The organism is Methylobacterium sp. HMF5984 (genome assembly GCF_045033435.1).
Lineage (GTDB): Bacteria > Pseudomonadota > Alphaproteobacteria > Rhizobiales > Beijerinckiaceae > Methylobacterium.
In genome coordinates, this window is the sequence record NZ_JBJFLN010000001.1 from 1,312,634 (window position 1) to 1,365,905 (window position 53,272).

At 68.9% G+C, this 53,272-nt stretch carries 62 protein-coding genes and 1 tRNA gene (2 of these 63 cut by a window edge); 36 read left to right on the top strand and 27 right to left on the bottom strand.

Features of this window, described 5'->3' with window-relative positions:
• A protein-coding gene (locus tag ACFZ8E_RS06195; protein ID WP_147725575.1) for an MTH1187 family thiamine-binding protein crosses the window boundary here: on the top strand, positions 1-89 show its final stretch. Its footprint begins 199 nt before the window's first position; only the last 89 of its 288 coding nucleotides appear in the window; its start codon lies off the left edge, out of view; it ends in the stop codon at positions 87-89.
• 39 nt (positions 90-128) lie between these two features.
• On the opposite strand, the gene ACFZ8E_RS06200 is transcribed toward ACFZ8E_RS06195, so the two are convergent.
• On the bottom strand, positions 129-332 hold the full coding sequence (locus ACFZ8E_RS06200) for a hypothetical protein (RefSeq protein WP_147725574.1): 204 nt from the start codon (positions 330-332) through the stop codon (positions 129-131).
• Positions 333-861: 529 nt separating this feature from the next.
• Between ACFZ8E_RS06200 and ACFZ8E_RS06205 the strand changes: the two genes are divergently transcribed.
• The 24 genes from ACFZ8E_RS06205 to ACFZ8E_RS06320 all read left to right on the top strand — a co-directional run bounded on the left by ACFZ8E_RS06205 (position 862) and on the right by ACFZ8E_RS06320 (position 16,817).
• Positions 862-2,064 carry a tyrosine-type recombinase/integrase gene (locus ACFZ8E_RS06205; protein WP_405042329.1) on the top strand — a complete coding sequence of 401 codons (1,203 nt, stop codon included), beginning with the start codon at positions 862-864 and terminating at the stop codon, positions 2,062-2,064.
• A gap of 209 nt (positions 2,065-2,273) precedes the next feature.
• Entirely contained in the window at positions 2,274-2,474 is a 201-nt protein-coding gene (locus ACFZ8E_RS06210; protein ID WP_405042330.1) for a helix-turn-helix transcriptional regulator, read from the top strand.
• On the top strand, positions 2,471-2,902 hold the full coding sequence (locus ACFZ8E_RS06215) for a hypothetical protein (protein WP_405042331.1): 432 nt from the start codon (positions 2,471-2,473) through the stop codon (positions 2,900-2,902). The genes ACFZ8E_RS06210 and ACFZ8E_RS06215 overlap by 4 nt, the downstream gene beginning before the upstream one ends.
• A gap of 264 nt (positions 2,903-3,166) precedes the next feature.
• Positions 3,167-3,457, top strand: coding sequence for a hypothetical protein (locus tag ACFZ8E_RS06220; protein WP_405042332.1), 291 nt, complete (start codon positions 3,167-3,169; stop codon positions 3,455-3,457).
• Positions 3,458-3,607: 150 nt separating this feature from the next.
• On the top strand, positions 3,608-3,775 hold the full coding sequence (locus ACFZ8E_RS06225) for a hypothetical protein (RefSeq protein ID WP_405042333.1): 168 nt from the start codon (positions 3,608-3,610) through the stop codon (positions 3,773-3,775).
• Positions 3,772-4,083 (top strand): hypothetical protein, encoded by a 312-nt coding sequence (locus ACFZ8E_RS06230; RefSeq protein ID WP_405042334.1) that lies wholly within the window; start codon positions 3,772-3,774, stop codon positions 4,081-4,083. Before ACFZ8E_RS06225 ends, ACFZ8E_RS06230 begins: the two co-directional genes overlap by 4 nt.
• 175 nt (positions 4,084-4,258) lie before the next feature.
• Entirely contained in the window at positions 4,259-4,816 is a 558-nt protein-coding gene (locus ACFZ8E_RS06235; protein WP_405042335.1) for a hypothetical protein, read from the top strand.
• Between the two features lie 54 nt (positions 4,817-4,870).
• A complete protein-coding gene (locus ACFZ8E_RS06240) occupies positions 4,871-5,320 on the top strand; it encodes a MerR family transcriptional regulator (RefSeq protein ID WP_405042336.1) in 450 nt (149 codons plus the stop codon).
• A 4-nt stretch (positions 5,321-5,324) separates the two neighbouring features.
• On the top strand, positions 5,325-5,531 hold the full coding sequence (locus ACFZ8E_RS06245) for a hypothetical protein (protein ID WP_405042337.1): 207 nt from the start codon (positions 5,325-5,327) through the stop codon (positions 5,529-5,531).
• Positions 5,524-5,787, top strand: coding sequence for a hypothetical protein (locus ACFZ8E_RS06250; protein ID WP_405042338.1), 264 nt, complete (start codon positions 5,524-5,526; stop codon positions 5,785-5,787). Before ACFZ8E_RS06245 ends, ACFZ8E_RS06250 begins: the two co-directional genes overlap by 8 nt.
• The gene (locus ACFZ8E_RS06255) at positions 5,787-6,110 is read left to right on the top strand and encodes an HNH endonuclease signature motif containing protein (RefSeq protein ID WP_405042339.1); all 324 of its coding nucleotides are present in this window, start codon (positions 5,787-5,789) and stop codon (positions 6,108-6,110) included. Before ACFZ8E_RS06250 ends, ACFZ8E_RS06255 begins: the two co-directional genes overlap by 1 nt.
• Positions 6,111-6,231: 121 nt before the next feature.
• The gene (locus ACFZ8E_RS06260) at positions 6,232-6,633 is read left to right on the top strand and encodes a hypothetical protein (protein ID WP_405042340.1); all 402 of its coding nucleotides are present in this window, start codon (positions 6,232-6,234) and stop codon (positions 6,631-6,633) included.
• Between the two features lie 6 nt (positions 6,634-6,639).
• On the top strand, positions 6,640-8,352 hold the full coding sequence (locus tag ACFZ8E_RS06265) for a terminase large subunit (RefSeq protein WP_405042341.1): 1,713 nt from the start codon (positions 6,640-6,642) through the stop codon (positions 8,350-8,352).
• A complete protein-coding gene (locus ACFZ8E_RS06270) occupies positions 8,352-9,596 on the top strand; it encodes a phage portal protein (RefSeq protein ID WP_405042342.1) in 1,245 nt (414 codons plus the stop codon). The genes ACFZ8E_RS06265 and ACFZ8E_RS06270 overlap by 1 nt, the downstream gene beginning before the upstream one ends.
• Positions 9,593-10,273 (top strand): HK97 family phage prohead protease, encoded by a 681-nt coding sequence (locus ACFZ8E_RS06275; protein ID WP_405042343.1) that lies wholly within the window; start codon positions 9,593-9,595, stop codon positions 10,271-10,273. Before ACFZ8E_RS06270 ends, ACFZ8E_RS06275 begins: the two co-directional genes overlap by 4 nt.
• 11 nt (positions 10,274-10,284) lie before the next feature.
• A complete protein-coding gene (locus ACFZ8E_RS06280) occupies positions 10,285-11,538 on the top strand; it encodes a phage major capsid protein (protein ID WP_405042344.1) in 1,254 nt (417 codons plus the stop codon).
• A 137-nt stretch (positions 11,539-11,675) separates the two neighbouring features.
• Positions 11,676-11,927 (top strand): hypothetical protein, encoded by a 252-nt coding sequence (locus tag ACFZ8E_RS06285; protein ID WP_405042345.1) that lies wholly within the window; start codon positions 11,676-11,678, stop codon positions 11,925-11,927.
• Between the two features lie 3 nt (positions 11,928-11,930).
• Positions 11,931-12,563, top strand: coding sequence for a hypothetical protein (locus ACFZ8E_RS06290; RefSeq protein ID WP_405042346.1), 633 nt, complete (start codon positions 11,931-11,933; stop codon positions 12,561-12,563).
• Entirely contained in the window at positions 12,560-12,898 is a 339-nt protein-coding gene (locus tag ACFZ8E_RS06295) for a phage head closure protein (protein ID WP_405042347.1), read from the top strand. The genes ACFZ8E_RS06290 and ACFZ8E_RS06295 overlap by 4 nt, the downstream gene beginning before the upstream one ends.
• Positions 12,895-13,290, top strand: coding sequence for an HK97 gp10 family phage protein (locus tag ACFZ8E_RS06300; RefSeq protein WP_405042348.1), 396 nt, complete (start codon positions 12,895-12,897; stop codon positions 13,288-13,290). The genes ACFZ8E_RS06295 and ACFZ8E_RS06300 overlap by 4 nt, the downstream gene beginning before the upstream one ends.
• A 4-nt stretch (positions 13,291-13,294) precedes the next feature.
• The gene (locus tag ACFZ8E_RS06305) at positions 13,295-15,541 is read left to right on the top strand and encodes a hypothetical protein (RefSeq protein WP_405042349.1); all 2,247 of its coding nucleotides are present in this window, start codon (positions 13,295-13,297) and stop codon (positions 15,539-15,541) included.
• Positions 15,542-15,550: 9 nt separating this feature from the next.
• Complete coding sequence (locus ACFZ8E_RS06310; RefSeq protein ID WP_405042350.1) at positions 15,551-15,769, top strand: hypothetical protein; 219 nt, start codon at positions 15,551-15,553, stop codon at positions 15,767-15,769.
• The gene (locus ACFZ8E_RS06315) at positions 15,766-16,416 is read left to right on the top strand and encodes a hypothetical protein (RefSeq protein WP_405042351.1); all 651 of its coding nucleotides are present in this window, start codon (positions 15,766-15,768) and stop codon (positions 16,414-16,416) included. Before ACFZ8E_RS06310 ends, ACFZ8E_RS06315 begins: the two co-directional genes overlap by 4 nt.
• The gene (locus ACFZ8E_RS06320; protein WP_405042352.1) at positions 16,413-16,817 is read left to right on the top strand and encodes a DUF6950 family protein; all 405 of its coding nucleotides are present in this window, start codon (positions 16,413-16,415) and stop codon (positions 16,815-16,817) included. The genes ACFZ8E_RS06315 and ACFZ8E_RS06320 overlap by 4 nt, the downstream gene beginning before the upstream one ends.
• A 19-nt stretch (positions 16,818-16,836) precedes the next feature.
• Here ACFZ8E_RS06320 and ACFZ8E_RS06325 read toward each other — a convergent pair whose 3' ends face one another.
• The 11 genes from ACFZ8E_RS06325 to ACFZ8E_RS06375 form a co-directional block, all read right to left on the bottom strand.
• A complete protein-coding gene (locus ACFZ8E_RS06325; RefSeq protein WP_405042353.1) occupies positions 16,837-17,940 on the bottom strand; it encodes a hypothetical protein in 1,104 nt (367 codons plus the stop codon).
• A 149-nt stretch (positions 17,941-18,089) separates the two neighbouring features.
• Positions 18,090-18,179 (bottom strand) — tRNA-Ser (locus ACFZ8E_RS06330).
• Between the two features lie 110 nt (positions 18,180-18,289).
• The gene (locus tag ACFZ8E_RS06335) at positions 18,290-18,634 is read right to left on the bottom strand and encodes a hypothetical protein (protein ID WP_147841394.1); all 345 of its coding nucleotides are present in this window, start codon (positions 18,632-18,634) and stop codon (positions 18,290-18,292) included.
• A gap of 239 nt (positions 18,635-18,873) precedes the next feature.
• On the bottom strand, positions 18,874-19,743 hold the full coding sequence (locus ACFZ8E_RS06340) for a MipA/OmpV family protein (protein ID WP_243935265.1): 870 nt from the start codon (positions 19,741-19,743) through the stop codon (positions 18,874-18,876).
• A gap of 168 nt (positions 19,744-19,911) precedes the next feature.
• Positions 19,912-21,363, bottom strand: coding sequence for an amidase (locus ACFZ8E_RS06345; protein WP_405042354.1), 1,452 nt, complete (start codon positions 21,361-21,363; stop codon positions 19,912-19,914).
• Between the two features lie 22 nt (positions 21,364-21,385).
• The gene (locus ACFZ8E_RS06350; RefSeq protein ID WP_147841391.1) at positions 21,386-22,378 is read right to left on the bottom strand and encodes an ABC transporter ATP-binding protein; all 993 of its coding nucleotides are present in this window, start codon (positions 22,376-22,378) and stop codon (positions 21,386-21,388) included.
• Positions 22,375-23,355: an ABC transporter ATP-binding protein gene (locus tag ACFZ8E_RS06355; RefSeq protein WP_147858105.1), complete on the bottom strand. Its 981-nt coding sequence runs from the start codon at positions 23,353-23,355 to the stop codon at positions 22,375-22,377. Before ACFZ8E_RS06355 ends, ACFZ8E_RS06350 begins: the two co-directional genes overlap by 4 nt.
• Positions 23,352-24,284, bottom strand: coding sequence for an ABC transporter permease (locus ACFZ8E_RS06360; RefSeq protein ID WP_405042355.1), 933 nt, complete (start codon positions 24,282-24,284; stop codon positions 23,352-23,354). Before ACFZ8E_RS06360 ends, ACFZ8E_RS06355 begins: the two co-directional genes overlap by 4 nt.
• On the bottom strand, positions 24,281-25,258 hold the full coding sequence (locus tag ACFZ8E_RS06365) for an ABC transporter permease (protein WP_243945806.1): 978 nt from the start codon (positions 25,256-25,258) through the stop codon (positions 24,281-24,283). Before ACFZ8E_RS06365 ends, ACFZ8E_RS06360 begins: the two co-directional genes overlap by 4 nt.
• A 24-nt stretch (positions 25,259-25,282) precedes the next feature.
• Positions 25,283-26,875, bottom strand: a complete 1,593-nt coding sequence (locus ACFZ8E_RS06370; protein ID WP_405042356.1) for an ABC transporter substrate-binding protein — start codon at positions 26,873-26,875, stop codon at positions 25,283-25,285.
• Positions 26,876-26,968: 93 nt separating this feature from the next.
• A complete protein-coding gene (locus ACFZ8E_RS06375; RefSeq protein ID WP_405042357.1) occupies positions 26,969-27,277 on the bottom strand; it encodes a hypothetical protein in 309 nt (102 codons plus the stop codon).
• A 10-nt stretch (positions 27,278-27,287) separates the two neighbouring features.
• Here ACFZ8E_RS06375 and ACFZ8E_RS06380 point away from each other — a divergent pair, with 10 nt between their 5' ends.
• On the top strand, positions 27,288-27,689 hold the full coding sequence (locus ACFZ8E_RS06380) for a hypothetical protein (RefSeq protein WP_405042358.1): 402 nt from the start codon (positions 27,288-27,290) through the stop codon (positions 27,687-27,689).
• A gap of 64 nt (positions 27,690-27,753) precedes the next feature.
• Here the strand turns inward: ACFZ8E_RS06380 and ACFZ8E_RS06385 are convergent, their stop codons facing one another.
• From ACFZ8E_RS06385 to ACFZ8E_RS06400, 4 genes are all read right to left on the bottom strand, one after another.
• On the bottom strand, positions 27,754-28,026 hold the full coding sequence (locus tag ACFZ8E_RS06385; protein ID WP_405042359.1) for a hypothetical protein: 273 nt from the start codon (positions 28,024-28,026) through the stop codon (positions 27,754-27,756).
• 169 nt (positions 28,027-28,195) lie between these two features.
• Positions 28,196-28,924: a MarR family winged helix-turn-helix transcriptional regulator gene (locus ACFZ8E_RS06390; protein ID WP_243935401.1), complete on the bottom strand. Its 729-nt coding sequence runs from the start codon at positions 28,922-28,924 to the stop codon at positions 28,196-28,198.
• Between the two features lie 147 nt (positions 28,925-29,071).
• On the bottom strand, positions 29,072-29,470 hold the full coding sequence (locus ACFZ8E_RS06395; RefSeq protein WP_147725563.1) for a response regulator: 399 nt from the start codon (positions 29,468-29,470) through the stop codon (positions 29,072-29,074).
• Between the two features lie 123 nt (positions 29,471-29,593).
• Entirely contained in the window at positions 29,594-30,859 is a 1,266-nt protein-coding gene (locus ACFZ8E_RS06400) for an adenosylmethionine--8-amino-7-oxononanoate transaminase (protein WP_405042360.1), read from the bottom strand.
• Positions 30,860-30,949: 90 nt separating this feature from the next.
• Between ACFZ8E_RS06400 and ACFZ8E_RS06405 the strand changes: the two genes are divergently transcribed.
• Positions 30,950-32,071, top strand: a complete 1,122-nt coding sequence (locus ACFZ8E_RS06405) for an aminotransferase class I/II-fold pyridoxal phosphate-dependent enzyme (protein ID WP_405042361.1) — start codon at positions 30,950-30,952, stop codon at positions 32,069-32,071.
• Between the two features lie 6 nt (positions 32,072-32,077).
• On the opposite strand, the gene ACFZ8E_RS06410 is transcribed toward ACFZ8E_RS06405, so the two are convergent.
• The 5 genes from ACFZ8E_RS06410 to ACFZ8E_RS06430 form a co-directional block, all read right to left on the bottom strand.
• Positions 32,078-32,524, bottom strand: a complete 447-nt coding sequence (locus tag ACFZ8E_RS06410) for a DUF6894 family protein (RefSeq protein WP_405042362.1) — start codon at positions 32,522-32,524, stop codon at positions 32,078-32,080.
• A 200-nt stretch (positions 32,525-32,724) separates the two neighbouring features.
• Positions 32,725-33,597, bottom strand: a complete 873-nt coding sequence (locus ACFZ8E_RS06415) for a tetratricopeptide repeat protein (RefSeq protein ID WP_147725558.1) — start codon at positions 33,595-33,597, stop codon at positions 32,725-32,727.
• 274 nt (positions 33,598-33,871) lie between these two features.
• Positions 33,872-34,972: a 5-(carboxyamino)imidazole ribonucleotide synthase gene (locus tag ACFZ8E_RS06420; protein WP_244028685.1), complete on the bottom strand. Its 1,101-nt coding sequence runs from the start codon at positions 34,970-34,972 to the stop codon at positions 33,872-33,874.
• Entirely contained in the window at positions 34,969-35,466 is a 498-nt protein-coding gene (gene purE / locus ACFZ8E_RS06425) for a 5-(carboxyamino)imidazole ribonucleotide mutase (RefSeq protein ID WP_405042363.1), read from the bottom strand. Before purE ends, ACFZ8E_RS06420 begins: the two co-directional genes overlap by 4 nt.
• A gap of 122 nt (positions 35,467-35,588) precedes the next feature.
• Positions 35,589-35,807 (bottom strand): YdcH family protein, encoded by a 219-nt coding sequence (locus ACFZ8E_RS06430; RefSeq protein ID WP_147725555.1) that lies wholly within the window; start codon positions 35,805-35,807, stop codon positions 35,589-35,591.
• Positions 35,808-35,964: 157 nt separating this feature from the next.
• Here ACFZ8E_RS06430 and ACFZ8E_RS06435 point away from each other — a divergent pair, with 157 nt between their 5' ends.
• From ACFZ8E_RS06435 to ACFZ8E_RS06470, 8 genes are all read left to right on the top strand, one after another.
• The gene (locus ACFZ8E_RS06435) at positions 35,965-36,147 is read left to right on the top strand and encodes a YdcH family protein (RefSeq protein ID WP_147725554.1); all 183 of its coding nucleotides are present in this window, start codon (positions 35,965-35,967) and stop codon (positions 36,145-36,147) included.
• Positions 36,148-36,298: 151 nt separating this feature from the next.
• Entirely contained in the window at positions 36,299-38,227 is a 1,929-nt protein-coding gene (locus ACFZ8E_RS06440; protein ID WP_405042364.1) for an AMP-binding protein, read from the top strand.
• Between the two features lie 103 nt (positions 38,228-38,330).
• Complete coding sequence (locus tag ACFZ8E_RS06445) at positions 38,331-39,449, top strand: NADH:flavin oxidoreductase/NADH oxidase (RefSeq protein ID WP_405042365.1); 1,119 nt, start codon at positions 38,331-38,333, stop codon at positions 39,447-39,449.
• Between the two features lie 114 nt (positions 39,450-39,563).
• Positions 39,564-40,439: a rhamnosyltransferase gene (locus tag ACFZ8E_RS06450; RefSeq protein WP_405042366.1), complete on the top strand. Its 876-nt coding sequence runs from the start codon at positions 39,564-39,566 to the stop codon at positions 40,437-40,439.
• The gene (locus ACFZ8E_RS06455) at positions 40,436-41,395 is read left to right on the top strand and encodes a glycosyltransferase family 2 protein (protein ID WP_405042367.1); all 960 of its coding nucleotides are present in this window, start codon (positions 40,436-40,438) and stop codon (positions 41,393-41,395) included. Before ACFZ8E_RS06450 ends, ACFZ8E_RS06455 begins: the two co-directional genes overlap by 4 nt.
• 54 nt (positions 41,396-41,449) lie before the next feature.
• A complete protein-coding gene (locus tag ACFZ8E_RS06460; protein ID WP_147858102.1) occupies positions 41,450-42,208 on the top strand; it encodes a glycosyltransferase family 2 protein in 759 nt (252 codons plus the stop codon).
• Positions 42,205-42,903, top strand: a complete 699-nt coding sequence (locus ACFZ8E_RS06465) for a TVP38/TMEM64 family protein (protein ID WP_405042368.1) — start codon at positions 42,205-42,207, stop codon at positions 42,901-42,903. Before ACFZ8E_RS06460 ends, ACFZ8E_RS06465 begins: the two co-directional genes overlap by 4 nt.
• Positions 42,900-44,345, top strand: coding sequence for a DUF2142 domain-containing protein (locus tag ACFZ8E_RS06470; RefSeq protein ID WP_405042369.1), 1,446 nt, complete (start codon positions 42,900-42,902; stop codon positions 44,343-44,345). Before ACFZ8E_RS06465 ends, ACFZ8E_RS06470 begins: the two co-directional genes overlap by 4 nt.
• A 13-nt stretch (positions 44,346-44,358) precedes the next feature.
• On the opposite strand, the gene glgA is transcribed toward ACFZ8E_RS06470, so the two are convergent.
• Entirely contained in the window at positions 44,359-45,894 is a 1,536-nt protein-coding gene (gene glgA / locus ACFZ8E_RS06475; protein ID WP_147725216.1) for a glycogen synthase GlgA, read from the bottom strand.
• A gap of 177 nt (positions 45,895-46,071) precedes the next feature.
• The gene (locus tag ACFZ8E_RS06480; RefSeq protein ID WP_405042370.1) at positions 46,072-47,658 is read right to left on the bottom strand and encodes an alpha-amylase family glycosyl hydrolase; all 1,587 of its coding nucleotides are present in this window, start codon (positions 47,656-47,658) and stop codon (positions 46,072-46,074) included.
• A 392-nt stretch (positions 47,659-48,050) separates the two neighbouring features.
• Here ACFZ8E_RS06480 and ACFZ8E_RS06485 point away from each other — a divergent pair, with 392 nt between their 5' ends.
• Positions 48,051-50,513, top strand: a complete 2,463-nt coding sequence (locus ACFZ8E_RS06485; RefSeq protein ID WP_405044331.1) for a glycogen/starch/alpha-glucan phosphorylase — start codon at positions 48,051-48,053, stop codon at positions 50,511-50,513.
• 146 nt (positions 50,514-50,659) lie between these two features.
• On the opposite strand, the gene ACFZ8E_RS06490 is transcribed toward ACFZ8E_RS06485, so the two are convergent.
• From ACFZ8E_RS06490 to ACFZ8E_RS06505, 4 genes are all read right to left on the bottom strand, one after another.
• Positions 50,660-51,589, bottom strand: coding sequence for a ferredoxin--NAD(+) reductase (locus ACFZ8E_RS06490; protein WP_405042371.1), 930 nt, complete (start codon positions 51,587-51,589; stop codon positions 50,660-50,662).
• Between the two features lie 34 nt (positions 51,590-51,623).
• Positions 51,624-52,055, bottom strand: coding sequence for a hypothetical protein (locus ACFZ8E_RS06495; RefSeq protein WP_243945790.1), 432 nt, complete (start codon positions 52,053-52,055; stop codon positions 51,624-51,626).
• A gap of 260 nt (positions 52,056-52,315) precedes the next feature.
• The gene (locus tag ACFZ8E_RS06500) at positions 52,316-52,747 is read right to left on the bottom strand and encodes a DUF805 domain-containing protein (RefSeq protein ID WP_187274633.1); all 432 of its coding nucleotides are present in this window, start codon (positions 52,745-52,747) and stop codon (positions 52,316-52,318) included.
• 167 nt (positions 52,748-52,914) lie between these two features.
• Positions 52,915-53,272 carry the 3' end of an EAL domain-containing protein gene (locus tag ACFZ8E_RS06505; protein ID WP_405042372.1) on the bottom strand. Its footprint extends 2,513 nt past the window's final position, so only the last 358 of its 2,871 coding nucleotides appear in the window; its start codon lies off the right edge, out of view — the gene reads right to left on this strand; it ends in the stop codon at positions 52,915-52,917.

Below are 53,272 nucleotides of genomic sequence, written 5' to 3' on the forward strand. Positions count from 1 at the left end.
GCGTGCAGCGCGTGTTCTACACGATGGCGTTCTCGTCGCGCCGGGACAAGGCGCAATCGATGGCCGACAAGCTGACCGCGGTCTCGTAGCGCTCGGAGATCCCCACCGCGCGCGGCAACCGGGCCGGCTCAGAGATAGTGGCGGAACACCGTCTGGCCGACCGTCGACTCGTGCTCCGCCGACAGCAGGTCGGCGAGGCAGCGATAGGCCAGCAGCAGGCCGGTCGCGAGGGCGGCCAATGCCAGGAGGAGCGGGTTGGCGAGCGGCGTGACGGCGAAGGCCAGGGCCACGAGGACGACGGGAAGACGCAGGAGCCGGGTCGCGATGGTCATCTGTGCTGCCTCGCCGTCGTCGGGTCATCGAACGCACCCACGGTAGGCGCCGCGGGTTGCACGAATGTTTCCTGCGCCCGACGCAGCCGCTTCGGGGTGCTCCAGCGCACCTCGGCCCTCCGAAGCCGGAAATTTCGTGCCGATGCGCCGGCCCGACGAGCCCTCGTCGGGCCGGCGCATCGGCAGGATGCCATCGCGACGGCTCGGCCAGTCGTCGGCGTCGCTGTTGCTGCCCGCCCCGCCGAGACGTTGTGGATTGCCGGTATGATGCGAGACAAACGCCACGGTCGAGCGACGCTCGAGACCGAGGGCGCCGTGCCCCGGGAGACGGCGAAAAACCGAAAGTCAGCGGTCCGTGGCGGAGGGAGCGGGATTAAACTGATTGATGCGTGACGGTGCGGATCGTTGCGCAACGGTTCATTTCCCCAACGACCGCAGATATTTGGCTTGCCATGGCGGTGCGGTTCGTTTCGTATCGGTGCCGTAGAACGCGCCCCTCTGCTAGGGCACGTAGTAGGGCAGGACCGGTATGGCTCGCGCGATCAATCGGCTTTCGGCTCGCTTCGTCGCGACGGTCGCAGAGGCCGGCCGGTATGCTGACGGCGGCAACCTCTACCTGTCCATCTCGCCCAACGGCGGTCGGCGCTGGGTCTTCCTGTTCCGGTGGCTCGGCAAGGCGACGGAGATGGGTCTCGGCTCCACGCGTGACGTTTCGCTGGCCAGAGCTCGGGAGAAGGCCGCCGAGGCTCGCGGGCAGCTCGCCGAGAGCATCAACCCGATGCAGGCGCGCGAACAGCGCCGGGCGATCCCCACGTTCGGCGAGGCGGCCGATTCGTATATCGTCTCGATGGAGCCGTCATGGCGCAACCCGAAGCACGTCGCGCAGTGGAAGATGACGCTCACCCGCTACGCCGCGCCGATTCGGGGGAGGGGCGTCGACACCATCAGCACCGACGATGTCCTCGGCGTGCTCCGGCCGCTCTGGCAGGCGAAGCCCGAGACCGCATCACGGGTGCGCGGGCGCATCGAGGCTGTCCTGGACGCAGCGCGAGCGCAGGGGCATCGCACGGGCGAGAACCCGGCACGCTGGCGCGGACACCTCGACAAGCTGATGCCGGCCCGCAAGGTACTCTCACGCGGCCACCATGCCGCGATGCCCTACGTCGAGGTGCCAGCCTTCCTTGCGACTCTGCGCGAGAACCCGACCGTCTCGAACCTGGCCCTAGAGTTCACGATCCTGACGGCCGGCCGCTCGGGCGAGATCATGGGAGCGCGGTGGTCGGAGGTGGATCTAGCGAAGCGACTGTGGACCGTGCCGGCGGATCGCATGAAGGGCCACCGAGAGCACCAGGTGCCGTTGGCGGCGCGCGCTCTTGAGATCCTCGAGGCTCGACAGGCGGACCGCGGCGATGGGACAGGGTTCGTATTTCCCGGCGGGAAGCCCGGCGCTCAGCTTTCGGTCATGGCTTTGACGATGGCGTTGCGCAGGACAGGGCAGGGGGCATTCACCCCGCACGGATTCCGCTCGGCCTTCCGCGATTGGTGCGGCGACGAGACGACGTTCCCGCGAGAGGTGGCAGAGGCAGCGCTGGCCCACGCCATCCGCGACGCCACCGAAGCTGCCTACCGCCGGGCGACCGCCCTGGAAAAGCGGCGGGCGCTCATGACCGCGTGGAATGCGTTCTTAACGAACGAGCCCGCCTCGAACGTCGTTGCGCTGCGAACCGCATAAATCGCCCCGCAATGCTATTGACGGCCACGCACCGCTGTGCGCTTTATTGGATGTGTTGGATGCAATTCCGGCCATAGCTGCGATTGTGTGGCGCTCTCAGAAGACCTTGAACCCGACCCGCCAAACCGGCGGAGCTCTCGCGGCAGCGGGAGAACGGTAGGTCTTGGGCGCGTGCTGCCGCGTGCGCCCCTCGCCAATGCGAGGGAGATATGGCCGCGACACAAGAATTCGAAACAATCCGTGAAGTAGCTGAACGGCTCCGTCTGTCCCCATCAGGGGTCTACGGCCTCATTCGCCGCGGGCTATTCCCCAAGCCGGTGAAGCTTGGCACTCGCCGTTCTGGCTGGCCTAAGTCCGACAGCGAGAAATACTTGAGCGCCCGGATCGCCGATCGGGAGCGCTCCGCATGACTGCCGATCTGCGCGAAGCGTTTCATACTGCTGCCGTCCGCTTTGTCGGATGGCATCGGATCAATGATCAACAACGCTGGTTCGGTTGGCGAAATTCTGAGACTGGAATGCGCGAGTATGTCGAGGAGCCGACCGTCGAGTTCTTCGGCCGCGACTTCCCGATAACCGAAATTTGTTGGTATGCAAAAAGCCTAGACGGCCCTCTACCTCTTCACATCGAAGAGCTATTCATCGTCATCGACGGCGGTACGGGCGAGCCGATAGCCAAGACTTACCCGGAAGCTGTCGAACTCCTTGAGGTCGCTATCGAATGCGAAAGGTCCGAACAGGAGGCGCGGCCACTGTCTAAGCCCTCTGTTCTCGACTTCGTTCGCGATCAGGCTTTTCGCGAAGGTGCCGAGCGCGCGTCCAAGGGGCTGCAGAGCTGACCTAAACAAAGCGGCCGGGACAACGCCTGCAAGCGTCCCCGGCCTCATCATCCCGAACCCGCTGAGGAACGTCATGACTGTCCACACAGATAGCACGCCCGCGCCCGCTCAAGGAGGCCCGGTGACCGACGCCATTCGCACTATGCGAGCGGCAAGCCCGGAGCGAGCGGAGATCGACAGCCTTCGCCTCGCGATTTGCGACCGAGTCCGCGCCGACCTGGCATTGCTCGATCGCCTCGCGGATCTCAGCACGGGAGGCCGCGCATGACCTCGCCCGGGCAGATCGAGATTGAGCGCCTGCGCGAGCGGGCCGCTCAGCTCGAACGATTCTACGAGATCCATTCTGAGGTTGAAGGTCCGGTTGATCAGGCCTGCCTGATGGCCGACCTCGCCATGCAATGGTGGGATGGGCTGTCGGAGCAAAGAGCAGATTTCCGCGCGAAGACCGGCACCAGCCTGGAGCTGAGCGAACGCGAGCGTCGCATCGCTGCCTTCGCCTTCGGGGAGATCTGGACGCGCCTGCGCATGATCGACGAGCGGATGTCGGCGGAATGATCTGGTTCAAAATTATCACCGCAGCGACCGTCGGCCTGCCGCTGTACCTGCTCCGCCGCGCGCTCCGGCGCCGCTGATCACCATGCCGCGCGGTGCCTATCTATCGCGCGGCATGTTATCGATAGGTCTGATCTAAATTCGGAGGGGGCGATGATCCTCGACGTGACCCGTGACGGTGTGCATCTTGGCCGGCTCATTCGCTCGGCCGGCGCCGTCTATGCCTACGATCCAACGGGCGTCCCGATCGGCAACTTCGGCGACCTCGACGCGGGGGCCTCAGCTCTTGCTGCGCATGCCATTCGGAGGCTCGCCGCATGACCGCCCGGGCGTCTTGCGGCTTCAAGACGGGTGTGGACGGCACTGGCCGCCGCCGCATGACGGTGGCCGCCGTCATCGCCGGCAGTCAGCCCGTTGTGCACCTGCGCTTGCGTGAGGGGGCCGGCGAGCGGTCCCGATCCGCCGACACTATCGACCTGAGCTTACGCCAGGCCAACGCCCTCGTGCGCGCGCTGAATGCCGCCATCGAGGCCGCCGAGACCGATCCCCGCCGCGACGGGCCTTCCCTGATGCCAGCCGCTCGCGCGGTCGCTGGCGCGGATTGCGATGATGACGGGGCCGAAGCCTAAGCCGACGCCGCCTGAGGACTCTTTCACGTCTCTCAAGCTCGACATCCAACGGGCCGCCGTCTCCGATCCGCGCCTTGCTCCCGGACAGCTACGGTTCCTCTTGTACGTGCTTCACGAATCGTGGCCGAACGACACGAACGGCCTACCTCGCACCCGCGTGACGGACGAGGCGATCATGCAGGACGTGCCCGGCCACGCCACGCAATCCACCTGCTACCGAACCAGGGCCCACATCGCGGCTCTTGGGTATTGGACCTATGCGCCCGGTTCCGGGATCACCGCGACGGTCTACTATTTCAAACGCGACCCGGCTCCTCACGTTCTAGCCTTGCTCAAGGCGAATGAGGAACGACGCAAAAGCGATGTCCAAGCGCGCATGCAAGCGTTGCTGGGCGACACGCAGACCCTGCAATCTCAACACAAGGAAAAACGTCGGCGGCGGACCCGTAAAAGTGCCGAGCCCCTGCAAAGGGAACACAATGAGCCCCTGCAAACCTCTACACAACCGTGTGTCGAGAATGCAGGTATGTCTTCTCTTTCTTCACCTCCCCAAGAGACGCTACCGTCTAAGGAAGTGGCTCAGGTGGCCTCTGCCTCTCAGCCCTCTCAGTGCTTCATCTGCGGCAGGTCCTTCATGGGTTTCAACAATGCCGCGAAGCCGGTGTGCGTTCGGCACCTCGCTCGGCCGTTGAGGGAAGAGATCGCATACCGGGGCGCGACCAACGGCGAATAGCAGTGGGAAATCTGCCCACTTGACCGGAATGCAAATCCTGATATCTATCAGGATATGAGCACGGCCCGACTATTCACGCCCGGCGAGGCGCATCGGATCACGGGCGTCAGCCCCGAGACCGCGCTCGCCTGGCGTCGTCGGGGGCTTTGGACCTCCGGGGAAGACGGCAAGCACGTCCGGTATGACCTGCGCGGCCTGTGTGCCCTGAAGCTCGTGCGGGCACTGATCGAGGCCGGCATCCCGATCGGGAGCACCGTCGAGACGATCGGAAACGATTTCCTCGACCCGATGCAGAATGCCTTGCTGGCCACTCGCCGCAAGCACCTGAGTACGGCCTATGCGGTGATCCTGAAAAAGGGCGATGCCCTCTACCGGGTGACGGTGTTCGACCTCGCCAACCTCGCGGAGCTCGCCAGCCCCGAATGCGTGGAGTGGGATACCACCATCATCATCAATCTCGGGTCGCTCGCTCGCGAGATGGCCGCCTTTGGCGCGCTGGATTGATGCCATGGCTCGGAAGCGCAGGCTGAAGGCCATCGATCGCCGTAAGCGGGCCGCCGCGGGCACCAGCAAGGTCTTCGAGGCGATCGGCACGTCCAAGCACTCCTGGGCGGCCGAGCGGCGCCAGCGGTGGAACAGCGGCTCGCACGGCCCGGCCTCGCCCTGCCGAGTGCTGGTACGCGACGGACAGCCCACGGGGGCCGCCCATGGCTGATACCCGCGCCGAATGGGCTTTCGTGGCGGACATCGCGTCCGTTCACCGGGACCGCAACACCGAGATCCGCATCAGCCTGTACGAGGCCCGCAAGGGCTATGCAGCGTGCATCCGCAAGTACGAGCGCAGCCGTCACCACGACGGCATGGTCGCCGCCGGTTTCACCCTCATGGTTCCGATTGAGAAGATTGGCGACCTGATGGTGGGCCTGGATCGCACCAGGACCGCCGCCAGCGCCTTGCGAGGTGCCGCCTGATGGGCCGCCCCTCCGCACGCGCCAGGGGCTACGACACGAAGTGGGACCGGGAGCGCAAGGCGTATCTCGCCGTGCATCGCACCTGCACGCGATGCGGGAAGCCCGCCACCGTCGTCCACCACCGCACCCCGCACAAGGGCGACCGGCACCTGTTCTGGTCCCGATCCAATTGGGAGCCGGTCTGCGCTCCCTGCCACGATGGCCCGTGCCAGCAGGTGGAGCGCCACGGCTACCACACGACCACAGGCAGCGACGGACTGCCGACCGACCCGAACCACCCGTTCAACGCCGACGCCAGCCACGCGCCATCCTCGCGGACGTGAGCGGCCATCGAGAGCGAGACACCTACCCCACCCCCTAGGGCGGGTCCGAAGTCACCGAATGTGCAGCCTCAGGACCGGGGGTTTCCCGCTCCTCAGATTTAATTCGAGACGGAGACCAAAAATGACCGCCGACAGCCGCCTTTCGCGGGCCGTTCCATTCCCAGAGTTCGGGCCGGATCACGTCCTGCGGTTCACGACCGGCGACCTGATCGCGCTGGAGTCGTCCTATTCGGTGAAGGATGACGCCCTCGGCGCCGATCCCTGGACGAAGGAGATCGAACGCCGGCTTCAGGCCAACGACGCGACCTTCGTGCGCGAGGCGGTGAAGCTCGGTGTGAAGAAGCCCGGCGGCTTCGCCCGCCCCGAGATGAAGGACCACGAATGGGACGACCTCCCGTTCAGCCCGGCCGCCGTCACCCAGAAGCTCGCGGACGCCATCCTCTGCGCCATCACCGGCCGCGCCTACGCGGACATCCTGCAGGATCGCGAGGCGGCCGAAGGAGCAGCGGCACAGGCCGCCTGATCCACCATGGGCGAGCGGGGCAAGGGAGCGAAGCCCCGTCGCGTCCTGACGGAGGCCGAGACGAAGCAGCGGGCGCGCAAGCGGCCGTGGGAGCGCAAGGGACTGAGCCGGGCCGATCGCGTCGTCCGGTTCATTCAGTCTCTCAAGATCACCTCGGGCAAGTTCGCAGGAACACCGTTCCGGCTTCGCTCCTGGCAGAAAGACTTCCTCCGCAAGGTCTACGCGGTGGACAGTAATGGGCATCGATTAATCCGCACCGCGGTGCTTTCGATGGGACGAAAGAACGGAAAGACACAGTTGGCCGCAGCCATCGCCCTTTGTCACCTTGTCGGACCCGAATGCGAGCCGCGTTCGGAGGTCTACTCGTGTGCCAACGACACGGAACAGGCCGGGAAGCTGTTCGATGAGATGTGGGCGATGATCCGCTCCGATGAACGGCTTGACGACGAAACGAACGTCATCAGCTTCCGCAAAGAGATCAAGCATTACCCGACTGATGGGCTGTATCGCGCTGTTTCGGCCGACGATAAGACCAAGCTCGGGCTCAACCCATCGTGCGTCATTTACGATGAGCTTGGCGCGGCCAAGAACCGGAAGCTGTTCGACGCCTTTGATACGGCGATGGGCGGCCGAGAGGAGCCGCTGTTCCTCGTCATCTCGACACAGGCGGAGAGCGACTTCGCGCCGATGAGCGAGCTTGTCGACTACGGCGAGCAGGTGGCCGCGGGCGTGGTCGCGGACCCGACCTTCAGCCTGACGCTGTACGCGGCGCCGCTCGACGTGGATCCGTTCTCGCCGGAAGCGTGGCGCGCGGCCAACCCGGCGCTGGGCGATTTCCGCTCGCTCGCGGACGTGCAGCGGCAGGCCGGCCAAGCGCAGCTCATGCGGTCGAAGCGGCCGGCCTTCGAGAACCTGGTGCTGAACCGGCGCACGGCGGCGGAACAGCGTTTCGTCAACCTCGTGGAGTGGAAGGACAACGGCGACGACCCGGCGGCGCTGAAGGATCTGGAGGGCAAGCCCTGCTTCCTGGCGCTCGACCTCTCCGCCACACGCGACCTGACGGGCGTTGTCGGCATCTGGGGCGACGCGGCGACGGGCTTCGACGTGCACGCCTGGGGCTTCCTGCCCGGTGAAGGCCTCGCCGATCGCGGCATCAGCGACCGTGTTCCCTATGTCGAATGGCGGGACCGCGACCTGATCATCGCGCCCCCCGGCACCATCATCAACGACCCTGCCATCGTCGCCGAGTTCCTGGCCGGGCTGTTCGACCGGTTCAAGGTCCGCGGGCTCGCCTACGACCGGTTCAAGATGACGGCGATCTTGGCCGAGTTCGACAAGCTCGGCGTGGCCGTGTCGCGGGTGAAGAACCCGCAGGATGATGACGCCTTCGCCGCGTGCGAGCGCAGCGGCGCGGTGCCGATCGTGGATTGGGGCCAGGGCTTCGTCAGTATGGCCCCGGCGGTGGACGCGCTGGAGAACGCCATCGCCATGCGGCGGCTCCGGCACGGGAACACGCCGGTCCTGACGTGGAACGCGGCCAACGCGGTCACGACCAAGGACAGCGCCGGCAACCGGAAGCTCGACAAGGACAAGTCGCGCCAGCGCATCGACCTGATCGTGTGCCTGGCGATGGCGCTCGGCCTGGAAAAGGCCCGGTCTCTCACCGTGAAGCCCCCGCCGGACATCTCGGCCTTCCTCGCAAATCCGGTGTGGGTCTGATGAGCCTCCTCGCGTACCTCGGAAAGCTCGTGACGCTCCGGGACCGGAATTTCTGGTCCATGTTCGGCGGGTTCGAGTCGTGGACCGGCAAGGCGGTGACGCCGGACAGCGTGATGCAGATCGCGACCGCGCTCGCGTGCATTCGCCTCACCGCGACCACCGTCTCAACGCTCCCGGTGCACGTCTACCGCGAGAAGCCGGACGGCACGCGCCAGCGGATCCCGGATCACCCGATGGCGAAGGTGTTGCGCGACTCGCCTAACGCCGACCAGACGCCGGCCGAGTTCCTGGAAGGCATGGTCGCGTGCACCATGCTCTTCGGCAACGCCTTCGCGCTGAAAACGAAGTCGGTCGGCCAGGTGCGCGCCCTGACGCTCCTCCGGCCGGACCTGATGACGGTGCGGCGCGATCCCAACACGTTCGCCCTGGTCTACGACTACGCCGACCCGCGCGGGCGGGAGATCTACACCGCCGACGACGTGTGGCACCTCAAGGCCTTCGGCCTCGGCGGCGACCTCGGCCTCTCGGCAGTGCAGTACGGCCGGCAGGCGTTCGGACTGGCGATGGCGACGGACGAGGCGGCCGGGCGCACCTTCGCGAATGGCGTTCGGCCCGGCGGGTTCTTCAAATCCGAACAGCTCCTCACCGATGAGCAGCGGGAGCAGAACCGGAAGAACCTGATCGAGACCATGCGTGGTCCCGAGAATGCCGGCCGCATCGGCATCCTGGAAGGCAACTTCTCCTGGCAGCCGGTGACCATGCCGCTGAAGGATGCCGAGCTACTGGCCTCCCGCGGCCTGCATATCCAGGAGATCTGCCGCCTGATGGGGAACATCCCCTCGGTCCTGATCGGGCACACGGGCGAGGGTGTCACGGCCTGGGGCTCCGGGATCGAATCCCTGATCCGTGCATGGCTGACGACCGGGCTCGGTCCCTTGCTCGGGCGGATCGAGCAGAGCGCCACGCGCGCGCTTCTGGCGCCGCGCGACAGGGGCAAGGTGTGGTGCGAGTTCGCGCGTGATGGGCTGTTGCAGGCCGACAGCGAGGCGCGGGCCAAGCTCTACGCCTCGGCCGCTCAGAACGGCTGGCGCAGCCGGAATGAGATCCGCGCGCTGGAGAACCTTCCGCCGGTCGCGGGCGGTGACATCCTCACCGCGCAATCGAACCTCCTCCCGCTCGACAAGCTCGGGACCATCGTCACGCCGACCCGCGAAGAGGTCGTACCTCAGGAGACGCGCCAGTGAACGTGAAACGCCGCGCCTTCCCACTCGCGATCAAGGCCGCCCCCGACGGCGAAGGCCGGTTCTCCGGGCACGTCTCGGTGTTCGGCACGCCGGACAGCTACCGCGAGGTCGTCGCTCCCGGTGCGTTCGCCGCGAGCCTCGCCGCCACCAAGGCCGCCGGGCGCACCGTGCCGGTGTGCTGGCAGCACCGCATGGACGAGCCGATTGGCGCCTGGACGCGGCTGGAGGAGGACGACAAGGGCCTCTACGGCGAAGGCACCTTGTGGCTCGACGTGGCGCCCTACGCCCGGATCGCACAGCGCGGCATGGCCGCCGGGTGCATCTCGGGCCTGTCCATCGGCTACTTCGTCACCGCCGACAGCTTCAACGACGTGGAGCGCATCCGCACCCTGACGGGCATCGAGCTCGTGGAGGCGTCCATCGTCACCGACCCCGCGCACTCCGACGCCCGTATCGACGTGGTGAAGGCGAAGCTGGCCGCGGGCGAGGGCATCACCGATCGCGAGTTCGAGTCGACCCTTCGGGAGAAGGGCTTCTCGCGCTCGGAAGCCGCGGACATCGCCGCCCACGGCTTCAAGGCCTGGACCCGCCGGGAGGCGGGCCAGCCACAGGCGGAAGACGGCGCCCTTGCCGGCCTGATCCAGGCGGCCGGCGCCTACCAACTCCCCTCATTCTGAAAGATCAGACCATGAATATGCATTCTCGGCATTTGCTCGCGGAAGGCTTCCGCACCAAGGACCGCGGCGGCGCACCCGACGACACGGCCGGCTTCAAGGCGCTCGCCGACCGGCTGGAGCAGCGCAACAAGGATTTCGGCGAGTTCGCGGAAAAGGCCGCGGCCGAGGTCAAGAAGCACGGCACGGCGCTGGAGGAGACCAGCACGGCGCTGGCCAAGGCTCGTGAGGACGTGGCGGACCTCGCCGCCCGCATGCTCGAGATGGAGCAGAAGGGAGCCCGCCGGCCCGGCGGCGAGCCGGAGGTGAAGAGCCTGGGCGAGCGCGTCACCGGCTCGGTCGAGTTCAAGGCCTTCGCCGCGAAGCCCGCCGGCTCGCACCGGATCGAGGTCAAGATGATCACCTCGGCGCCGGGCTCGGCCGGCTCGCTGATCGTGCCGGACTACCAGCGCCAGCCGGTCATGCTGCCGCATCGGCCGTTCACGGTGCGCCAGCTTCTCCAGCCGGGCCGGACCAGCGGCAACCTGATCTACTTCGTCCGGCAGTCCACGCTGGTGAACAACGCCGCGATGGTCGCCGAGGGCGCCCAGAAGCCCGAGAGCAACATCACCTTTGCGCCCGACACGGCGGCGGTGAAGACGATCGCGCATTGGATCCCCGTCAGCCGGCAGGCCTTCGACGACGTGCTCGGCATGGAGAGCATGATCGACGGCGAGCTGCGCTACGGCCTCGACTACGTGGAGGAGCAGGAATTGCTCTTCGGCGACGGGACCGGGGAGCACCTGAAGGGCCTCGCGACGCAGGCGACGGCGTTCGCGGCGCCGGCCGGGCTGACGACCACCGCCGCGGCTGGCTCGGCCTCCGACAAGATCGATACCCTGTTGCAGGGCATCGTGCAGGCGGAACTGGCTCTGCTCCCGGCGACCGGCATGGTGCTCAACACCGTCGATTGGGCGCAGATCATCTCGGCCAAGGACACGACCGGCCAGTACCTCGGCAACGGCCCGTTCGGCACGCTCCAGGGTCGGAGCATCTGGGATCTGCCAACCGCCGTCACGCCGGCCATGCCGCAGGGCAAGTTCATGGTCGGCTCGCTCGGCACCTCGGCGCAGATCTTCGACCGACTCGACGCCGAGGTTGTCGTGTCCAGCGAGGACCGGGACAACTTCATCAAGAACACCCTCACGGTGCGCGCCGAGAAGCGTCTCGCCCTCGCGGTGAAGCGGCCCGCCGGCATCATCTACGGCAGCTTCCGGTCCCCTCAGTAGGCGGCGGCGGGATCATGGATTTCAGCGATCCCGCCAACAGTGGGCTTCAAACGCTCATCTGACATCCGCCCGTCCCCACGCTCCTCACCATTCGAGAGGCCCGGTCCGCCGGACCTCTCACAATCGAGGAAGAGACCATGCCGACCGTTCGCGTTCTTCGACCCTTCGCCAACGAGCACCATGACCGCATCGTCAATCCGGGCGACATGATCGTGGTGGACGTGGAGCGCGCCCGCGCCCTCACCGAGAATGGCCTTGTCGAGCCGGCGGTGACGGCGGCGACGATCGCCAAAGCCGCGCCGGTCCCGGCGAACAAGATGGCGCCCGCGCCCGCCACGAAGGCGCCGCCCGCGCCCGTGCGTTGCGGTCGCCCGCGGAAGGTGCGCTGACCCATGGCGCTCAAGATCACCACGCCGCCCGCCGACGACGCCTTGGTCGTCTCGGTGGAGGAGTTCCGAGAGCAGTCCGGACAGGACGGCATCAGCGCCGATGACAAGCTCGTGCAACGGCTCATTCGGGCCGTCACGTCCTGGCTCGCCGGCCCGCAAGGCTGGCTCGGCCGCAGCTTGGTCGAACAGACGCTCACGCTCACCGTGCCGCTCGGTGTGGCGGAATATTACCCGGGCGACCGGGACGGCGTGCCGGACCCGGGGCTCTACGGGCTGATCCTGCCGCGTCCGCCGTTCATTGCCGTGGAGACGGTGGCGATCCTTGATGCCGCCGGCACGGCGAGCATCATCGCCCCGACGGGCTACACGACGACGGATCAAGCGGACGGTCTCACGCGCCTGACGTTCACCACGGATTTCCGCGCCCCGCTTCTCACGGCCGGCGCCGCGTCGCTCCGGGTCGTCTACCGGGCCGGATACGGCGGGCCCGAGGACGTAGACCCCGCTATCCGCCACGCGGTGCTCATGGCCGTGATGCGCCTCTACGCGGGCCGCGGCGATCCGACGATCAGCCTTCAGTCAGACCCGATGATGGCCGACCTGTTCGCGCCGTTCCGCGTCTGGACCACAGCATGATTTCGGCCGGCGCCATGCGGCGGCGCGTCCGCATCGAAGGGTTCACCGAGACGCGCGACCCGGAGAGCAACGAGGCGATCCAGACGTGGGCGCTCGTGGCCGAGGTCTGGGCCAACCGCCGGGACACGTCGGCGCGCGAGTTCGTAGCCAGCGGCGGCGGCGACGTGGCGGAACAGGTGGCCGTCTTCACGGTGTGGTGGCGCGAGGGGATCACCACGGAACAGCGCATCGTCTCGCAGGGGCAGACGTTCGAGATCATCGGCCTGTCCGAGGTCGGGGAGCGGTATCAGCTTCAGATCCAGGCACGCGCCCGCGGCTCGGAGACCTCGCCATGATCGGCGGCAAGGTCGGCGGGCTGGCGGTGTTCTTGCTCCAGCTCCGGCACAACGAGAACAAGCTCAAGGCCGCGGCGCAGCGGCGTGCCGAGGAAGAGGCCGAGCGCGTGGTGGAGGAGATGAAGGCCCGCGTACCGGCCGACAGTGGCGAGGCGCGCGAGAGCATCCGCGTCGAGCCGAAGCCCGGCGGCGGCGTCCGCATCCTGGCCGGCGGCGAAGACACCACGAAGGACGGTTACGACTACGTGCGGGCGATCGAGTTCGGCCGGCCGCCGAGCCGGAGCGGCCCGGGTCAGCCGCCGCGTCCGTTCTTCCGCCCGGCGGTGGACGAGAGCCGCGCGCACGGCGGCGCCCGGATGGGCGAAGGCATCGCTGGCGACATGGAGGATTGAACCGATGGCACGCTCGGCAGCGCTCAGCTTCGACATCGAGTCGAACGTCTCGAATTTCTCTCGCGCCATGCAGGTGGTCGAAAACACCGCCAAGCAGAAGGCCGCGGGCTTCGTCCTCGAATTCACCGGGGCCGGCCGGAAGGTAGACGACGCCCTCGGCAGCGTCGGAAAGCGCTCGGCCGTGCAGATTGGCGACGCCCTCTCCGGGGCCGCCAAGCGGTTCGAAGGCGAGTTCGCCAAAGCCGCCGCCAACGTCAACGCCAACCTGTCGAAGAGCCTGGCCAGCGCGATCAAGCCGGTCTCGTTCGGCGCGGCCGGCCTAGTGGCGGGCGTAGCCGCTATCGTGGTCGCCGCCGCCACGGCAGCAACGGCCATCAGCCAAGCCAACGCGCAGTTGGATCGCTTCATCTCGCTCGGCGACAACGCGGCGGCGGCAGGCGTCGGGGTCGATTTCTTCCAGCGGTTCAGCGAGGCCGCGACCAAGGCCAAGATCGACGTGGCCGAAGTCGAAGCGGCGCTCAAAAAGGCCGGCGAAGCTGTAACGCCGAAGTTCGAGCAGGAAGACCCGGTCAAGAAACAGCTCAACAACTTGTTCGAGACGGGATATCTCGGCGACTACCAGTCGAAGGGATTGCAAGACTATAACGCGGCGGACTCGAACGAAGGCCGCATCCGCGCCGCCGTCACCGCTATGCAAGAGCTTCAGTCGCTCGGGGAACGGCTCGCCGCAATCGACCTCGCGAGCAAGCTGTTCGGTCCCGAGCTCGCCGAGCGCATCCGGTCGGGCAAGCTCGATATCTCGGAAATCGCCGCTTCCCTGGATCGCAAGCGAGACGACGTCATCACGCAAGCACAGGTGGAGCAAGCCCGGCAGTTTCGAGAGCAGTTGGACGAAGCCTACAAGGCGATCGATGACGCCTTGCACGTCTCGGTAGCGTTGGAAGGAGCCGGCCAGGATCTCCTGAATGTGTGGCTGGGGATCGCGCAGGGTATCGCCGCGGCCGCCAAGGAGGTGGGGGTCCTCATCGACAAGCTCGGGGAAGCCAAGCAGGCCAGCCAAGACATGATGGGCCAGCTCGCGACTGCTCTCGGCGCGAACGCGATCAACCGTTACTTCAATCCCAATCAGGGCCGGACGGTCGCGACTGCAGAAGACCCGCAGACCGTATCTGCACCGATCGCAGCACCGACGCCGCCACGCCGGCCACTGAGCTTCTACACCGACGAGCGCGCGGAGAGGCCGGCTCGCGGCGGTGGGTCGAAGTCGCCGGCAACGGAATCTCTCGACCAGGTGGAGACCTTCATCAACGGCATCGAGCGCAGCACGGTCGCGCTGAAGGCCGAGGTGGATGCGATCGGCAAGAGCGCGGCCGAACGACAGAGCCTTATTAACGTAGCCCGGCTGGAGGCTGTGGCGCGGCAGCAGGGCATCACCCTGACGGATGAGCAGATCGCCAAAACGAAGGCCCTGTCAGCCTCGACGGCCGAGTACCGGGAGAAGATCGAAGATGCGCAGGAAGCGCAGGCCGCGATGCGATCGATCGGTGGCGACTTCCTGAAGGGCATCGCACACGATGCGCAGAGCGGCGCCAGCGCCCTCGACATCCTCACGGGCGCCGTCTCGCGCTTGGCACAGAAGCTCGGCGACAAGGCCCTCGACAGCCTCGCGGACAGCCTGTTCGGCAAGAGCGGCGGGCAGAGCGGTAGCGGTCTGCTTGGGGGCTTGTTCGGCAGCGGCGGCACGAATGGCGGCGGTTCGATCCTCAGCTTCTTCACGGGCGGCTTCAACCCGATCCCGAGCTTTGACGTAGGCGGGTTCACGGGCGCCGGCCCGCGCCTTCAGCCCGCCGGCATCGTCCACCGCGGCGAGGTGGTGTTCTCACAGCGCGACGTGGCGCGTCACGGCGGCCCGGCGGTGGTCAACCGCATCCGGCTCGGCGGACCGGGCTATGCGGACGGCGGCGTGGTCGCCGGGGAATTCAGCGACGCCTTGAACGCAAGCGTTGCTCGAATGGAGGCTCGGCCAGCAGCACGCGAGCGGACGGCGATGGAGGGACTATCGCAGGCGACGGCGAACCGCCCAGCGCCAGCCCCCACGTCGCAGATCATCGAGGGCGACAAGGTGACGGTGCAGGTGCTTCAGCCCGGCGCCTCGGCCGAGCAAATCGGGGCGGTCGTTCAGCGCAGCAACGCGCAGCGCGACCGCACGCTCGGGCAGCGCCTTCAAGAACACCGGCAGCGGTTCGGATAGGAGATCATCATGCGGAAGACATTACTCGCAGCCGTGGTGTGGTTGGCCGTCCTCGGGCCCGGCTTCGCCAAGGCAGACCCGTTCCTCACGCCGCTGCTCGCGACCTACGTTGTGGGAGAGGGCGTCATCACGATTGGCACGGCCACCATTTCCTATGCGTCCATCGCATCTTTCGCGCTCACGGCCGGCGTGGTGGCGCATCCGACCATCCTGCAGGTGGCACGATGACCGCGCTTAACATCTTCTGCGAAGAGAGCCGGGCGGACATCTGGAGCGATGGCGCTTACCTCCGACCGGATGGCACGCTCGATTCCATCGCATCGAAGGTGGTCGTTCTAGGCGGCGTCCCGGCGGCAGTAGCGGTGGCGGGACCGTCAGACCTTCAACTCGTGGTCATGCTCCACTTGGCGGCTCGGTTCGCATCTTATGACGACTTGTGCGACGGCGCGGTCGAAGCGCTGCGCAACCACCCCTTTGGTGACGATCGACTAACGCAATCGTCTTTCGCCTGGGCCGGATGGTCTGAGCGCCGGCAGAGGATCACAGCGCACGTCGTCACCTCCGAAGGCATTCCCGGCGGCCTAGAGGCGTGGCAGCGCGGCGAGGCATGGCGGTTCATCAATCCAAACCCGCCGCAACTCGTGCCGGGTTTAGCGCGCCGGGGCCTCGACCTGTTGAAGCCCGACGCGATCACGGAAGATGAAGCCGCATCTCTCATGCGAGCGCAGCGCGCTCTTCGCATGCCGCTTCGCGAGACGCTCGGCGAGTCCATTGTGGGCGGCTTCATGCAGCACACCGTTGTGACGCGCGATGAGATCAGCACGCGAGTGGTGGAGCGGTGGCCCGACGTCATCGGCCAGATGATCGCCGCATGAGGCTCGCCGACCATCTGGCGGCAGCCGCCGCCGAGCCCTTCGTCTGGGGGCACTCTGATTGCTGCCTGTTCCCGGCGGATTGGATGAAGGCGCGGACCGGCATCGATCCGGCCGCCCCATTGCGGGGCAGGTACGGTACCGCCTTCGGCGCGCTCCGGCACATCACGGCCCGCGGCGGCTTCGTGCAGATGGTCCGCGATCTCATGCGGGATGCAGGCTTCGCCGAGACGGACAGCCCGGTCCCCGGTGACGTCGGGATCGTCATGCAGCCAGGCGGGCCGGTCCTCGCGATCAAAACGCCGCTCGGATGGGCCGGGAAGGCACCCGAGGGCATCATCGCCGGCCCCTTCAAGCACCTCGCCGCTTGGACCATCCCGATTGTCGATCAGAAATGTACATAACTATTCGAGGACTGAGGATCTACTTTTTCTCTGTAGAGCGTAGATCTTGCAGAAGAGCCTGCTTATCTTCCATCGATTCGAATAGAGTATTAAGCCTAGTCTCCATCAGTCGCTGATACTCCACTTGCTTCGGAGTGCTGACTTCTGTGCCATCCACACCAACAATAGGTGGAATATTCTGGCCATGATCACCAGTACCTCGAGATATTCGGGCTCCTTGCGCTATCTCGTGAACGATCAGAACTGCGTGGATCGTAATTTCAGCCTTTAATTCCGTAAGGCGGGGTTCTTCGACCGGGGAAACTACATTGTCCAAATGCTGGTGAATCTTCTGTTTCGTCGTTTCTTCGTTCCTGTCTTTAAGCTTATCTCTGATCGCCGAAGCTTGAGACTCGTCCGCACCAACACCTAAGAGATCTTTGATTGTTTTTAATACGTTGACTGTTCTTTCTGCCGCATCGAGCAATGGAGTGTAGACCGCTAGAACAGCGCCAACTGCAATTGGCAGCCATTCCATAAAGAATGCAGGATCTGTGGTAGATATGTACACAATGCTCGGAGCAGATCTTGTGCCGGTAGATAGCTCCCCCATGCTTTTGAAGAACCTATCGAATAACACAAGCTTGCCGGCAAGTGGCGTTAGTTCGTTATCAAAACCAGATCTAGGTAGTTCTAGTTCGAGTGAAGATGTACTAGATTGGAGTTCATAACGTTCGATGCCAATCGAATCGGAGAATACAAGAAAACCGCTGACTTGGTTGTATATGTTTGATGCTTCGTTTATGTATATATCGAATTCAGAGGATGCCGCAGCCTGGCTCATGTTCACTGCAGGAATTGCAGATAGTATCAAATTCGCAATTCTATCGGGTAAAAGCGCCGATATATCGCTGGATCTTAGCTTTAGAAATACATCTTTCGGATAATCATTAAATATGTTGTGCTCTAAAATATCTCTAGCGGCGCTACGTAGCTTCTGCGCCTCAGATCGGTAATTATTTTCACTCATAGACCCCCTTGTGGCCGATAAGTTTCTTGCTTGTTGCAATAAAGTAATTAAATTGTTTCTATCAGCCTCTAATTTTATATCATTTGCAACGTCAAACAACTTTGAAGCCAGCAACGATACCTCCCAGAGGGTACTTTATATCTAAAATGCAGCAACGCAGTTATTTGCACGCGCGAACGCTGGCAGCAAACAGGGGCCTGTAGTGGGGCAGGTAGTAAGAAGCCAGAAATTCTCTAGTAAAAACAATCATTTATGAGAGGTATTGGCGGAGGGAGCGGGATTCGAACCCGCGATACCGTTTCCGGTATACACACTTTCCAGGCGTGCGCCTTCAACCACTCGGCCACCCCTCCGTGCCCGGCAAGCGTCGGCGCCGCGCATCGCGCGGGCGGCGGACGGTTCGACCGGGTGGCGTGCTGTACCCGCCGCGTCGCCCGGGTGCAAGCGGCTTAACCGCTGCGTTCTAGGAGCGTGCGCGGCGCGACACGAGCGTGGTGGTGGCGATGGCGAGGCCGGTCCCGAGCATCGCCGCGCCGCCCTTGACGACGAAATCGGCGAGGCGGCCGTGCCGGGTCAGGGTGAGACCCTGCCCGAGCTCCAGGATGGCCGCGAGGGCGACGACGCCGACGAGGACGACGAGCCATCGGCGCGGATAGGCGAGGGCGAACAGCATCCCGAGCGCGCCGTAGGCGAGCGCGCGCTCGACGTTCGCGGGCGCCACGGACGGCCGCAGGTCGATCGGCGACAGGGTGACGAAGACGAGCGCGGCCACCACGAGCCAGGCCGTGACGCGGAAGAAGGATTGCATCGGGTCGTGTCGCCCGAGACCGGCCTGCGGGTCAATGCAGGCGATCGATGAGCTTGGCGTGCGGACGCGAAGCTAAGTCACCGCCCGTGGGCGATCGGCCTCCATGGCTGCCGAGCCTCACGGTTCTTGATGCAGGCGCCCGACGCTCCGGCCGACGCCCACTGTCGCCGGCGAGCCGCCTCGGACGTCGGTGCGGCAGGAGGGGCCGTCTGCCGGACGCGCCGACGGTCGGCGCGCGCTCAGAACCAGGACCGCGTGGCGAAGGAGTAGTCGACCTTCAGGCCGAACAGGAACTGGTCCGGGTTGCCGAACGGGCGCCGCACCAGCGGGCTGTCGCCGGAGGAGCCGAGGATGCGCGAGTAGCCGGCGTAGCCGGTATAGGCCCAGGTCGCGTCCTGGGTGTAGGTGACCGCGCCGAGCACGCCCGCGGAGAAGAAGCTGCCGGGGTCGTAGGCGGCGACGCGACCGTTCACGGCGGCTTCGTCGGCGGTGACGCCGAAGTACTTCCGCGCGTAGGAGGCGTCGCCGATGTTCAGGCGCGGTCCGATCGAGAACTGGAAGCGGTCGACCGGCAGGATGTAGTCCGCCCCGACCGAGCCGACGGTGCCGTGGTGCCCGTACACGCCCTGCCGGACTTCCACCCGCGTGCGGATCGACGGGATCGGGTAGAACTCGATGAACAGGCCCGGCTCGACGGCGAAGCGCGCATCGCGGAAACCGAACAGGTGCCGGCGATCGTCGCCGTAGTAGCGGCCCGGCACGAAACGCGCGGTCGGGCCGATGCGGAACACCGCGTTGTCGTAGAGCGAGAAGCTGAACCCGTCGTCCGGCGCGGAGAAGCGGCGCGGCTCGCCGGCGCGGCGCACGTCGATCGCCGGGTAGCCGATCACCGTGTAGTCCTCCGAGCCGGGATAGCGCGGCGTGAACTGGAGGTTGCCGGTCAGGGTCACGATCCAGGTGTCGGGATCGACCTGCGCGAAGGTCGGCACTGCCCGCGGCATGATCGCGCCGAGGTCGGCGGCGAGGGCCGATCCGCCGAGGGCGATCGCGAGGGGGAGGGCGAGATAAGCCGCACGCGGCTTCGAGGAGGGGCGAACCGCATTGCTCATGGCCGATCTTATAGACACGCCGAACCGCGCTCCGCCCGCGTTTCATCCCGTCGCGGCCGCAAAAACCCCGATTGTGTCCGCGCCGCAACGAACGCTTGCAACCGGCCGAACGGGTGATCGCGTCCGGTGCGTCTCAGGATTGCAGGGCTTCGGGTCGAAGGGTCGGGATCATGCCCCGAGCAGCGGCGGCGGCCGGCGCGAGACCCAGCCGGCCGCCGCGTCGTAGGCGGCTCCGAGCTGCAGGCAAGCCAGCTCGCCCTGGTTGGGGCCGACGATCTGGATGCCGGTCGGCAGCCCGCCGGGGCCGAACCCGGCCGGAACGTTCAGGGAGGGCAGGCCGCTCATGGTCGCCGGGATCACCACCTGCATCCAGCGGTGATAGGTATCCATCGTGCGGCCGCCGACCTCTTTCGGCCAATCGAGGCCGATCGCGAACGGGAACACCTGCGCGCTCGGCATCACCAGGAAGTCGAAGCGCGCCATGAAGGTCCGCACGGCCTCGTACCAGGCGGTGCGGCCCTCCTGCGCCGACCTGATCTGGTCGGCGGTGAGGGCCAATCCCCGCTCGACCTCCCAGATCGCCTCGGGCTTGAGCAGGGCGCGGTGCGCCGGGTCGTCGTAGAGCGGGCGGAGGCTCGACGCATTCATCCAGGCGCGCAGCAGGACGTAGTCCTGCCACAGCCGCTCCATGTCGAAGGCGGGCCGGGCGTGCTCGACGCGGCAGCCGACCGCCTCGAAGGCCGATAGCGCCTCGACCCCGCATTCCAGCACCCCGGGATCGAAGGGCAGCTGCCCGTCGAGGTCGCCGAGCCACGCGATCCGCGTGCCGGAAAAATCGCGCTTCAGGTCCTCGGCGAAGATCGCCGGATCCTGCGGGATCGAGAATGGCACGCGCGGGTCGGCGCCGGCCTGAACCGACAGCATCAGGCCGATATCGGCCGGCGAGCGGCCGATCGCGCCGGAGACGCCGAAGCCCGGCGTGAACACGTCCGGTGCGGCGATCGGGATCCGGCCGTAGCTGGTGCGCAGGCCGAACAGGTTGTTGAAGGCCGGCGGGTTGCGAAGGCTGCCGGCATGGTCGCTGCCGTCGGCCACCGGCTGCATGCGCAACGCCACCGATACCGCGGCGCCGCCGCTCGAGCCGCCCGCGGACCTGCTCTGGTCGTAGGCGTTGGCGGTGGCGCCGTAGACCGGGTTGAAGGTGTGCGAGCCGAGGCCGAATTCCGGGACGTTGGTCTTGCCGATGAACACGGCGCCGCCGCGGCGAAGCCGTCCCGCCATGATCGAGTCGGCCGGTGCGATCCGGTCGCGGAAGATCGGCGAGCCTTGCGTGAACGGCAGGCCGCGGACCGCATCGAAGTCCTTCACCGCCAGGGGAAACCCGAGGAGCGGGCCGGCGCTCTCGCCGCGGGCGAGGCGGGCGTCGCGCTCCGCGGCTTCCGCGATCAGGCGGCCCGGGTCCTGCAGCGCGACGATCGCGTTCACCGCCGGGTTCAGCCGCGCGATCCGCGCGAGCGCGGCTTGCATCACCTCGACGCAGGACACCGCCTTCCGGTGGATCGCGGCGGACAGCGCGACCGCGCTCATTTCGAGGATGTCGGACGGCGCGCTGGATGTCATCGGAACTCCATCGGGCAGGCGGTCAGGTCAGCCGCCCTTCCTGATAGGCGTGGCAGGCGACGCCATCGATCAGCGCCGGCACCTCGGCCCGGCAGCGGTCGTCGGCGAAGGGGCAGCGCGGGTTGAAGCTGCAGCCCGGCGGCGGGTCGATCGGGTTGGGGATCTCGCCGGAGACCGGCGTGCGCTGCCGCCCGGTCAGGCCGATATCGGGCACCGCGTCGAGCAGCATCCGGGTGTAGGGATGCTTCGGATGCGTGAACAGCTCGCGCCCGCCGCCGATCTCGACGACGCGGCCGAGATACATCACGCCGATCCGCGTCGCCATGTGGCGCACCACGGCGAGGTTGTGGCTGATGAACAGGTAGGTCAGCCCGAGCCGGTCCTGCAGGTCGCGCATCAGGTTGAGGATCTGAGCCTGCACCGAAACGTCGAGCGCCGAGGTCGGCTCGTCGCCGACCAGGAACTCCGCTTCCGAGGCGAGCGCGCGGGCGATGGCGATGCGCTGGCGCTGCCCGCCGGAGAAGGCGTGCGGGTACTTCACCCGGTCGTCGGGATGCAGGCCGACCAGCGTGAGCAGCTCCCCGACGCGGTCGGCGATCGCCGCCTCGCCCCGGATCAGGTCGAAGGCCCGGATCGGCTCGGCGACGATCCGTCCGACACGCCAGCGCGGGTTCATCGACGCGTAGGGATCCTGGAACACCATCTGGATGCGTCGCCGCAGCCGGCGGCGGGCCGCATTCTGCGCCGGATCGGTCATCGAGACGCCGGTGATGCGGACGTCGCCCGCGCTCGGCGGAAGGAGGCCGACCACCATGCGCGCGACTGTCGACTTGCCGGAGCCGGATTCGCCGACCAGGGCGAAGGTCTCGCCGCGCTCGATCGTGAAGGCGACGCCGTCGACCGCCTTCAGCCACTGCTTCGGCTGCCGCTCGATCATCCGGTTGAGCCACGGCTTCGACACGTCGAACAGCCGTCGCAGGCCCTCGACCTCGACGTACGGCGCGGGCGCGCTCATGCCGCCACCTCGGCGCGATCGTAGAGGTGGCAGGCGACGCGGTGCCCGCCCACCGGGATCGGGTCGGGGCGCTCGACGCGGCAGCGGTCGAACACCTTCGGGCAGCGCGGGTTGAAGGCGCAGCCGGCGGGAATCGCGGTCAGGCGCGGCATCGCACCGGGGATCTGCGCCAGCCGCCCGGTCTCCTGCGTCAGGGTCGGGATCGCGCCCATCAGGCCCTTGGCGTAGGGATGCAGAGGGTCGCCGACCACGGCACGGACCGGGCCGATCTCGGCGATGCGGCCGGAATACATCACCGCGACCCGGTCGGCCGCCTCGGCGATCACGCCCATGTCGTGGGTGATCAGCATCACGGCGGTGCCGTGATCGCGCCCGAGGCGCTTGAGCAGTGTGATGATCTGCGCCTGCACCGAGACGTCGAGCGCCGTCGTCGGCTCGTCGGCGATGATCAGCTCAGGCTCGGCCGCCAGCGCGAGGGCGATCACTACGCGCTGGCGCATGCCGCCGGAGAACTCGTGCGGATAGCCGTCGATCCGCCGCTCGGGCGCCGGGATGCCGACCTCGGCGAGCAGGTCGATCGCCCGCGTCCGCGCGGCCCTGGCCGAGAGGTCGGTATGCGTCTGCACGGTTTCGATGATCTGCCGTCCGATGCGGTAGAGCGGGTTGAGGCTGGTCAGCGGGTCCTGGAAGATCATGCCGATGCGCCGGCCCCGGATGCGGCGCAGCCGCTCGGGCGGCAGGTCGTCGATGCGTTCGCCGCCGAGCCGGATCTCGCCGCCGCTGATCCGGCCGGGCGGGTCGATCAGGCCGATCACCGCCGCGCCGGTCACCGATTTCCCGGCGCCGGATTCGCCGACGACGCCGAGGATCTCGCCGCGGGCGATGTCGAAGGACACGCCGTCGATCGCCTTCAGGATGCCGCGCCGCGTCGCGAACTCGACGCGCAGGTCGCGGACGGAGAGGACGGGTTCTGTCATTGCAGCTTCGGGTTCAGCGCGTCGCGCAGCCAGTCGCCGAGCAGGTTGATCGCCAGCACCAGCCCGGCGAGCGCCAGGCCGGGGAAGGCGACGATCCACCACTCGCCGGAGAACAGGAAGCGGTTGCCGGTGCGGATCAGCGTGCCCAGCGACGGCATGGTCTCGGGCAGGCCGGTCCCGAGGAACGACAGCGTCGCCTCGGTGATGATCGCCAGCGCGAGGTTGATCGTCGCGATGACGAAGACCGGTCCCAGCACGTTCGGCAGGACATGGCGGACCATGATCACGGGCGACGACAGCCCGATCAGGCGCCCGGCCTGGACGTAGTCCTTGTTCTTCTCGACCATCACCGAGGAACGGACGGTGCGGGCGTACTGCACCCAGAATGACAGCCCGATCGAGACGACGATCAGCCCGATGGTCGCGTTGGTGTCGAGGCCGCCGCCGGCCGCAGCCTTCGCCACGCCGTCGACGACCAGCGCGATCAGGATCGCCGGGAAGGTCAGCTGCACGTCGGCGACGCGCATGATGACCGTGTCGACGAGGCCGCCGAAGTAGCCGGCGATCAGCCCGAGCGCGAGGCCGAGGCCTCCCGAGACGAGCACGCCGAGAAGGCCGACGACGAGCGAGAGGCGCAGGCCGTAGAAGACGGCCGAGAGTACGTCGCGGCCCTGGTCGTCGGTGCCGATCAGGAACGGCGCCTGCCCCTCCGCCGACCAGATCGGCGGCAGGTTTGAGTTGATCAGGTCGAGCTCGGCCGGATCGTAGGGATTCTGCGGCGAGATCCACGGCGCGGCGATGGCGAGCGCGAAGAACAGCACCGTGACGGCGAGCGCCGCCATCGCCAGCTTCGAGCGGCGGAAGCTCGCGAAGACGTCGGAATCGAGGAACCGCGCCCAGCGCGAGGACGTCGCGGCGAGGGCGCTCATGCGGTGCGCCCCGCCAGCCGCAGGCGCGGGTCGACGATCGTGTAGAGCACGTCGACCGCGAGGTTGATCGCCACGAAGATCGCCGCGACCAGCAGCAGGTAGGCGGCCATGATCGGGATGTCGACGTTCTGCACCGCCTGCACGAAGAGCAGGCCCATGCCCGGCCACTGGAACACCGTCTCGGTGATGATCGAGAAGGCGATCACCGAGCCGAGCTGAAGCCCGGCGATGGTGATGACCGGGACGAGGGTGTTCTTCAGCGCATGCCCGAAATGGATCGAGCGGGTGGTGAGGCCGCGCGCCCGGGCGAAGCGGATGTAGTCGGCGCGCAGCACCTCCAGCATCTCGGCGCGGACGAGCCGCATGATCAGCGTCATCTGGAATAGCCCCAGGGTGATCGAGGGCAGGATCAGGGCACGGAGCCCCGAGACCGTGAGGAAGCCGGTGGTCCACCAGCCGAGGCGCACGGTGTCGCCGCGGCCGAACGACGGCAGCCAGCCGAGCGTCACCGAGAACAGGAAGATCAGCAGGATGCCGATTAGGAAGGTCGGCAGGCTGACGCCGGCGAGCGAGATCGCCAGGAAGAGCTTGGCCAGCGCCGTCTCGCGGTGCAGCGCGCAGTAGACCCCCATCAGGATCCCGACGACGAGGGCGAAGATCGTGGCGCACAGCGCCAGCTCGAGGGTCGCGGGCATCCGCTCCGCCAGCAGGTGCGAGACCGGCTGGCGGAACTGGTACGAGATCCCGAAATCGCCTCGCAGCACGTTGGCGGCGTAGCGCGCCGCCTGCACCGCGACGGAGTCGTCGAGCCCGAGGTTCCTGCGGATCTCGGCCCGCTCCGAGACCGGGGTGTCGACGCCGACGATCTGGTTCACCGGGTCGCCGGCGAAGCGGAACATCGAGAACGCGATCACCCCGACGACGGCCAGGACCACGACCGATTGCAGCAGGCGGCGGAGGATGAAGGCGAGCATCGGGTCAACCGTTCACGCCGCGCATCAAGGCTTCTTCGACACCCAGTAGAGCAGCAGGAGGTTGTCGGGCCGCTGCGTCAGCGTCACCGTCTTCGAGACGCCCCAGGCCAGCGCCTGCTGGTGCAGCGGGATGACGGCCCAGTCCTTCTGCAGGATCTCGAAGCCCTCCTTGATCTCGGCGTCGCGCTTGGCCTGATCGGTCTCGCCCTCGACCTGGTCGGCGATGGCGTCGAGCTTGGTGTTGCAGTAGCCGCCGAGGTTCCAGCCGCCGCGGCTCGACTTCGGATCGGTCCGGCAGCCGACCATCTCGTAGAGGATGTTGTGGCTGTCCTGCGACGACGGCGTCCAGCCCAGCAGGTAGAACGCGGTGTCGTAGTTCGGCGCCAGCACCTTGGCGAAGTACTTGGCCTTCGGCTGGGCGTTGAGGTTCACCTTCACGCCGACGCGGGCCAACATCGACACGACCGCCTGGCAGATCGCCTCGTCGTTGACGTAGCGATCGTTCGGGCAATCCATCGGGACGGTGAAGCCGTCCGGGTAGCCGGCCTCGGCGAGCAGGGCCTTGGCCCGCTTCGCGTCCGTCGCCGGGCGCTTGAACTCGGCCGAGCGCGCGTAGAGCGAGGGCGCGATCATCAGGGCGGTCGGCGTCGCCTGCCCGCGCATGACGCGCTTGGCGATCGTGTCCTCGTCGATGGCGAGGTACATCGCCTCGCGCACGCGCACGTCCTTGAACGGGTTCTTGCCCTTGACGCTCGAATCCTTGAGCTCGTCGCGGACCTGATCCATTCCGAGGAAGATCGTGCGCAGCTCCGGCCCGGTCATCACCGTGGCGTTGCCGCTGGCGTTGACGCGCTGCTGATCCTGCAGCGGCACCGGGTCGATCCAGTCGACCTCGCCGCCGAGCAGGGCCGCGACGCGGGTGGCGTCGTTCGAGATCGTGGTGAACACCGCCTCGTCGAGGTTCGACTCGACCTTGCCCCAGTAGCCGGGGAACTTCTTGAAGATGGTGCGGACGCCGGGCTGGTGCTCGGTGATGACGAACGGGCCGGTGCCGTTCTCGTGCAGGGTGGCGTAGCTCGGCGATGCCGCGCTCACGGGCGAGGGCGCGACGGCGTTGTTTTTCTCCGCCCAGGCCTTCGACATGATGTACCAGGTCGAGAACTGGTAGACCGCGATCGGGTTGGGCTTCGACAGCACCATGTCGACGGTGTGGTCGTCGACCTTCACGAACTTGGCGTCGGACGGGATGTTGGTGGTGAAGCTCGATCCGGCGGCCCGGACCCGGTCGGCGGAAAACAGCACGTCGTCGGCGGTGAAGGGCGAGCCGTCGTGGAAGCTGACGTTCTTGCGCAGGTGGAAGCGCCAGCGCGTCGGCTCCGGCGTCTCCCACGATTCGGCGAGGCCGGGCGCGAGGTTGAGATCCTTGTCGCGGGTGATCAGCGCCTCATAGACCGCGGCGTGCATGCCGATCGTGAAGCTTTCCTTCAGCGAATACGGATCGAGGGACTTGATGTCGCCCTGGAAGGCGAAGCGGAAGACGTTGGCCGCCTGGGCCGGCGCCATCCCGAAGGCCAGGGCAAGGCCAGCGGCGGCCGCGAACGTCCGGATCCGTGACATCGACAAACGCAACTCCCTGAAGCGACCGGTCTTGGCGGGATCGACGACCCTTGGATGCCTAAGAAAACGGCACCGGGTCAACCGCCCGTCATATCATTCGGGATGATCCGTCGTTTCGGCGCCCGCCGCGAGGGCGCGCACGCATGGATCGCCATGCACCATGCGGGACTCGTGCCAGGGTTGCGGATCGCCGACCGCGCCGGATCGATCTCGGCGGTGCATGACCTTTCCGAGGCCCCTCGACTCTCGATGCACCGTCGTCCACGGCTCTTCGCGCGCGCCGCGATCGGCGACGGGGGAGGTTGTCTTGAGAAACATCATTGCGACGACGGCGGTTCTTGGATTCCTTTTCGCAAACCCAGCATCCACCGCGTCGGCGAAGCCGTTCGAGCTGCCCGACACCAAGCCGATCGTGACGATCGACCTCCCGAACGCGTGGTCGCCCGAGGAAATCGAGAAGGGTGCCCAGGCGACGTCCCCGGATACGTCGATCTACGTCGCTTTCGAGGTGCAGAACCTTAAGAACCTCGAGAACGCCATCGTCGAAGGCGTGAAGTTCTTCGCCGAGAGCGGTGTGAAGATCGATCCGAAGTCGCAGAAGAAGTCCGAAGCCAAGATCAACGGCTTCGACGTGGTCGATCTCGGCTGGGACGGCGTCGACAAGGACGGCCCGACCAAGGTGAGCCTGTCGGTCATCGTGCTGTCGGAGACCAAGGTCGGCATGCTGTCCTACTGGGGCTCGCCCGCCGGCGAGACGAAGTACGCGGCACAGCTCAAGGCGATCGCCAACAGCATCCAGCCGCTCGGGCGATAGGCGACTCGCCGTCGCCGGGCAGGACCTAGCTCGCCGGGCCGGACCTGCCCTCGCGGCGGTCCGGTCAGGCGCCGCCGCACAGGTGCCGGGAATCGCCGAGCGGCCGGAAATCCTTCGTGCGCAGGTTGGTCGTCGTGAAGACCTTGCCGCGGTCGTCGCCCTTCGGGATCGAGACCGGGCAGGTCTCCCTAGGGTCGCCGACCTTCGCGTTCGCGACCGCCGGGTCGAAGTCGTTCGACACGCCGTGGACGCCGTTTCCAAGCTCGACGCCGGTGCCGTCGTTGGTGGCCTTGCTGTTGGGTCTCCTCAGCGGAGCGCCGAAGCGCCTCCCGATCACGGGAATCACCGTCGTCGCGCAGGCCCCGACCCGCCTCGGCATCGCATCGCCGGCGACGGTGGGTCCGGCAAGGCGTGCGGCGATCACGACGGCGACGGCGAGGGGCGTGGGCGTGCCCGCAGCGTATCGCCCGCGGCCATCGTGCGCAGCGGCTCCGAACGGTGCCGTGTCAGTGCGCCGGGATCGGGGCGAGCGCGTCGGCTTCGTCCTCGTCGGCCTCGATCTCCGCATCGGCCTCGGTCTCGTGCCCGGTCAGCCCACCGGCCTCGGCGAGTCCCTTGGCGGCCTTGCGCAGGAGCTTGCGCAGGCGTCGCCGCTCCTTGTTGTCGAGGCCGGCGAGCAGCTCCGCCTCGACTGCGTCCCAGATGCCCTCGATCGCCTCCGCCTTGGCGAGGCCCGCCTCGGTGAGGCGCACGCGCACGATGCGCCCGTCACCGGCCTCCGCGCGCCGCTCGACGAAGCCGAGGGCGGCGAGCCGCGAGATCGTCTTCGATGCGGTCGGCGGGCGCACGCGCAAGGTCGCGGCGAGGTCGCCCATCGTCATCGTGCCGGAGGCCGCGAGCACCTGCACGACCTGCTCCTGGCCGGCGAACAGGTCGAGCGTCGCCAGCCGGTCGCCGATGCGGGCACGATGCAGGCGCGCCGCCTGGACCAGCGCCCAGCCGACGCTCTTGGCGCCCGGTGGCTTCGATCCGGGCCGCTTCGCGGCCGCCGTTTCGGGGCTCGGAGCCGGGACCTCACCGGGGCGCTCAGCCGAGGCGTCGCGGCTCTTGCGCTTGATCCGCGCCGCGTCGGGAGCGGGCCGCGCGTCCTTCCGGTTCTTCGCCTTGCCGTTCACGGGCAGCCCCGGGTTCTCGATGACCGGCGCGGCTGCCGGGATCTCGTCCGCCGCTGACATCCCATACCCCGCGCTGCACGACCGAACACGCCGAAAATCCGGCCCCGGAAACGGGACCGGCCTCGTTCGCGGCCGGCTGTGCCTCGGGCGTGTGAAGCTGGGATGACGGTCGGGGCGGCGATCCCCTGCTCAGCAGGGCATGAGGCCTCAGCAGGGCATGAGGCGGCGGAGCTGGTCGAGGATGTCCTCGCCGCTGCACGGGCGGGCGATGAAGTGCGCGCCGGCCGGCATCCGGGCCGGGTCGGGCGCGGCGCGGCCGGAGACGATCAGGATCGGCAGCTTCGGCCGCGCCTCGGCGACGGAGCTGGCGAGGTCGAAGCCGTTGGCCTTGCCCGAGAGCTCCACGTCGGTGACGAGGCCGCAGATGTCCGGCCGCGCCTGAAGGATGCTCATCGCCCGCTCGGCCGATGCGCATTGCACCGTCTCGTAGCCGCCACCCTCGAGAACGTCGCCGAGATCCATGATGGTCAGCGCCTCGTCCTCGACGAGGAGGATCACGGGCCGGTCTTCCTGGGGACTCGTCTGCTCGCTCGTCACGATATGCATCTCCAGCGTTTCGGTCCGGGAGCGTCGCCGGGACACGCCCCCCGCCGCACCCTCATCCTGGATGTCCAACGGCAGAGGGGCGTTCCGGTTGCAGTGCCGGGCGGGGTTGCCGACAGCGCTCGATCAGCTCGAGATCGAGACCGATCCGACGACCGAGACGACGGATTCGATCAGGTGGTCGAGGTCGTCCCGGCCGATGGTCAGCGCCGGCGTCAGGTAGACGACGTCGCCGAACGGGCGCACCCAGACGCCGCGCTCCACGAGCCGCGCCTTGAGCGTCGCGAGGTCGGGCGGCTCGGCGAACTGCACCACGCCGATCGCGCCGAGCGTGCGGATGTCGGCGATGCCCGGCCGCCCACGGAGCGGTTCGAACCCTTCCGCGAGGCGCGTGCCGATCGCGCGGGCCTGCTCGAGCCGCGGCTCGCGCGCGAACAGGTCGAGGCTGGCATCGGCGGCCGCGCAGGCGAGCGGGTTGGCCATGAAGGTCGGTCCGTGCATCAGCGCGGCGCCGGGATCGTCCGACCAGAATGCGGAGAACACCTCGCCGGTGGCGATCGTGGCCGCGAGCGCCATCGTGCCGCCGGTCAGCGCCTTCGACAGGCACAGGATGTCGGGCACGATGCCGGCCTGCTCGCAGGCGAACAGCGTGCCGGTGCGGCCGAAGCCGGTGAAGATCTCGTCGACGATCAGCGGCAGGCCGTGGCGGCGGGCGAGGCGCGCGATCGTCGCCAAGACCTCGGGCGGATGCATCCGCATGCCGCCCGCACCCTGCACCAGCGGCTCGACGATCACCGCGGCGAGCTCGGTGCGGTGGCGCGCGAGGATGCCGTCGAGGGCGGCCGCCTCCGCCTCGGTCCGCGGCAGGTCGGAGAAGAGCTGGCTCGGCAGGAAGGCGCCGAAGCGGCGGTGCATGCCCTCCTCGGGGTCGCAGACCGACATCGCCCCGACCGTGTCGCCGTGGTAGCCGCCGCGGAACGCGAGGATGCGGGTGCGGCCGGCCTCGCCGCGGTTCAGCCAGAGCTGCACCGCCATCTTCAAGGCGACCTCGACGGCGACCGAGCCGGAATCGGTGAAGAACACGTGGTTCAGGTCGCCGGGCAGCAAGCCGGCGAGCCGGCGCGCCAGACGCTCGGCCGGGGCGTGCGTCAGCCCGCCGAACATCACGTGGGGCATGGTGCCGAGCTGCTCGGAGACGGCCGCGGCGATGTGGGGATGGTTGTAGCCGTGCACCGCCGTCCACCACGAGGCGATGCCGTCGACCAGCGCCCGCCCGTCGGCGAGCACGATGCGCGAGCCGTGCGTGCGCACCGCTTCCAGCGGCGGCGCCGCATGCTTCATCTGCGTGTAGGGGCGCCACAGGGGCGCGGCGCTCGGATCGTCGGTCGGCATCCGCAGATCGATGCGGGCATGCCGCGCGACGGTCAACCGGGCGCGACGCCGGACTTGACTCCGGCCGGCGCCGCGGGGCTTTGAGGCCCGATGTCGAGCCTCGAATCCTTCGCCCGCGACAAGCTTTCCGGCCTGGATGCCGCCGCTCTCCGCCGCCGCCTGGTGCCGACGATCCGCGCCGCCGACGCGATGGCCGAGCGCGGCGCGCGCCGGCTCGTCTCGTTCTCCTGCAACGATTATCTCGGCCTGAGCCACGACCCGCGGGTGATCGCGGCCGCGCAAGCTGCCGTCGCCGCCTACGGCGCCGGCTCCGGCGGGTCGCGGCTGGTGACCGGCAACCATCCGCTGCTGACCGCGCTCGAAGCGCGGCTCGCCGCGCACAAGGGCACCGAGGCGGCGCTGGTGTTCGGCAGCGGCTACCTCGCCAACCTCGGGATCACCCCGGCGCTGGTCGGTGCGGGCGACCTCATCCTCGTCGACGCGCTCGCCCATGCCTGCATGTGGGGCGGTGCGCGGATCTCGGGCGCGACGATCCTGACGTTCCGGCACAACGACGTCGCCGACCTCGGCCGCCTGCTTTCGGCGCATCGCGCGCAGCATCGCCGGGCGATGATCCTGACCGAGCGGGTGTTCAGCATGGACGGCGACCGCGCGCCGCTCGGCGACATCCTCGGGCTCGGCGACGCCCACGACGCCTGGACGCTGGTGGACGACGCGCACGGGCTCGGCGTCGTCGAAGGCGGCCCGCGGGCGCCGCTGGAGATGGGCACCCTGTCGAAGTCGCTCGGCTCCTACGGCGGTTATCTCTGCGCGTCGCAGGCGGTGATCGACCTGCTCACCAGCCGCGCCCGCAGCTTCGTCTACACCACCGGGCTGCCGCCGGCCTCCGCGGCCGCCGCCCTCGAAGCGCTGGCGATCCTGGAGGCGGAGCCGGAGCGGGGTGCCAAGCCCCTGGCGCTCGCCCGCCGCTTCACCGCGCGGCTCGGATTGCCGGAGGCCGAAAGCGCCGTGGTGCCGGTGATGGTCGGCGAGGCGCAGGCCGCGCTCGCGCGCTCGGCCGCCCTCGAAGCGCAGGGCTTCCTCGTGGTGGCGATCCGGCCGCCGACCGTCCCGGCCGGCACCGCGCGGCTGCGGGTGGCGTTCTCGGCGGCGCACGACGCGGCGCAGGTGGACGCGCTGGCCGACGGCATCGCCGCCCTGCGCTCGGCGTGACATGACCTAAGAGGCGACGGCACCCGATCGCGGCGAGGCGCCCCATGGATCGGCCGCGCCGCTCGCGCGCGACCGGGCGACGATCAGCTGGGACATGCGGATCGTCTGGCTCAGGCGATCGATCGAGTCGGAGACGGCTGCGCGCAGATGCACCGCCCGCACCATCTCGCGGCGCTGCGTAGCCGACGAGACGGGAAGAAGCCGACGCCTGCTTCGGAGACCCTTGCTCAGCATCTCGCGGAACGGGACGTCCATGAGCAGGAGGCCGTCGTTATCCGTGATCTCGAAGGCGTAGGGCATCGGGTCGTGGCCGGACCGTGCCAGCTCCGCCGCCATGTCGAGGATGGCGCGGCAGACCTCCAGATACGCCGCATCGAGGTCGGCGAATTCCAGCTCGATCTCGTCGCGTTCATAACCGCTCGGGCCACGTAGATGACAGTAGAAGTACGGCATCCGACGAAGTGTGACAGGTTTCGAGCGCCGGCGCCATAGGTGTTCCTCGGCCCGATGGCGGCAAAGGTCGTCAGTTTCCTGTCGCTTTCACCCTACGGTCTTGGTTGTCTCGGCTGTTCGCGCGGTGGTAGTCATCGCGATCCGAAACGAAGAACGCCGCGCTCTCGCGCGGCGTTCTTCGTTCGAGCAAACCCCGGGCTTCAGTTGAACAGCGAGCCGACGCCGCCCTGAACCCGGCCGAGGCCCTGGCGGGCGATCGGGTTGCTCGGGTCGATGGTGGAGGCGCGCTGGTAGTTCTCCATCGCTTCCTTCTTGCGGTTCGACTTCTCGTAGGCGAGGCCGCGATAGGCCCAGGAGGTCGCGTCCTTGTTGTTCACGTTGAGGGCCGCGTTGTAGTCCTCGATCGCCTTGTCGTACTGGTTCGTGGCGATCAGGCTCTGGCCGCGGGCGGCGTAGGGCGCGCTGACGAAGGGATTGCGGTCGATCGCGGCGTCGAAGTCGCCAATGGCGGCGGTGTTCTGGCCCTGCTTCTGCCGGACCAGGCCGCGGGCATGATACGCCTCGGCCGATTCGGGCATCAGACGGATCGCCACGTTGAGGTCGCTCATCGCGCCGTCGAGGTCGCCCTGCGCCCGCAGCACGTTGGCGCGGCCGATATAGGCGGGGCCGTAATTCGGGTCGGAGGCGATCGCCTTGGTGAAGTCCTGCAGCGCCGCGTCGTTGCGGCCGGTCTGGCGATAGGCCAGCGCGCGGTTGTTGTAGGCCGAGCCGGAATTCGGGTCGATCTGCACCGCCTTGGTGAAGTCGCCGATCGCGTCGTTGAACTGGCCCGCGCGGGCATAGGCCGCGCCGCGGGTGTTGTAGGCGGCGGCGTCGTTCGGGTTGCGCTGCACCACCTCGGTCAGCGAGGCGATGTTGACGTTGGTCGCGCCCGTGGTGTCCGCCTCGAGCACCGCGAATTGCCGCGGGCCGGCAGCGCTCCCCACGGTCTCGCAGCCGGCGAGCGCCACGCTCGCGAGCGCAGCGAGGCCGAGCAGGGCCGACCGTTGAAACCGCACGCTGTCTGACGTCATCGCCCCATTCCCCTCGGCACGGTGCTCAAGTCTGCAGCACGCCCGAACCTTGATCCACGCACCCCGAGCGGCGCGGCCGACACGGAACCGGTCCGATCCGGTCGCGTAGGCTCCGGCACGTTCGCGCATCGCGGTGAACGCCCGCTTAAGCACGGGCGACGGACCCGTTGATGCGGGCCGATGTGGCGAACATATGGCTCGACTGGAAAAGACCTTGCGATCTTGGGAGCAGAGCGCACGCGAAGCATCCGCTGTTGTGCGGATGCATCGGATTTCAGGGCTCGAGGCGGGTGACGTGGCCCATCTTGCGGCCGGGCCGGGCTTCGCCCTTGCCGTAGAGATGCAGATGCGCGCCGGGCTCGGCCAGCAGCGACCGCCAGCCCGAAACCTCGTCACCGATGAGGTTGCGCATCTCGGCGCGCAGTCCGCCGGGGCGGGACGGATCGCCGAGCGGCCAGCCGCAGACCGCGCGCACGTGCTGGGCGAACTGCGAGGTCGCGGCGCCCTCGATCGTCCAGTGCCCGGAATTGTGCACCCGCGGCGCGATCTCGTTGACGACGAGCCGCTCGCCGCCGTCGGCCTCGCGCACCAGGAACATCTCGACGGCGAGCACCCCGACGTAGTCGAGGGCGTCGGCGATCGTCCTGGCGATGGCGAAGGCGGCCTGCGCCGTCTCCGGCGCGATCCCCGGCGCCGGCGCGCGGGTGACGGCCAGGATGTGGTTGCGGTGCTCGTTCTCGCACAGGTCGAAGGCGGCGAAGCTTCCGTCGGCCGAGCGCGCGGCCACCACCGAGACCTCGCGCTCGAACGCGACGAAGCCTTCGAGGATCAGCGCCGCGCCGCCGAACTCGGCGAAGATCGCGTTGCGATCCGATTCGGCCTCCGTCCGGATGATGCGCTGGCCCTTGCCGTCGTAGCCGAACCGGCGGGTCTTCAGCACCGCCGGGCGGCCGATGGCGTCGAGCGCACGGGCGAAGTCGTCCGGCGTGTCGACGGCGCGGAACGGCGCCGTCGGGATGCCGAGGCGGTTGATGAAGTCCTTCTCCGACAGCCGGTCCTGCGTTGTCGCCAGCGCCGAGGCGCTCGGGTGAAGCGGCGCGTGCGCCGCCAGCAGGTCGGCGGTCTCGCGCGGGATGTTCTCGAACTCGTAGGTGACCACGTCGACGCTTCGCGCGAACCGCGCCAGCGCCTCGGAGTCGTCGTAGGCCGCGCAGGTGGTCGCGGCCGCGACGTCGAAGGCCGGGCTGTCGGCGTCGGGGCAGTAGACGTGGACCTTGAGGCCGAGATTCGCCGCCGCGAGCGCGATCATGCGGCCGAGTTGGCCGCCCCCGACGATGCCGAGGGTGCTGCCGGGCGCGATGGTCTTCGTGGTCACGGGGTCTCGGTCTCCGGCCGTTCGGCGACGGATGCGGTCTGGGCCGCGCGCCACGCATCGAGGCGGGCGGCGAGGTCGGCATCGGACAGCGCGAGCACGGCGGCCGCCAGGAGCGCGGCGTTGATCGCGCCGGCCCGGCCGATCGCCAGCGTCCCCACCGGAATGCCGGCCGGCATCTGCACGATCGAGAGCAGGCTGTCCTGTCCTGACAGCGCCTTGGATTCAACCGGCACGCCGAAGACCGGAAGGCTCGTCATCGCGGCGGCCATGCCGGGCAGGTGCGCGGCACCGCCGGCGCCCGCGATCACCACCTGGAAGCCGGCCGCCTTCGCGCCCTTGGCGAAGGCCACCAGCCGGTCCGGCGTGCGATGCGCCGAGACGATGCGCGCGTCATGGGCGACGCCGAGCGCGTCGAGCGTCTCGGCGGCGTGCCGCATGGTCGCCCAGTCGGACTGGCTGCCCATGATGATCGCGACCGCAGGCGCCGGCACCATCCGCGTCAAACCCATTCTCTGCGCGAAGGAAGCCCGTGAGCCTGAATCCGCCGCTGGCAAGCTCGCCGCTTACAGGCGCGGGCCCGACGCGGCAAGGCGAGGCGCGGCGGCATCCACCGGCATCAGGCGATGATGTCGGGGGTGATCTGGTCCTCGACGAAGGCGATCCGGTCGCGCAGCGTGAGCTTGCGCTTCTTCAGCCGCTGGATCTGCAGCTGATCGCCGGCGACGTTGCGCTCGAGGGCGTCGATGGCGTCGTCGAGGTCGCGGTGCTCCTGCCTCAGCCGCGCCAGCTCGACGTCCAGTTCGGACTGCTCATCCGGGACCAACTCAACCGTCATCGTCGCCTTCGAAACCCGCCGCGTGCCTGGAGCGAGCATGCGTCAGGCACGCCCGAGCGGCAAGCATTCGTGAGGCATAGGCTGAGGATTGCCTTCGACAGCCGGCTCGACATGTGCGAGATTCGACCGGTCGGAACGATGACAGGAGACACGACTCATGTCGCTGCAGACGCATCTGAGCCAGCTCACCCGGAAGCACGAAGCCCTCGAACGGGAAATCCACCAGGCGACGCTGAGGCCGTCCGAGGACGACCTTCGCATCGCGGAGCTGAAGCGGCGAAAGCTTCTCCTGAAGGACGAGATCAACCGGTTGCAGGCCGACGTCGACACGCTGCACTGACGCGCCTGATCCCCAGCACGGCACCGAGGTCCGCCGCGCCGTCCCTGACGGCGCGGCTTTTTTGTGCGGTCCGCCGATCCTGCGGCGAGCGCGAGTCTGCTAGGCTCGCCCCGTAAGGCGCCCCGTGAAGAGGTCGCCCCGAGGAGCCGCCATGCCGACCGACCCCTCCGCCGATGCGCCGTCGCGCTATGCCGACGTGCACGCCACCGCGATGCGCGATCCCGAGGGGTTCTGGCTCGACGCGGCGCGGGCGATCGATTGGGCGACCCGGCCGACGCGGGCCTTCGACGCCGCCTCCGGCCCCTACGGCCGCTGGTTCCCGGACGGATCGCTGAACGCCTGCTGGAACGCGGTCGACCGCCACGTCGCGGCCGGCCGGGCCGACCAGGTCGCGATCCGGTACGATTCGCCGGTGACCGGGACCAAGCGCGCGATCACCTACGCGGAGCTGCTCCGCGAGGTCTCCGCCCTGGCGGCGGTACTCGGCGACCTCGGAGTGGTGCGCGGCGACCGGGTGATCCTCTACATGCCGATGGTGCCCGAAGCCCTGTTCGGCATGCTGGCCTGCGCCCGGATCGGCGCGGTGCATTCGGTGGTGTTCGGCGGGTTCGCCGCCAACGAGCTCGCCGTCCGGATCGAGGACGCGGCGCCGAAGGTGGTGCTCGCCGCTTCCTGCGGCATCGAGCCTAGCCGGTTGGTCGCCTACAAGCCGCTGCTCGACGCGGCGCTCGCCGCGGCCAAGCACAAGCCCGCCGCCTGCCTGATCCTCCAGCGTCCGCAAGCGGCCGCGAGCCTCGTCGAGGGGCGCGACCGCGACTGGGCCGAGGCGGTCGCCGCGGCCTCGGGACGGTCGACGGACTGCGTCGCGGTGACGGCGACCGACCCGCTCTACGTGCTCTACACCTCCGGCACGACGGGCAAGCCCAAGGGCGTGGTGCGCGACACCGGCGGCTACCTCGTGGCGCTGGCCTGGTCGATGCCGAACCTCTACGGCGTCCAGCCCGGCGAGACCTACTTCTGCGCCTCCGACATCGGCTGGGTGGTCGGGCATTCCTACATCGTCTACGCGCCGCTCCTGCACGGCTGCACCACGGTGCTCTACGAAGGCAAGCCGGTCGGCACCCCCGATCCCGGCGCGTTCTGGCGGGTCGTCGCCGAGACGGGGACCGTCTGCCTGTTCACCGCGCCGACCGCGCTGCGGGCGATCAAGAAGGAAGACCCGAAGGGCACTTACGTCGCCGGCCACGACCTCTCTCGCTTCCGCACCCTGTTCCTGGCCGGCGAGCGCGCCGACCCGGATTCGGTCGCCTGGGCCGAGCGGGTGCTCGACCGGCCCGTCATCGACCATTGGTGGCAGACCGAGACCGGCTGGCCGATCGCCGGCAACCCGGTCGGCCTCGGGATGCTGCCGGTCAAGCACGGCAGCACCTGCGTGCCGATGCCGGGCTACGACGTGCAGGTGCTCGACGAGGGCGGCAAGCCGGTGCCCGCCGGCACGATGGGCACCATCGCGATCCGCCTGCCGCTGCCGCCGGGCTGCCTGCCGACCCTGTGGGGCTCCGACGCCCGGATGCGCACGAGCTACCTTGAGACCTTCCCGGGCTGGTACGACACCTCGGACGCGGGCGTGATCGACGCCGACGGCTACATCACCGTGCTCGGGCGGACCGACGACATCATCAACGTCGCCGGCCACCGCCTCTCCACCGGCGGGATGGAGGCGGTGCTCTCCGCCCACCCCGACGTCGCCGAATGCGCCGTCATCGGCATCCGCGACGCGCTCAAGGGCGAGGCGCCCTGCGGCTTCGTCGTGCTCAAGGCCCAGGTCGCGCGCGATCCGGCGGAGATCGAGCGTGAGCTCGTCGCCAAGGTCCGCGACGAGATCGGGCCCGTGGCCGCGTTCAAGCTGGCGCTGACGGTCCAGCGGCTGCCGAAGACGCGCTCGGGCAAGATCCTGCGCGCCACGATGAAGCGCATCGCCGACCACGAGCCCTGGACCATGCCGGCGACCATCGACGATGCCGGCGTGCTCGACGAGATCGGCGAGAGCCTGAAGGCCCGCGGGATCGGGGAGGGGTGAGCCGCCCCCTGCTACGGCGCGAAGGGCCGGCATGAGGCGGCGAGCTGGCGTCCGTCCCGAGAGTGCGGCACACAGCCGATGCCCCCGCAACCCGGAGTTGCCGATGACCGCCCGCCTGTTCGAACCGCTGACGCTCGACGACCTGACGCTGGAGAACCGCATCCTGATCGCGCCGATGTGCCAGTACTCGGCCCGCGACGGCGAGGCGACCGACTGGCACATGATGCATCTCGGCCAGCTCGCGATGTCGGGCGCCGGGCTGCTGACGCTGGAGGCGACGGCGGTGTCGCCCGAGGCGCGGATCACCGCGTGGGACCTTGGGCTGTACTCCGACGGCTGCGAGCGCGCGCTCGGTCGGGTTCTGGCGGCGATCCGCGAGTACGCGCCGATCCCGGTCTGCATCCAGATCGCCCATGCCGGCCGCAAGGCGTCGAGCCGGGCGCCCTGGGACGGCGGCCAGCAGATCGCGCCGGATCATCCCTACGGCTGGCGCACCGAAGCCCCGTCCGCCCTGGCACACGGCGACGGCGAGATGGCCCCGCACGCCCTCGACGGCGCGGACCTCAAGCGCATCCGCGACGAATTCGTCGCGACCGCCAAGCGCGCGGTGCGCCTCGGGATCGAGGCGTTCGAGCTGCACGGCGCCCACGGCTACCTGCTGCACCAGTTCCTCTCGCCGTTGGCCAACCAGCGCACCGACGCCTACGGCGGCAGCCTCGAGAACCGGATGCGGTTCCCGCTCGAGCTGTTCGAGGCGGTGCGGGCGGTGGTGCCCGCAGGCCACCCGGTGTGGATGCGGGTCTCGGCGACCGACTGGGTCGAGGACGGCTGGGACCTCGAGGAGACCGTGGAGCTCGGCCAGCGCCTGAAGCGCGCCGGCGCCCCCGCGATCCACGTCTCGACCGGCGGCGTCTCGCCGAAGCAGGCGATCAAGCTCGGGCCTGGCTACCAGGTGCCCTATGCCGAGCGGATCAAGGCCGAGACCGGGCTCGCCACCATCGCCGTCGGGCTGATCACCGAAGCGGACCAGGCCGAGGCGATCCTCGCCGAGGGCCGGGCGGACGCGATCTCGCTCGCGCGCGCCCTGCTCTACGATCCGCGCTGGCCCTGGCACGCGGCGGCCGCGCTCGGCGAGACGGTGCGCGCGCCCAAGCAGTACTGGCGCTCGCAGCCCCGCGAGCACAAGGACCTGTTCAAGGATCCGACCTTCGGCCAGCGCTGATCGCACCTATACCTGGGCCTGGGCCCGAGCCTCGGCCCGGGCCTCGCCTCGGGCGTGCGTTTCCGTTATCGGCTCGGGCCGCAGGCCGGCCGCGGCCTGTCCTGGATATGCGTGATGCTGGCCATCGGCCTGACCCTGTTCCACCCGAGCCGAGACCAGGTCGACGACATCGTCCGACGCTATGCCGGCAGCCGGCATCCGGTCCTCGCCTTCGACAATGGCGGCCTCGGCCCCGTAAATCGGATGAAGCTCGAGGCGGCCGGCGTGCGCTTGCTGTCGGCCGGGAGCAACGTCGGCATCGCCGCCGCCCTCAACGGCGTCGTCGAGGCCGCGGCGCGGGTCGGCGCGGACGGCGTCCTCCTGCTCGACCAGGATGCGCAGGTCGGGCCGGAGATGATCGGCGCGCTCGCCGATGCCCGCACGCGGCTCCGTGCGGAGAATCGGCCCTGCGCGGTGATCGGACCGGTACCGGGCCGCGCAAACGCCGAGGCCAAGCCGCCGCGGTTTCGGCGCCGGCCCCGGCAGGCGGCCGTCGGCACGCTGGTGCCGGTGGAATTCCTCGCGACCTCGGGCTCGCTCGTCGACGTGGCGGCGTTCCGCGCCGTGGGGCCGTTCCGGGCGGACTACTTCATCGACGGCGTCGAGCTCGAATGGTGCTTTCGCGCCTGGGATGTGGGCTACGGCTGCTGGATGGCGCAGGACGCCGCGATCGGCCACCGCGTCGGCGGCGGCACGATCCGCGCGCTCGGCATCGAGACGCCGCGCCAGCCGCTGTTCCGCATGGCGACCTACCTGCGCAACTCCGTCTACGGCTGGCGCCTGCGGCACATCCCGCTGCCGTGGAAGTTGCGCCAGGTCGCCTACCTCCCGGTGCAGACCCTCTTGTACTGGCGCGACAGCGGCTACCGCCCGGCGGTGCTGCGGCGGCTGGCCGGGGCGGTGCTCGATGGTCTCCGCGGCCGCCTCGGCCGCCCCTTCGACGCGCCATGACGACGCCCCGCACCGATCGACGGCCTGCGATCGACGTCGTGATCGTCAACTGGAACGGCGGCGCCCTGGTGCGCGCCTGCCTCGCCAGCCTGGCCGCCGCCGGCGACGATCCCGCCACGGACGTGGTCGTGGTCGACAACGCCTCGACCGACGGCTCCGCCGACGGCCTGGAGCGGCCGGACCTGCGCCTCACCGTGATCGGGAACGCCGACAATGCCGGGTTCGGGCGCGCCTGCAACCAGGGCGCGGCGGTCGGCCGGGCGCCGGCGATCCTGTTCCTCAACCCCGACACCGAGGTCGGGCCGGATGCGCTGCGTCTGGCGCTGGCGGCGCTCGACGCCGATCCGACGGTCGGCATCGTCGGCGCACAGCTCGTCGACGAAGCCGGCCGTGTGCAGCGGATGTGCGCAAGGCGCCCGACCGCGGGCAGCCTGATCGGCCAGGAGCTTCATCTCGACCGGGTGATGCCGAGCCGGGTGCCGACGCATTTCATGACGGAGTGGGACCATGCCGCGTCCGGTCCGGTCGACCAGGTGATGGGCGCCTTCCTGCTGATCCGCCGGTCGCTGTTCGAACGGCTCGGCGGCTTCGACGAGCGCTTCCACGTCTATTACGAGGATGTCGATCTCTGCGCCCGCGCCTGGGATGCGGGCTTCACGGTGCGCCACGTCGCCGAGGCGACGGTCCGGCACGACGGCCAGGGGACGACCCGGCAGGTGAGGGCGCGGCGCCTGTTCTACATCCAGCGCAGCCGCATCCTCTATGCGGCCAAGCACCAGGGTGCGGCGACCGCCCTCGCCCTGCTGGCGGCGACCTTCGCGGTCCAGATCCCGTTGCGCCTCGCCCTGGCGCTGCGTCGCCGGTCCCTGCGTGAGGCCGGGCAGGTCGTCCACGCGGCGGCGCTGCTCGGCGGCGCCGTTCCCGCCCTTCTCGCGCGGCTGCGCCGCGCCGATTGACCCGACCACAAGCGCGACGGACCGTCCCGAAGCGCGCCGACGTCAGCAGGATCCATGCTTCACGGACAGAAGATCGCCGTCGTCCTCCCGGCCTACAACGCGGCCGCGACCCTTCAGAAGACGTTCGACGACATCCCCAAGGACATCGTCGACGACATCATCCTGATCGACGACGCGAGCCGCGACCGGACCGCCCTTATCGCCGAGGGCCTCGGCATCCACACCATCCGGCACGAGCGCAACCGCGGCTACGGCGGCAACCAGAAGACCTGCTACGAGGCGGCGCTGGCGCGGGGCGCCGACATCGTCGTCATGCTCCACCCCGACTACCAGTACGCGCCGCGCCTGGTCACCGCGATGGCCTCGATGATCGTCTCGGGCGAGTACGATGCGGTCCTCGCCTCCCGCATCCTCGGCAAGGGCGCCCTCGTCGGGGGCATGCCGCGGTACAAGTACGTCGCCAACCGCGTGCTGACGCTGCTGCAGAACCTCCTCATGGGCCAGAAGCTCTCGGAATATCACTCCGGCTACCGCGCCTGGAGCCGCACGGTGATCGAGACGATCCCCCTCGACCGCTGCTCGGAGGACTTCGTGTTCGACAACCAGATGCTCGCCCTGGCGATGCAGGCCGAGTTCCGGATCGGCGAGATCTCCTGCCCGACGCGGTACTTCCCCGAAGCCTCGTCGATCAATTTCCGCCGCAGCGTCGTCTACGGCTTCGGCGTGCTGCGGACGGCCTTCGCCTACCGCCTGCACCGCCTCGGGATCCGCCGGGAACCGCTCTTCGCCCCCACCGGGACGCCGCGGCGATGAACGCCGCACGCACCCGCCTCGTCCTGGCGGGCGGGGTGCTGCTGGCCGCGATCGCGGTCCCGATCGTGCTCGGAGCGGTCTTCCCCGGAACGATCCTCGACCTGCTCCACGCAGCGATGAGCGCCGGTGCGGCCTTCGGCGTGGCCGGATGGGCCTGCCTCGTCCTCGCGCAGACCCTCGTCGCCACCGTCGGGATCCTGCCGGCCTCCCTCATCGGCGTCGCGGCGGGCGCGCTCTACGGGCCCGGCCTCGGTTTCGCCCTCGCGACGGCGGGGACGCTGCTCGGCGCGGGCGCGAGCTTCGCCATCGGCCGGTCGTGGCTCCGCCCGCACCTCGCGGGCTGGGTTTCGGGCGGCCGCCGGCTGGCTGCCATCGACCGGATGATCGTTGCCGACGGCTGGAAGGCGGTCGGCCTGATCCGCCTGTCGCCGATCCTGCCGTTCGCGCCGACGAGCTTCGCCCTGAGCCTCACCACCGTGCACGCGGGTGCCTACGCCATCGGCACGCTCGCAGCCTTGCCCGGCCTCTTCGTCTGCGTCCTCACGGGCGCGGCCGGGCGCAGCGGCGTCCTGGCCGCGACTGGCGGAACGGCATGGCTTTCGCCGATCCTCCTCGGGATCGGGATCGCGGCGACCCTCGGCCTGACGATGAGGCTGCGCAGCGCGCTCGGGCCGTTCGAGGGCGCCGAGCGATGACCCTCGGCTCGGTTTCCGGCCGCGCAGCCGACGACCTCCGTCTCTGGCTCGGTGCGTTCCTGCTCCTGGCGATGCCGCTTTGCCTGGTGCTGGCGCTGGCGATCCCCCTCGGCGAGGTGGCGGACGAGCCCGCCCACCTCATGCGCGCGGCGAGCCTCGTCGACGGGCAGATCGTCGGGCATCGCGAGACCATCGTCGGCCCCGACGGGCGATCCGCGATGGCGGCGGGCGTCCGGGTCGATCCCGTCTGGGAAGAGCTGGCGCGCACCCGCATGCCGGACAACGCCAAGATCGCGGCGCCGCCCGTCGATCCTGCCGTCGGCACCGGCCCTTGGCGCCGGACCGGCGCCTTCGCGCCGCTCTACACGATCGCCACCTATTTCCCCGTCTTCTACCTGCCGTCGGCCGCCGGCCTTGGGATCGGTCATGCCCTCGACCTGTCGGCCCGGGCCACCGCCCGGCTCGGGCGCCTGTTCGACGTGGCGGCCTACGCGCTGATCGGCCTCTGCGCCCTCGCGGTGGCACGCCGCGGCCGGGCCTGGCTGTTCGCCCTCCTCGCGTTGCCGATGACCCTGTCGCTCGCCGCCTCGTTCAACCAGGACGGGCTGATCGTCGCCGTCGCGATCCTGGCCGTCGCGCTGCTCACCCATGAGCCGGACGACCCGCGGGCGCGGCGACGCTTCGCCGGCGCCGCCATCCTGATCGCGCTGATCCTCCTGGCGAAGCCGCCCTACGCTCCGATCGCGCTGATCCTGCTCCTGCCGCTCCCGCGCGGAACCGGGCACCGGATCGGCGCCGGCCTGCTTTCGCGCCTGGCTGCGGTCGTGGCGGTCGTCCTGCCGGCCGTGCTCTGGACCGCATACGCCACCGCGACGATCGCGACCCCGGTTCCCCGGCCGCCCTACGAGGCCGGCCCGCTCTGGCCCGGCGACCGTCCGGCCACCTTCCACGGCACCGACCCGGCGGCGCAGCTTCGGGTGCTGATCGCGGAGCCGATGCGCTTCCTGACCGTGCCGGCGCGCTTCCTGCTGACGGTGAAGCACGCCGCGACGATGACCGAGGGCGTCGTCGGCATCCTGTGCTGGCACGACCGCCACCTTCCGGCAGTGCTGCACGCGCTGTGGATCTTCGCCCTCGCGGCGGCCCTGGCCGGCACCGGGCGAGCCCCCGGAAGCGGCGCCACCCTCGCGCTGCTGGTGCTCGCCGCGGCGCTCGCCCTATGGCTCGTCCTGATCTCGCAGTATCTTAGCTGGACCAATGTCGGCGATCCGCGCATCGACGGGCCCCAGGGACGCTACCTGCTGCCCATCCTGCCGATCTTCGCGCTGGTCCTGAGGCCCGATGCCGAGGCGGGCGTCGCGCCCCCCCGATGCCTCGTCCGCTACGCGGCGGTCGCCGTCGCGGCCCTCGGCCTCGTCGTGGTCCCGATCGTGGCTTTGTGAGCGGCGGCTCCGGTCAGGCCGCGCGCCAGCGCAGGGCGGCGCCGTTGCCGAAGGCGCGGCCGTAGAGGGTGCCGTAATTGGCCGCGGCATCGTCCCAGCCGAAGGTGCGCGACATCGCCGTGCGGCGCATGGCGTTCAGGCGCTTCTTCTGGCCGAAGGTGTCGAGCGCCCGGCGGACGGCCCCGGTGAAGCCCTTCGACGAGGTGTCGGCGAAGGTGAAGCCGGTGACGCCGTCCTCGACCGTGTCGGCGAGGCCGCCCGTGCGGCGCACGATCGGCAGCGAGCCGAAGCGCTGGGCGTACATCTGCGCGAGGCCGCACGGCTCGAAACGCGACGGCATCAGCAGGAAGTCGCTTCCGGCGAACATCCGCCGCGCGTCGCGCTCCTCGAACCCGACATGGACGCCGACCGAATCGGGGTGCCGCCGGGCGAGGCCGCGCAGCGCATCCTCGAACCGCGCCTCGCCCTGGCCGATGGCCACGAGCTGCCCGCCCTCCGCGACGATGGTCTCGGCCGCCTGGATCGAGAGGTCGATGCCCTTCTGGTGCACGAGCCGCGAGACGATGGCGAAGAGCGGCCCGCGCGAGACCGCGAGCCCGAACTGGCGCCGCACCGATTCCGCGTTGGCGCGCTTGCCCTTCCAGTCGTCGGCCTCGAACCGCGTCGCGAGGTGCGGATCGGTGCGCGGGTCCCAGCTCTCGTCGATGCCGTTGAGGATGCCGGCGAGCCGCCCCTGCGCCGCGCGCGTGCGCAGCAGCCCGTCGAGGCCGCAGCCCGAATCCGGCGTCAGGATCTCGCGGGCGTAGGTCTCGCTCACGGTGGTGACGTGGGTGGCGTAGTACAGGCCGGCCTTGAGGAACGAGAGCTGCCCGTAGAACTCGACGCCGTTCATGTCGAAGGCGTCCTCGGGCATGCCGAGGCGCGCCATCGTCTCGCGCGGGAACAGGCCCTGGTAGGCGAGGTTGTGGATCGTCAGCACGCTCGGCACGCGGATCCGGCGCCAGGCGAGATAGGCCGGGGCGAGGGCCGACTGCCAATCGTTGAGGTGGAGGAGATCGGCCGCCCAGGCCGGGTCGGCGCCCTGCGCGATCTCGGCGGCGGCGAGGCTCAGCCGGGCGAAGCGCAGGTCGTTGTCGGGGAAGTCGCCGTCGGCGTTGCCGTAGGGGGTCCCGTCGCGCTCGTAGAGGCCGGGGCTGAGCAGGACGTAGATGCGTAGTCCGTCGCCGGTCTCGACGAGGCCGAGGTCGCAGGGCGGGACGCCGGCGAAGCCGTCGAGCCGCGCCACGACGGGCATGTTTGGAAACGCGTCGACCACCTGCCGGTAGCCGGGGATCAGGACGCGGACGTCGTAGTGCTTGCGCAGCGCCCGCGGCAGCGCGCCGGCGACCTCGCCGAGACCGCCGGTCTTCACGAAATCGGCCATCTCCGGCGTCGCGTAGAGGATGCGGGGCTGGAGTGCGGTGCGAAGGTCGGGCAGGGCGTGCGACGGCGTCAGGATCGGCCGATCGAGGTTCGCGGCGGCCGGGTGGTACGCGTGGGGCTCGACCATCGATGGGTTTCCGCGCCGTGCGGATCGGTCCTGGCGCACCGTTCCATCCGCAGCCGATCTCGACATTGCCAACGCCCTCGTGCTCCGCCGGGTTTCCGCTGCGACGCACAATCTAGGCCAGGCAGATCGTTAATGCGCGGTTCATCGCATTGAACTGCGGCATTTAGGTTCGCGGTTTCAGCGCTTCTGCAGGATCAGCCCCTCGTCCGGCCCGAGCGCGATGGAAGCGACCGCGCCATCGCCGCCACGATGCCCGCGGGTCGAGAGAAGCACCGTCCAGGTCTCGTCGGCGGGCAGGGCCAGCGTGTGCGAGGCGCCGCCGAAGTTCAGCAGGATGCGGAACGCGCCGTCATCGCCGAACCGCTCATAGGCGAACACGTCGGCCGCTTCGGTCGCGATGCCGCGATACGCGCCGACCGAAAGCGCCGCGTGCTCGCGCCGCAGCGCGAGGAGGCGCCGGTACAGGGTGAGGATCGAGGTCGGATCGTCGCGGAGCGCGTCGACGTTCCGGGCCGCCGCATCGTCGGAGAGCGGCAGCCACGGTTCCACCGTCGAGAAGCCGGCATGGACCTCGCCGTCCCACTGCATCGGCGTCCGCTCGGGATCGCGGCCGTGTCCGGGCTCGTTCCGCTCCCACGGATCGCGGACGCGGTCGGCCGGGATCGGCACGTGGGCCAGGCCGATCTCGTCGCCGTAATACAGCGTCGGCGTGCCGCGCAGCGTCAGCAGCAGCATCGCCGCGATCCGCGCTTGGTCCGCCCCGACGCGGGCCGCGATGCGCGGCTGGTCGTGGTTGCCGAGCACCCAGTTCGGCCAGCCGCCGTCGGGCAGCGCGGCTTCGTAGTTCTCGACGAGGTCGGACACCGCCTCCGCGCTCCACGGCGTCTGGATCAGCTGGAAGTTGAACGGCATGTCGGCGCCGGAGAGGTCCGGGCCGTAATAGGCCATCAGCCGCTCCATCGGCAGGTAGATTTCGCCGATCAGCACCCGCTCGCCGTAGGGGCGCAGCACCGCGCGCATCTCGGCGATGACGTCGAGCACCTCGGGGCGGTCGGCGGAGTAGACCTGGGCGAAGCGGTTGATCTCCGGCTGCTCGGGCGAGAAGTCGGGATTGGCCGGATTGTCGCGAAATCCGGCATCCTTCATCAGGTGCCAGATCACGTCGACGCGGAACCCGTCGACGCCGCGCTCGAGCCAGAACCGGAGGGCGTCGTGCATCGCCGCCCGCACCGCCGGGTTGCGCCAGTTCAGGTCGGGCTGCTCCCTCAGGAAGGCGTGGTAGTAGTATTGCCCGGTGGCCGGATCGAGGGTCCAGGCCGGTCCGCCGAAGTTGCTGAGCCAGTTGTTCGGCGGCCCACCATCCGGGGCCGGATCGCGCCAGATGTACCAGTCGCGCCGCGGGTTCGTGCGCGACGCGCGGCTTTCCGCGAACCAGGGATGCGTGATCGCGCTGTGGTTCGGCACGAAGTCGAGAATCACCTTCAGCCGCCGCCGATGCGCTTCCGCGACCAGGGCGTCGAAGTCGGCCAGCGTGCCGAACAGCGGGTCGATCCCGCAATAGTCGGCCACATCGTAGCCGTAGTCGGTCATCGGCGACGGGTAGATCGGCGAGATCCAGACCGCGTCGACCCCGAGCCAGGCGAGATGCTCGAGCCGGGCGGTGATGCCGGGCAGGTCGCCGATCCCGTCGCCGTCCGTGTCCTGGAAGGAGCGCGGATAGACTTGGTAGACCGTGCCGCGCTTCCACCAGACCGTGCCGGCCATGAGCGATATCCCCGAAGTTGACAGGCTCGGCTTTAGCGTTTTCGCCGGCGGGAGGCGACGGGGGTACGGTTCACCCGGAGTTCAACACCGGCGTGACAAAGTCCTGTCGGGTTTCGGTGCGACGGTGCTTGTGTCTGAAAGGACACAAAGGCGAATCAGATCGCCGCCATCGACGGGATCGAGCCTCAGCGACGCCTCGACAAGACCGGTGAGCGACCGCAGGATCGTCGATCCGGGACAGGGGTCGATCGCCGCCGACGAACGCAAGCGGCGCTCCCGAGACGCGAAGACGCGCCGGGGCCGACGATGGGGGATTGCACGTGCTGAAAGACGCTATCTTGGCACCCGTACCCGGCGACGAGCGATCCGACGCGCCGGATCGGACGAGCACCGTGCCGTTCCGTGAACCGCAGGTGTGGGACAAGCCGGCGCAGCCCGCCTCGGGCGATGCCGTCGCCGACCTCCGCGAAGCGATCCGCGCCAAGCTCGCCTACGCGATCGGCAAGTCTGCCGAGACGGCGCGGGAGCGCGACTGGTTCGCGGCCACCGCCCTCGCGCTGCGCGACCGGATCGTCGACGCCTGCCAGGCCGCAGACCCGTCGGTACCGAATAAGCGGGTCTACTATCTCTCCCTCGAATTCCTGATCGGCCGGCTCCTGTCGGACGCGATGAACAATCTCGGCCTGGTCGAGACCACGCGTGCCGCCCTGCAGAGCCTGGGCGTCGACCTCGGCACCGTCGAGGGCGCCGAGCCCGACGCGGCTCTGGGCAATGGCGGCCTCGGCCGCCTCGCCGCCTGCTTCATGGAGAGCATGGCGAGCATCGGCATCCCGGCGATCGGCTACGGCATCCGCTACGACCACGGCCTGTTCCGCCAGACCTTCGAGGACGGCTGGCAGCGCGAGGCACCCGAGACCTGGCTCGCGGAGGGCAACCCCTGGGAGTTCGTGCGTCCGGACGCGACCTACGCGATCGGCTTCGGCGGCCACGTCACCATGGCGGCGGTCTCGGACGGCGTGATCCGCCGGCACTGGCATCCGGCCGAGACGGTGCTCGCGGTGGCGCACGACGTGCCCGTCGTCGGCTGGCGGGGAAAGACCGTGAACACGCTCCGCCTGTGGAAGGCCGAAAGCGAGGCGCCGGTCGATCTGGCGCAGTTCAACGGCGGCGACCATGTCGGCGCGGTCTCCAACCGGATGCGCGCCGAGGCGATCTCGCGGGTGCTGTACCCGAGCGACTCGTCGACCGCCGGCCAGGAGCTGCGCCTGCGCCAGGAATACTTCTTCACCTCCGCCTCGCTGCAGGACCTCGTCCGGCGGCACGTGGCCGAGCGCGGCGACGTCCGCTTGCTGCACGACCACGCCGCGATCCAGCTCAACGACACGCATCCGGCCATCGCCGTGCCCGAGCTGATGCGCATCCTGCTGGAGGATCACGGGCTGCAGTGGGACGATGCCTGGCACGTCACGACCAACACGTTGAACTACACCAACCACACCCTGCTGCCGGAGGCGCTCGAGACCTGGCCGGTGGAGCTGATGGAGCGGCTGCTGCCGCGCCACATGCAGATCATCTACCTGATCAACTGGATGCACCTCGAGGAGCAGGGCCGCCACGGCCGCCACGACGCCGCCCACCTCGCCTCGGTCTCGCTGATCGACGAATCGCAGGGGCGCCGGGTGCGGATGGGGCACCTGGCCTTCCACGGCGCGCGCCGGGTGAACGGCGTCTCGGCGCTCCACACCGATCTGATGCGCTCGACGGTGTTCCGCGACCTGCACGCGCTCGACGGCGACAAGATCGTCAACAAGACCAACGGCATCACCTTCCGCCGCTGGCTGCACAACGCCAATCCCGGCCTGACCCGCCTCGCGGTGGAAGCGGTCGGGCCCGGCGTCCTCGACGATCCCGGCCTGCTGCGCGGGCTCGACGCCTTCGCCGAGGATCCGGCCTTCGTGAAGCGCTACGCGGCGGCCCGCTTCAGCCGCAAGCAGGCGCTGGCCGGGATCATCGCCGAGCGCACCGGGATCGACGTCGACCCCTCGGCGCTGTTCGACGTGCAGATCAAGCGCATCCACGAATACAAGCGCCAGCTTCTCAACGTCATCGAGACGGTGGCGCTCTACCAGGCGATCAAGGCCGAGCCCCACAAGGACTGGACGCCCCGCGTCAAGATCTTCGGCGGCAAGGCGGCCCCGAGCTACAGCCAGGCCAAGCTGATCATCAAGCTGGCGCTGGACGTGGCCAAGGCCGTCAACGACGACCCCGAGGTCGCCGACCGCCTGAAGGTGGTGTTCCTGCCGAACTATTCGGTGAGCCTCGCCGAGGCGATCATTCCGGCCGCCGACCTCTCCGAGCAGATCTCGACCGCGGGCATGGAGGCGTCGGGCACCGGCAACATGAAGCTGGCGCTCAACGGCGCGCTCACGGTCGGCACGCTCGACGGCGCCAACATCGAGATCCGCGACCATGTCGGTGCGGACAACATCTTCATCTTCGGGCTCGACGCCGCCGGCGTTCAGGCCCGCATCGCCGAGACCAACTACGCGCGCGACGCGATCCAGGCCTCGCCGCGCCTGGCCGCCGCCCTCGACATGATCGCCTCGGGCCGGTTCTCGCCGGACGAGCCGAACCGCTTCCGGCCGCTGACCGACGACCTGCGCCACCGCGACCAGTACCTGCTCACCGTCGACTTCGACGATTACTGGCGGGTCCAGCGCGAGATCGACGCCGCCTGGAAGGACCAGGCCGGCTGGTGGGCCAAGGCGATCCGCAACACGGCGCGGATGGCCTGGTTCTCGTCGGACCGGTCGATGCGGGAATACGCGCAGGAGATCTGGCGGGTGCAGGTCTAGGGGGACGCCTCTCGCCGCGGTTTTTCCCTCCCCCCTGCGGGGGAGGGAAGGGCGGGCGCCTTCAAGAGAATCGCTGCACACGCCAGCCGCTCAGGCTCAGGGTGGCTTGTGTCGCAAAGCGAGAACGAGGCGGGCGCCTGGGCGATCTACGCGTCGACCAGGACCGGATAGCATCGTGCGCCGACGGCAGCCGCGAGAACCTGCACCGCGCCGACCGTCGAGCTGTCGCCGGCCACGTGCACCACGTCCGTGGCGCGCAAAGCCGGCAGGTGGGCGGTGAGCGGTCCGGGCCGCACGTCCGGCGGCCGCTGGCGGCTGCGGTCGGCGCTGAGCACGATGCGCCCTACGCCCGTGGCCCGCAGCCATTCCAGGCTCTCGCGCATGTAGAGATCCAGCGGATCGCGCGCGCCGACGACGACGCAGAGGTCGCGTGTCGGCTCGATGTAGCGGGCGGCGCGGGCGATCGACCAGATCTGCCCGAAGCCGCAGCCGGCCGACACCAGCACGAGGCGCCCGCCGCCGGGGCGGTACTGCGCCCGTCCGACCGGGCCGCGAATCTTCACCTCGGAATGCAGCGGCAGCGAATCGGCGAGCGACCAGCCGTCCTCGTCCCGCGCGAGATGGAACACCAGCTCGTTGAGTTCCGCCGAGCCGTCGACGCGCAGCGTCGGGTACAGGGTGCGAAGGCCGACGCCGTCGAGCGCGAGCGCGACCTGGGCGCCGGGTCCGAGCGGCAGGTCCTTGCTCACCGTGACAACGAGCTCGATCACATGCGCGGTGAGCGCGCGGACCTCGGTGACGGTGCCGGTGCGCATCGCGACCGCCGGGGCCGGCTCCTCCGCGTGCGCGTGGATCGACGGGCCGGCCGGAAGCGCCAGCTTGATCGGGTCGACCCGCTCGCGGCGGCCCGGGACGCGGCGCGCCCCGGGAGTCGCTCCCTGTCCCGGAACGGCGGCGCCGTGGGTCGCCTGGGCGGTCGCGATCATGCCGTCGGCGACCGCCGCATCGAGCGGGGTGTCGCCGGTGGCGATGCGGACGGACTTGCCGTTGACGACGAGCGAGCAGCGCGCGCTCATGGTCGTCTCCCGAATGTCATGAGGATGGCGGCGATCAGCGCGGGGACATCAGCAGGCGATCGACCATGCCGGCCCAGCGCTCGCGGGTGGCACGCGCCTCCGCGCCGATCGGCTCCGGCTCGACGTGCAGCGCCATCCGGGCGCGCAGGGAAGCCGCCTCGGCCCGCTCGGCCATCAGGATGGCCTTCATCACCGCCATCTCGGCCTGAAGCCGCTCGACGACGTCCTCCTCCGGCTCGCCGTCGAAGGTCCCGTCCTGGAATTCGAGGTCTTCGAGGGCCGCCATCTCGTGCTCCGAGGTGGCGAACGCGGTCTCGAGCCGGGCGTCGGCCGGCTCATAAGCCGGCATTGCGTACGCGGTCGGCGCGGCGCTTCGCGGCGGGTCGAGGCGGATCGGGCGCGCGATCAGCCGGCGTACCACATCGGATCCGCTCGTCTCGCGAAACCGCCTTGCCGCTTCGGCCATCACCGTTCTCCAGCACGCGGCAGGGGCGTCGTGCGCCCTGCCATTTCTCCACACAACCTTCCGTCGGCATGGTTAAGGGAGGCTTAAATCGCGGTTGTCACGCGCCGATTCCTCCGGTCGGCGACGGGCGAGCATGGCGCCCGTCCGCCTTCTAAAAATTCGGCTGCGCACCCGGCGCCGACCGAAATGGGTGCGCATCGTCGCGCGGAAACGCTGCGACGTCACCGATTCGCGATCGTCGCAGCGTCGATCGCGCGGCGTCAGATCGCCGGAGACAGGCCCGCGGACGTCGCGAGGCCGCGGCCGCGCGGGTCGGGGCCGAACGTGTTCGGGCCGACCGTGCCCCGCAGGAACCCGGTCTCGATAAAGTACCAGAGGTTGCCGAGCGGAATGAGCGAGAGCAGCACCCAGACGCCGGGCTTGTCGCGGTCGTGGTAGCGCTTGATCCCGAGGCAGACCGACGACCAGACGATGAAGACCGTGGTGAGGAGGTTCAGGATTACGAACGGGATCGCTGCCGGCCCATCGACCTTGAAGCCTTCCCCTGCGGCGGCCTCGTTCGGGATCATCTGGGCCAGCACGTAGTTCAGCGCGGACGCGACGATGATGGCGCCGAACACCGAGCCGAGGATGCCCTTCCAAAAGGTCGCGCGCCCGATCCGGCCTTCGGCGGAGAAGAGAAGTTTTTTCATGATGTCGACAGCCCCATCGGCCCTCCGTCCGCGCATGGTTCTGCGGGATCGGCCGGCGATCGAGCCGTAGGCTGCCGAAAGCTTAGCTTCAACGCGAAGGGCGACCACGGGACGGGGGTGCAAGAGTTCGGGACGCCGGAGCAATCGACCTGGGGATGAAACCGCGATCAGGCGGCTTCCGGTGCCGCCCCCACGAGCTGGCGGGCCTGCAGCATCGTCATCGGCTCGCCGAAGGCGTAGCCCTGCGCGTAGTCGCAGCCGAGCTCGGCTAAGGCCTGGGCGTCGGCCTCGGACTCCGCACCCTCGGCGACGATGGCGAGGTTGAGCTCGTTGGCCATCCGCACGATCGAGCGCAGGATCGCCGTCTTGCCCGAGGCCATCTGGCGGACGAAGGACTGGTCGATCTTGATCGTGTCGAAGGGGAAGCGCTGCAGGTAGGACAGCGCCGAGTAGCCGGTGCCGAAATCGTCGAGCGAGAGCCCGGCGCCGAGATCGTGGATGCGGGTCAGCATCTGCGCGGCGTAT

What these genes read in the sequence shown, in the direction of transcription:
- ACFZ8E_RS06430 (WP_147725555.1), bottom strand. Translation starts at nt 35,807, where the DNA reads ATGACGGTTGAGTTGGTCCCGGATGAGCAGTCCGAACTGGACGTCGAG.
- ACFZ8E_RS06495 (WP_243945790.1), bottom strand. Translation starts at nt 52,055, where the DNA reads ATGGCCGAAGCGGCAAGGCGGTTTCGCGAGACGAGCGGATCCGATGTG.
- ACFZ8E_RS06460 (WP_147858102.1), top strand. Translation starts at nt 41,450, where the DNA reads ATGCTTCACGGACAGAAGATCGCCGTCGTCCTCCCGGCCTACAACGCG.
- ACFZ8E_RS06340 (WP_243935265.1), bottom strand. Translation starts at nt 19,743, where the DNA reads ATGAGCAATGCGGTTCGCCCCTCCTCGAAGCCGCGTGCGGCTTATCTC.
- ACFZ8E_RS06295 (WP_405042347.1), top strand. Translation starts at nt 12,560, where the DNA reads ATGATTTCGGCCGGCGCCATGCGGCGGCGCGTCCGCATCGAAGGGTTC.
- ACFZ8E_RS06370 (WP_405042356.1), bottom strand. Translation starts at nt 26,875, where the DNA reads ATGTCACGGATCCGGACGTTCGCGGCCGCCGCTGGCCTTGCCCTGGCC.
- ACFZ8E_RS06285 (WP_405042345.1), top strand. Translation starts at nt 11,676, where the DNA reads ATGCCGACCGTTCGCGTTCTTCGACCCTTCGCCAACGAGCACCATGAC.
- ACFZ8E_RS06310 (WP_405042350.1), top strand. Translation starts at nt 15,551, where the DNA reads ATGCGGAAGACATTACTCGCAGCCGTGGTGTGGTTGGCCGTCCTCGGG.
- ACFZ8E_RS06205 (WP_405042329.1), top strand. Translation starts at nt 862, where the DNA reads ATGGCTCGCGCGATCAATCGGCTTTCGGCTCGCTTCGTCGCGACGGTC.
- ACFZ8E_RS06230 (WP_405042334.1), top strand. Translation starts at nt 3,772, where the DNA reads ATGACCGCCCGGGCGTCTTGCGGCTTCAAGACGGGTGTGGACGGCACT.
- ACFZ8E_RS06410 (WP_405042362.1), bottom strand. Translation starts at nt 32,524, where the DNA reads ATGCCGTACTTCTACTGTCATCTACGTGGCCCGAGCGGTTATGAACGC.
- ACFZ8E_RS06465 (WP_405042368.1), top strand. Translation starts at nt 42,205, where the DNA reads ATGAACGCCGCACGCACCCGCCTCGTCCTGGCGGGCGGGGTGCTGCTG.
- ACFZ8E_RS06480 (WP_405042370.1), bottom strand. Translation starts at nt 47,658, where the DNA reads ATGGCCGGCACGGTCTGGTGGAAGCGCGGCACGGTCTACCAAGTCTAT.
- ACFZ8E_RS06215 (WP_405042331.1), top strand. Translation starts at nt 2,471, where the DNA reads ATGACTGCCGATCTGCGCGAAGCGTTTCATACTGCTGCCGTCCGCTTT.
- ACFZ8E_RS06470 (WP_405042369.1), top strand. Translation starts at nt 42,900, where the DNA reads ATGACCCTCGGCTCGGTTTCCGGCCGCGCAGCCGACGACCTCCGTCTC.
- ACFZ8E_RS06280 (WP_405042344.1), top strand. Translation starts at nt 10,285, where the DNA reads ATGAATATGCATTCTCGGCATTTGCTCGCGGAAGGCTTCCGCACCAAG.
- ACFZ8E_RS06255 (WP_405042339.1), top strand. Translation starts at nt 5,787, where the DNA reads ATGGGCCGCCCCTCCGCACGCGCCAGGGGCTACGACACGAAGTGGGAC.
- ACFZ8E_RS06270 (WP_405042342.1), top strand. Translation starts at nt 8,352, where the DNA reads ATGAGCCTCCTCGCGTACCTCGGAAAGCTCGTGACGCTCCGGGACCGG.
- ACFZ8E_RS06260 (WP_405042340.1), top strand. Translation starts at nt 6,232, where the DNA reads ATGACCGCCGACAGCCGCCTTTCGCGGGCCGTTCCATTCCCAGAGTTC.
- ACFZ8E_RS06360 (WP_405042355.1), bottom strand. Translation starts at nt 24,284, where the DNA reads ATGAGCGCCCTCGCCGCGACGTCCTCGCGCTGGGCGCGGTTCCTCGAT.
- ACFZ8E_RS06320 (WP_405042352.1), top strand. Translation starts at nt 16,413, where the DNA reads ATGAGGCTCGCCGACCATCTGGCGGCAGCCGCCGCCGAGCCCTTCGTC.
- purE (WP_405042363.1), bottom strand. Translation starts at nt 35,466, where the DNA reads ATGGTGCCGGCGCCTGCGGTCGCGATCATCATGGGCAGCCAGTCCGAC.
- ACFZ8E_RS06335 (WP_147841394.1), bottom strand. Translation starts at nt 18,634, where the DNA reads ATGCAATCCTTCTTCCGCGTCACGGCCTGGCTCGTGGTGGCCGCGCTC.
- ACFZ8E_RS06450 (WP_405042366.1), top strand. Translation starts at nt 39,564, where the DNA reads ATGCTGGCCATCGGCCTGACCCTGTTCCACCCGAGCCGAGACCAGGTC.
- ACFZ8E_RS06405 (WP_405042361.1), top strand. Translation starts at nt 30,950, where the DNA reads ATGTCGAGCCTCGAATCCTTCGCCCGCGACAAGCTTTCCGGCCTGGAT.
- ACFZ8E_RS06415 (WP_147725558.1), bottom strand. Translation starts at nt 33,597, where the DNA reads ATGACGTCAGACAGCGTGCGGTTTCAACGGTCGGCCCTGCTCGGCCTC.
- ACFZ8E_RS06220 (WP_405042332.1), top strand. Translation starts at nt 3,167, where the DNA reads ATGACCTCGCCCGGGCAGATCGAGATTGAGCGCCTGCGCGAGCGGGCC.
- ACFZ8E_RS06250 (WP_405042338.1), top strand. Translation starts at nt 5,524, where the DNA reads ATGGCTGATACCCGCGCCGAATGGGCTTTCGTGGCGGACATCGCGTCC.
- ACFZ8E_RS06365 (WP_243945806.1), bottom strand. Translation starts at nt 25,258, where the DNA reads ATGCTCGCCTTCATCCTCCGCCGCCTGCTGCAATCGGTCGTGGTCCTG.
- ACFZ8E_RS06345 (WP_405042354.1), bottom strand. Translation starts at nt 21,363, where the DNA reads ATGACATCCAGCGCGCCGTCCGACATCCTCGAAATGAGCGCGGTCGCG.
- ACFZ8E_RS06455 (WP_405042367.1), top strand. Translation starts at nt 40,436, where the DNA reads ATGACGACGCCCCGCACCGATCGACGGCCTGCGATCGACGTCGTGATC.
- ACFZ8E_RS06210 (WP_405042330.1), top strand. Translation starts at nt 2,274, where the DNA reads ATGGCCGCGACACAAGAATTCGAAACAATCCGTGAAGTAGCTGAACGG.
- ACFZ8E_RS06315 (WP_405042351.1), top strand. Translation starts at nt 15,766, where the DNA reads ATGACCGCGCTTAACATCTTCTGCGAAGAGAGCCGGGCGGACATCTGG.
- ACFZ8E_RS06435 (WP_147725554.1), top strand. Translation starts at nt 35,965, where the DNA reads ATGTCGCTGCAGACGCATCTGAGCCAGCTCACCCGGAAGCACGAAGCC.
- ACFZ8E_RS06490 (WP_405042371.1), bottom strand. Translation starts at nt 51,589, where the DNA reads ATGAGCGCGCGCTGCTCGCTCGTCGTCAACGGCAAGTCCGTCCGCATC.
- ACFZ8E_RS06300 (WP_405042348.1), top strand. Translation starts at nt 12,895, where the DNA reads ATGATCGGCGGCAAGGTCGGCGGGCTGGCGGTGTTCTTGCTCCAGCTC.
- ACFZ8E_RS06440 (WP_405042364.1), top strand. Translation starts at nt 36,299, where the DNA reads ATGCCGACCGACCCCTCCGCCGATGCGCCGTCGCGCTATGCCGACGTG.
- ACFZ8E_RS06290 (WP_405042346.1), top strand. Translation starts at nt 11,931, where the DNA reads ATGGCGCTCAAGATCACCACGCCGCCCGCCGACGACGCCTTGGTCGTC.
- ACFZ8E_RS06500 (WP_187274633.1), bottom strand. Translation starts at nt 52,747, where the DNA reads ATGAAAAAACTTCTCTTCTCCGCCGAAGGCCGGATCGGGCGCGCGACC.
- ACFZ8E_RS06400 (WP_405042360.1), bottom strand. Translation starts at nt 30,859, where the DNA reads ATGCCGACCGACGATCCGAGCGCCGCGCCCCTGTGGCGCCCCTACACG.
- ACFZ8E_RS06395 (WP_147725563.1), bottom strand. Translation starts at nt 29,470, where the DNA reads ATGCATATCGTGACGAGCGAGCAGACGAGTCCCCAGGAAGACCGGCCC.
- ACFZ8E_RS06350 (WP_147841391.1), bottom strand. Translation starts at nt 22,378, where the DNA reads ATGAGCGCGCCCGCGCCGTACGTCGAGGTCGAGGGCCTGCGACGGCTG.
- ACFZ8E_RS06240 (WP_405042336.1), top strand. Translation starts at nt 4,871, where the DNA reads ATGAGCACGGCCCGACTATTCACGCCCGGCGAGGCGCATCGGATCACG.
- ACFZ8E_RS06225 (WP_405042333.1), top strand. Translation starts at nt 3,608, where the DNA reads ATGATCCTCGACGTGACCCGTGACGGTGTGCATCTTGGCCGGCTCATT.
- ACFZ8E_RS06355 (WP_147858105.1), bottom strand. Translation starts at nt 23,355, where the DNA reads ATGACAGAACCCGTCCTCTCCGTCCGCGACCTGCGCGTCGAGTTCGCG.
- glgA (WP_147725216.1), bottom strand. Translation starts at nt 45,894, where the DNA reads ATGGTCGAGCCCCACGCGTACCACCCGGCCGCCGCGAACCTCGATCGG.
- ACFZ8E_RS06235 (WP_405042335.1), top strand. Translation starts at nt 4,259, where the DNA reads ATGCAGGACGTGCCCGGCCACGCCACGCAATCCACCTGCTACCGAACC.
- ACFZ8E_RS06265 (WP_405042341.1), top strand. Translation starts at nt 6,640, where the DNA reads ATGGGCGAGCGGGGCAAGGGAGCGAAGCCCCGTCGCGTCCTGACGGAG.
- ACFZ8E_RS06305 (WP_405042349.1), top strand. Translation starts at nt 13,295, where the DNA reads ATGGCACGCTCGGCAGCGCTCAGCTTCGACATCGAGTCGAACGTCTCG.
- ACFZ8E_RS06445 (WP_405042365.1), top strand. Translation starts at nt 38,331, where the DNA reads ATGACCGCCCGCCTGTTCGAACCGCTGACGCTCGACGACCTGACGCTG.
- ACFZ8E_RS06390 (WP_243935401.1), bottom strand. Translation starts at nt 28,924, where the DNA reads ATGTCAGCGGCGGACGAGATCCCGGCAGCCGCGCCGGTCATCGAGAAC.
- ACFZ8E_RS06200 (WP_147725574.1), bottom strand. Translation starts at nt 332, where the DNA reads ATGACCATCGCGACCCGGCTCCTGCGTCTTCCCGTCGTCCTCGTGGCC.
- ACFZ8E_RS06245 (WP_405042337.1), top strand. Translation starts at nt 5,325, where the DNA reads ATGGCTCGGAAGCGCAGGCTGAAGGCCATCGATCGCCGTAAGCGGGCC.